Origin of the sequence: Aporhodopirellula sallentina SM41, from assembly GCF_000346505.1 — a bacterium.
GTDB classification, from domain to species: domain Bacteria; phylum Planctomycetota; class Planctomycetia; order Pirellulales; family Pirellulaceae; genus Rhodopirellula; species Rhodopirellula sallentina.
In genome coordinates, this window is record NZ_ANOH01000400.1 from 1 (window position 1) to 57671 (window position 57671).

The window sequence follows — 57671 nt, forward strand, 5'->3', positions numbered from 1 at the left end:
CACAGCCGGTACTCAATTGACGCTGTTTTCGGATTCCAACACGGGGTCGATTTTGATTTCGGATTCCTATCGATTCAGTGGGCCGTACAGCCTCTCGGTTCTGCCACAGTGGATCGAATCGCAGATATTACGACGAGTTCCCTCAACGGCGAAACGGAACTCTATGAATTCGGCATTCTCGACGCTGCGGCTGCCGATATCACAGCCGCCGACATCGCCAACTACGATGCGAGACGGTACACCGGCGATCCCGGATCAGGCCAAGGTGACGATAACTTTTCCGGTGCGGTCAACAGCTTGGGCGATGCCGACGAACTGCTACTTCCCGAGCATCTTGGTACGTTCGCGAGCGTTACCTACGACGCCGAAGCAACGATTGTCGGCAATCTTGCTGATAACCCTGGTACGTCAGAAAACGCTAGCGACAACATTAGTCTTTCTGGAATCGGTATCAATCAATACACGCTCTGGTACGGTGGCTTTGACGTCGGAACCGATACGAATGTCGGCAACCCAACCGCGTCTTTCAACTTCTCCGGCGACACGACCATCACGGCTGTCCCCGAGCCATCTGGCATCGTTGCACTGGCAACGATCGGAATGTTCGGTCATGTAATTCGGCGACGTAGAAAGCGAACCATCCTCGCCTCCTAGCGATCGTGACCGGCGTCCCGCATGCTAAACAACGCCTCGAAACCGACGGGACCTTCGTCTTGAAAGGTTCCGCCGGTTTCCCGCCGCATTTTCTTTGGGTGTCAGGCCCGTCTAACGCAGTGTGAGTCAGAACACAGATTCATCGACGAATTGTCGAGCTCCTTGCTATCCGACCTCATGTTATGCAAACCAAACAAGTCTATACGGAGGTAGCGGGTTCACCGGAAACAGTCGATGATGCGTTGTTTGAAAAGTGCACGAGCACCTGCGGTGTTCGCAACTAAACTTTGCACGACACACCTCCTACGGCAGATCCGTTCGCGAGTGGGGCAGAAACGCATCTTGTGCGAAAACTGGCTCATCGAACGCGACGATGCCGCCGACCCCACGTAGAGAGTTCTATCGATGAATCGCACTCGTGTTTCTGCATTTGCTGCACCTGTTGCCGCATTGCTTTTCTCCGGCATGATCTGCCTACACACCCACGCTGACGAAACCAATGGTTTCCGCCCCAACCAGTATCCTCCGGTTTACACGCCGGATTGGGAATCGCTCTCGAAACACGGCAGCGCCCCCGAATGGCTCAACGACGCCAAACTCGGCATCTACTTTCACTGGGGCCCATACAGCGTTCCGGCCTATCGAACCGAGTGGTACCCGCGTTGGATGCATATCGCCAAACCCGCAAACTGGGGTGCCGGCACGATGGAGTACCACGAAGAGAACTACGGCCCGATCGAAGAATTTGGCTACCATCACTTCATCCCCATGTTCACCGCCGAACACTTCGATGCGGACAAGTGGGCCGACCTGTTTCAATCCGCAGGCGCCCGTTTCGCCGGTCCTGTCGCCCAGCACCACGACGGCTTCTCAATGTGGGACAGCAACGTGAACCCAAACAACGCGGCAGCCGAAGGGCCCAAACGCGACATCACCGGCGAATTGCTCGCTGCCCTTCGTGATCGCGGCATGAAAACGATCACCACGTTCCACCACTCCTTCACCGGCCAACGCCAACGTGACGGACAACCCAAAGGCGAACGAGCACTGAGCTACTATCGTTACGACAAAGACCTGTTTACCTCGAGCGAAGATCCCAAACTCCGCAAACTCTACGGCAACATGCCGGAAGAAGAGTTCAACGAGTACTGGCTCAGTCTCGTCCAAGAAGTCGTCGACAAATACTCACCCGACATGATTTGGTTCGACTCCTGGTTGGACGTCATTCCCGAGGACTATCGCCAACGCATGGCCGCCCATCACTTCAACGCCGGCGAACATCGTGACCAAGAAGTCGCGTTGATCTGCAAACAACAAGACATGCCCGATGACCTCCGCGTCCTCGACATCGAACAGGGTGGTATGAAAGACATGCCCGACCGCCTTTGGATGACGGATGTCACATTGAGCTCGAGCGGTTGGTGTTACGTACAAAACCAAAAGTACAAACCAGTCGACTTGTTGGTCCGAAACATGATCGACGTGTGGAGCAAACGCGGTGTCGTCTTGCTGAACATCTCGCCTCGCGCCGATGGCGTTATTCCTGACGAACAACTCGACCGGCTCGAAGGACTCGGTGCCTGGATGAAGAAGTACGGCGAGGCGATCTACGGAACACGCGCCCACACGATCTTCGGCTACGGCGAGGCGGCGATCCGCGATGGCAGCCACGGGGGACAAGCCGCGACGATCAAGTATTCAGAAAAAGACGTCCGATTCACTCGCTCAGCCGATGGAATGACCATCAACGTTTTTCTGTTGGGGCAACCCAAAGACGGCAGTCAAATTGCGATCAAACATCTCGCCAACAGCGAAGGCGTTCAACCCGTCATCGACGAGGTTTCCTACCTCGGTGACGGTTCGCAGTGTGACTGGACGTTCGAGAACGATGTCCTGAGTGTCGCCGCTCCGCCGGCTACCGACGCGAATGAAATCGCGACCGTCTTTCAAGTGAAACTGCAATAGTCGCGTCGAACCGGTCACGGTGGCGCGTTCGATCGCCCAACGCATCGATCGGGTCGCGATATCGTTCGGGTCGCGAAATCGTTCGCGTCACAGCATCGACCGCGTCACCCGCGCAGTTCACGCAAGACTTTATCGACACGCCCTTCGAGTTCTGATTTCACTTTGGTGAGATCCGAGGTGCGTGAATCCGAATATGGCAAACGGCCGACGCCGAGATCCCAACCTCGCACCCCGGCCCCCAAACGGAAACCGTCTGGAAACTCACCCACCGCGAGCATTCGATCAAACAGGTCCAACAGCTCATACTGCCAACGCATCGCCGCCTGCTGATCACCGGTCGTGACACAGCGATAAACGGCCTTGGTCAATTCGGGCAGGACACCACTCGTTGCGTTCGTGCCTCCATCCACGCCAGCGATCAACATCGGCGCGAGCGACGGGTCCCATCCGGTCAGAAATGCGAAGTCATCGCGGATCGGTCGCACCGCAGCCATCATCCGGAGCATGTTGGCCATGTCACCGGTGCTGTCTTTCATACCAACGATCCGCGGTTGCTCCTCCGCGAGCCGCCTCACGACGTCGACCTCGATCGGCGAAGCGAACATTGGAATGTTGTACAACGTCACGTCCACATCACCATGCGTCGCGATCTCGGTAAAGTAAGCGTGCACCGAATCGCTGCCGAGCCGATAGTAGAACGGCGCGACAATCGCGACGGCCGTGACCCCCATCGCTCCGTACGCGTTGCACGCCTCAATCGTTTCGCTCACGTTGGCTTCCGCGGCACCGGCGAGAACCGGCACGCGCCCCGCCGTCTGCCCAACCACGACCTCGACAATCCGCCGCCGTTCCGTGGGGGAAAACCGGACGAACTCCCCAGTGCTGCCGTTGGGGTACAGCCCGTCGACACCGTGATCGATCAACCAATCGACGTACTCTCGCAAGCGTTCCTCGTCGACGCGACCTTTCGCATCGACGGGCGTCAGATTGGGGCAGAAGATGCCAGAGAGACGACGGGGATTGAGGGAGTTCTCGGACATCAGTGTCGCCATATACGAATCTGCCTAACGGATCAAAACAGAATCCTCCGACGGCGCCACTTCACTGAGCATCTCGTGGAAATTCTTCACCGGCTGATAGCCCACACGATGAGCGATCACTTTGCCCTTCGGGTGTGCGATCAACGTGGTCGGGTAGGCGGGCACATCGATCCGCGACAACACCCGATTATTGGGTCCCGGTCGCAATCGAATCGGCACAAATCGCGAGAGCAAGCGTTTCCGGATGGATTCATCGCATAGAGTATCGCGTTTCATCGCGTCGCAGTAAACGCACTGCTCACTCGTAATAAAGATGACCATCGGACGACCGGTCGCCTTCGCTTCCTTCCAACCACTCTCGAGGTTGTCATGCCAACGAAGACCGTCGTCAGCGACGGTTCGACTCGAGGTCAACTCCGACGCCGTGGTCGGCATTTCCGCGTGCACCGTGGTCTGCGTCATTAACGCAAATACCCCGATCGCCCCCGCACGCATCCAAATTGAATCGAAAAAGTGTAAGCCCCTACCTGCCTGGCTGCTTCCCGCAACCAATCGACGCTTCGACAAATTACTATTCCTCGGAAAAGACTTCTCTCACTCGGCTCGCCGGTAAGAGAACGTTGCAAAGGAGCCAAGGGAAGATCATCGACCCTCGTACACCTTTAGCGAAAAGGTTGGAGTTAAAATAAGATGATTAAACGACCTAGGCAAGTGTCCAGTCGTCTCTCACTCCACCAGCATCCACCCCGCCCCCCGGCAGCAAGATAGGTAATCCAGGGAAGCAGCGGGCAAGCACCGCGATCCACGCAATCACTGCAGGATCATCGATTCCACCGAGTCAGCGAACAGCAAACCCCGGGACGTTAGTTTGACGTGACTCCCGTTGCGGCACAGCCATTTCGATTGTTCACACGATTCCAACACCGACTCGATCGTACGCGAGAACTCGTACCCGACCCGGCGGTCAACCTCGGCCAGATCGATCCCGTCAATTTGCCGGATTCCAAACGCAGCGATCTCGCGAGCGTGCTGTTCGAGCGAAATCGACTCGTGCTCCGCGGTCGCATCACCCGTCTCCAGCATCCTTTTGATATAGGTCGTCGGACTGCGGTGATTGACATGTCGTCGCCCCTCCACAAACCTCGCGGCACCCGGCCCCAACGCGTACCAACCGTAACCATTCCAGTACACCGAATTGTGTTGGCTGCGATACCCGGGCATCGCAAAACTGCTGATCTCGTAGTGATCAAAGCAGGCATCGCCGAGGACCTGCCGAGACGCCCGGTACATGCGAATGTCGACCGCCTCGTCTACCGGCGTCAAACCTCCGCGTTTTCGCCGCGACCAAAACTGCGTCCCTTTCTCGTAGGTCAACGAGTATGTCGAAACATGTCGAATCGGCAACGAAACGGCGCACTCTAAGTCTTGTCGCCAATCCGCGAGCGTCTCCCCGGGTACAGCAAAAATAAGATCGATCGTCACGTTGCCGATCCACTTTGCCGCCAACTCGATAGCCCCGATCGCATGATCGCGTGAATGCGAACGCTGCAACGTCTGTAATTTGGAATCATGAAAGGACTGAACCCCAAGGCTGATTCGATTAACACCCGCTTCCTTCAACCGCGACAACACCGTGACGTCGACGTCTTCTGGATTGGCTTCGCACGTGAATTCCGCCCCCGGCGACAGCGTCACGTTCTCTCGCAGAATTCGCATCAACCGTTGCAGTCGTGCGTCTGTCAACTGAGTCGGCGTACCGCCACCGAGATACAACGTGTCGAGTAACAACGGACTCTCGCTGCCCGTCCGCGCCCGCACGCCGCGAACCTCGCTCTCAATCGCATCGAGAAATCGGTCCTGCAAATCGTCGCGTCCGGCCAACACGCTGAAGTTGCAGTAACCGCAACGGTGTCGACAAAAGGGGACATGCAAATAGAGCGAACGTGGCGTCGGCCAACCTCCCGGAGGCGATCGCTTCCGTTCCGGTGAATCGCCCGAACGACCGCTTCGCAGCACGCCATCCTGCGATTCATGACCTCCGTGTTCTTCGCCCGTGTTTACTCGCGGCCCCATGGGATCAAATCCACAATTTCAAACGACCGCCGAGCATATCAGGCAGGACTTTCTTAACGAATCGCTTGATCTGCGCGTCGGTGTACCGTGTGGACGCGTGCGAACCAATGATCAGTTCGTTTTTAAACTCGTCTTTCCGCTCGCGATAGTCATCGACGTGCATGTGACCATGCTTGTGGATTTTCTCTCGCCGATGTTCCGGTGCTGCAAACGTCAGCTCGCTGACCAGGATCTTTGCGTCGTAGAACTCGGGGTTGTTGTCGAGCCCCTTCGGTGACGTATCGCCCGTGTAGGCGAACACGGGAACGCGCCGTTCGGTGGTGATTTCCGTTCCCGCCAATCGAAGGTTGCGGATTTCTTCACCGGGCAGGTCCAAGAATTCCGGTTTGAGTTTGTGACGACGCTGGTAAACGATGAACCCGAGCGCGTCGATCGTGTGTTTGACTTCGACAGACTTGACGACGTATTCGCGACCGATTTCCGTTTCGTCGCCACCGAGCAAACCGATCAACTCGCACGGCATCGCACCGCGATCGAGCGACCGAAAAAGCTGCAACATTTTCCACGCGGCATCCACCGCCGAATCAGGCAGGTAGATCACCGGCGGATCCATCTTCATCATCCGCCGCCGCGAGACATATGCCGGCAACGCGGCAATATGATCCAGGTGCGCATGCGAGATGAACATGGTGGGTGTCCCCATGAAGTCCCACGGTTGGATTCCCGCATCAAAGAGCAGCTTCAGCTCGTTGACCCGCCAACACGTTTGCACGGCGGCTCGGGAATAACCTTCAATGGTGAGTCCGTCATGGACATGGGTTAGGAGGGGAACGTTCTCGGTCATGTACGAATAAATAGATGGTTGCTAATAAGAAAATACAAAAGGCCGACCTGCGGCGGGAGAATCCAAAGGCCGCAGCACAGAAAGAACGTTCTCTGCAAAAGAACTTAGTTGCCTTTCAACGGATCCGCCTCGACGCGTCGCCTATCTCATCCGGATCGGCATGTTGCTGTTGTCGATCGCCTTGGCCCCGTAGTTGTCAACTTCGTTGACGTTCAGTTCGGCGTGATAGTCGCCCGTCCGAACGACCTCGATATCACCGTTGTCGTTTTCGGTGACGGCGGCGCCGTGGTGCCTAGTCAGTTCGAGCATCGCGAGGAACCAACCGATGTAGGCGGACTTGTGCATGCCCGGTTCGACCAGATCGATCAATTCGACCCGCTCACGATCAGCGAGCTTCTCGTGGATCTGCTGCATGTAAACGTGGATCGGCGTGTCATCGTAAATGACCTCCGTCGGAGGAGGCCCTGCCGACTCACGCATGATCCTCCCGAAAGCAGAGACCAAATCCCAGATTTCCAGCTCCACGATCGGCTGATCGGCAGGATCGTTTCGCCGGGTAGGCAGGTCATCCGAAAGCCGTTCGAAACGTGTCTGCCAACGCGATGACATCTCGTCGAGCACCGAGGCCGCGTCTCGAATCTCTTTGTATTCGAGCAGCTTGTGGACGAGTTCGTCGTGCGTTTCATCGATCACCTCTTCCTCGTGATCGTCTTCGATTTTCGGCAGCACCGCGAGACTTTTCATCTCGACAAGCGTCGCCGCCAAATCCAAGAAATCGCCAACCTCGCCGAGATCCAATTCCTCCAAAACCTCGATGTACTCGACGTATTGGGACACCACCTTCGATAACGACATCTCCGACAACGACAGTTCCTGCCGCCGAACAAGATACAACAGCAGGTCGATCGGGCCACGATAGACCGGCAAATCAATGCGAAAAGTCATGTGTCAAAACGTGGCAGGATCAAAGGAAGTCAGAAAACAAACGACAAGGAATGCCGACCGAACGTTCGCTTTGGAAGGTCGCTGAGTGCGAACAAACCGCCAACGGCGGAATGAGAGACCGTACCGCGGTGCAGTCCACGCGTCACCAATCCCTCAGTCAGGCAGACAACACAGTTGACCAGTTTATACGCCTTTTTCAAGTCGTCCGGGATGGTTTCCCCGTGAATGCAGCCCGCATTGGCTAGTAAAACGCGTGTTCGATCGTTGATTCGAAGGCGGCCTCGTAATGCTCGATTTTAGTCGGCGTGGCTTCATCCGACGGCCACCAAACGGCAACGACGTCGAATCGGCACGGATTGCCCAGGACTCCATTTCGTTTGAGGTAACGCAACGCCGCTTTGCTGATCCGCGATTGCTTTTTCTCGTCGACTCGATCGGCGGGGTGCCCTGGCCGACGCGTCCCGAGCGTCTTGACCTCCACAAAAACGATTATTCGCCGACGCCGGTCCAATGCGATCAGATCAATCTCGCCCGCCCGATCCGACTCACTCTCGGCGATCACCCGCAGTCCCTTGCGTCGCAACTCGATCGCGGCGACCTGTTCCCCCCGTTTTCCCAAAACCGCGTCGGGGTCGAACGTGCCATACCGCCAACGTTCGTAACTCGCTCGCAATCCGCGAGGCAAAATTCTCTCGACAATATTGCCTATCCCCAACTGCCTATTCCCATCATCCAATTTTCCTATGGCGTATCCCCCGCGGCGCACATCCAACGAGCCTACCGCCCAAACCGCGTTGCATTACTGCTGCAGCGCGTACAAAATCAAACCGGCAACGATCTTTGCCGCATCCCCCGTCGGATAACCTGGACACTGGATCGAGTTCTGACTCTCCAACGCGCAACTCAGGTCCAGCGGCGAATAGAAAATCGTATCCACACCGTTGACCTGTATCGCCTCCATGACCGGCGCACCTGAACGTTGGGTGACAACCATGGCATCCTCGCCGGCTCGTTTCTGGTTCGGCAACCGGATGTTCACGTTGGTGATATCAAATCCGCCGTATCGAGTCGTCCATGCGGGGTGATCTTCCGGCATCGGGACAAACTCCGCTTGCGGAACGAGGGCCGCAATTTCTCGACGAACCGAACTCGCGAACGCTTCGCTCCCACAAATCGGACTGGCGATCAGAATCCCCTCGCGGTCGATGTAATTCTTCAGCGCCGCTCGCGATTTCTCGTCGAGTTCAAACTCGGTTTGCCCGGTCAGGTAAAGCACGCCGACGCGTTGGAGCGATTGTTCGGTCAACGCAATCGGTTGGTCGACAGCGATGACCTCCACCGTCAGTTTCTCTCGAATGATCAACGCCGCGTTGGGCAACGCACGCTGCACCTGTTCCTCACCTGCACCGAGCGCACCGGCGGCGACCGGGATCGCACCTCGCGTGGGCTCCGGTGCATCCTCTGCCACCAACACGCTGACGCCATCGAGCTTGTCCTTCAATTCACGCCCCGTCGCATACGCGAGGATGTTCTCGCCGATCGTGATCCCCGCGACGACTTCACGGCCGACCTTCGCCGGCAAATCCACACCTCGCAACAACGGCCCACCCCGAGACCATCGACACGACAAACTGCGAGGCGAGTAGAAAACCGGTGTCCGGCAACACGCCCCGACACCGTATACCCAATAGTCAGACGCGATGTCGGCGGGGTCCACCGCCGCTTCGGCAAACCAAACGGGATGCGTGGTCGGCAAACGATCCAGCTTCGATTTCGGAAACCATTCGTTGCACAGAGAAACCACACTTCGTTCGAAGTTCTTTCCCGCACCGCATCCATCACCAGACAACGAATCAAACAGGATCGTCCCACCTTGATCCAGGTACGCCTTCAAATTCTCGCGAAGAGCCGCGTTGAACCGGAGCGTATCCGAACCGGTAATCACCAGCACCGGTGCCTTCAACAGGTCCTCCACCGTTGCCTGATCGGCAACGATCGTTTGCCATGTCAGATCTTTGGACCAATCCCGCTCGACATGACGCACCAGTTCGCGTAGCGCGCTGGAATGAGGCAGCGAACGAGTCTTTTTCTCATTCGCCACTCGCACGATCACCTCACCACGCTGGGCCCGACTCTCCGACCTCAACGAAGGATGATCGAGACGCCCGACGACCACCTGCCGCTTCCCTTTTGACAAAAACAGAAGCGCGAACGAGGTTGCAATATCTCGGTTGGACTCGACCACACCGCCGCCTTTCCAAAACCCTTGGAAAGCGTCCTGCAAACTGACCAACCGTTCGGCACCCTCGCGGTACCAATCTCGGTTACCGATCAAACGACGTCCCGACAAACGTCCGACTCTCTCGACCGCGTAGAGGTAATAGTAGTAGCTCAGTAGCTCCCCGCCCGGGTTCGCTTGCACGGTGAAGATCTCACTCAGGTAGTCCAAACCTCGCTCAAGAGCGTCGTCGGTATCGCCGCCACCACAACAGTTCAACCGATCTTCACCGTTGTCGAGATCCTCCAGGCTGCTGCCACAAATCAACAACGATGCGATTCCGGCACAGGTCATCGATCCGCTCGGACGCGGTCCTCCGTAGGACCAACCACCGCGTCGCAATTGAATCCGTCTCCAGTAATCCGCGGCCGCTTGAAACACCTTCGGATCGACCTCGATCCCCCGCTCCGCCGCCGCGCCGAGGGCGAGCACTGCAAATTGAGCATTCGAAGGGTCGCCGTTGCCTCGACCGTTGCCATACGTCCACGAACCATAATTCCGTTCGTTTGGCCCCTTTTGTTGCTCGGTCAACCAAGCCACGTTTCGACGGATCCGGGGCAGATCCTCCAACGCACCGACCGCACAAAACACCAACGTCTGCAGCGAAATCGAGTAGGTCTGCTGCGGCTCAAACGTTCGCAGGTAATCCAACGCCCGAACGAAATCAGGATCTCGACGAGAAACGCCCGCGTTCACCCACGCCAACGTGCAAAGCGCCGACAACCCACACGACTGCCCGCCGTATTCTTCCCATCCCCCACGTGCGGTTTGCGATTTCCGCAAATACTCGACTCCGCGATCAATCGACCGCTGGACCGTGACCGCATCGATCTCCGCAAAAGCCTCCGTCACCGGCGCCGCTGACATCAAAAGCAGCAAAAACCAACGAAGCCCCCGTGTGGCGCATCCCATCGACGGAAACCTGGTCGTATTGAAACTCAATCGGAAACTCATTCGATCCATTTTGTTTCGTCCCGGTTGGGCAGTTGTCGTTGCTGTCGCTGAGTTGTTCGGGTTACTTTCACACATTGTTATATCCTCACGCCGGAACCCGACTTTGCTTTTCACTGGCAACGCCTAGACTGATAACGTTACGCTGAACCAGACGCCCGCCGTCGCATCGTTCTCGACACCAGCGTAAGTTCTCTGAATTACCAATCGTCCCACGAGCCCACCGATCACGATGACCGACCCGTCTTCGCCAACCCCACCGCCCGTGGTCAACCAACCAACGTCGAACCAGCCGCCGTCGAATTCAGTTTCGCCTAAAACCGGCGGCGCGGCAAATCCATCGTCGGCAGCCGGTGCCCCACCCGCCCAGACAACGACAGCACAAGCAGCGTCCGCTCCGGCAAAGCCCCGCAACCTTGCCGACGTGTTGCGAGAGTTCGCCGATCACCAACAAAAGATGCGTGATGAACTCGGTAAAGTCATTGTGGGGCAAACCGATACGATCGAACAATTACTCGCTGCGATTTTTACCCGCGGACATTGCCTGCTCGAAGGCGTTCCAGGTTTGGCCAAGACGCTCATGGTCAGCACATTGGCACAAATCCTCGACGTTAATTTCAAACGGGTTCAGTTCACCCCCGACCTAATGCCGTCCGACATTACCGGAACGCAAGTTCTCGAGGAAGACGAATCGGGCAAACGCCTATTTCGGTTTGTCGAAGGCCCCATCTTCACCAACATCCTTCTCGCTGACGAGATCAACCGAACGCCCCCGAAAACTCAGGCCGCGTTGCTCGAAGCGATGCAGGAACGGCAAGTTTCGATCGGCCGCGATACCCACACGCTGCCGGACCCATTCTTCACAATCGCGACACAAAACCCGGTCGAACAGGAGGGCACCTATCCGTTGCCGGAAGCCCAACTCGACCGGTTCATGTTCAACATCAAAATCGACTACCCGACCGCCGAAGAGGAAGAGCGGATCCTCACGGCAACAACACGCGGTGATACCGCAACGGTCAACAAGGTGTTGTCGGCGCGAGCAATCCTGAATTGCCAAAAACTGGTATCGAGCATCGCCGCCGGTCCCCTCGTCATTCGCTATGCCGCGAAACTCGTTCGTGCCACACGTCCGGCTGACGAGTCCGCTCCCGAATACGTTCGTGAACTCGTCGATTGGGGTGCCGGGCCCCGAGCCGGACAAAACTTGATCGCTGGCGCGAAAGCAATCGCGGCAATGAATGGGCGTTTCAATGTCGAACCTGGCGACATCCACCGGATCGCGCTGCCCGTGCTGCGGCACCGAATCGCAACCAACTTTCAAGCCCAAGCCGAAGGCATGAACACCGACGCGGTGATCACCCGACTGCTACAGGACATCGAGATCCCCGAGCCACCCAAGATGGCAAAGTAGTCCGGCCATCCTCCAGAGACGATCATTCATTCGCCAAAGGACAGCCCACGATGAAGCTTTGCAGTAGCGAAACTCGCCAAGAGTTTCGGCAAGCCCCACGTTCCGGTAGCGAAATTCGCCAAGAGTTTGTCGATTTAATCAAGAGTCAACCTGTTTTCGTTTAACCGGTAGCCGTAGGCGACGCTTGACAGAACACAACCTACCCTTCGGGCACGGGTTAAACGAAAATTGAACGGTATTGCCGTTACAGGAATAAATCAACAGCCCGCCAAGAGTTTCGGCAGCCCCCCACGAATCACCGAAAGTCTTGGCGACTTTCGCTACGCCCCTGAACCCCCATTTCCAGCCGCAACAGTAGCTGTTTTTCCGGCAGAAAATCGACACTGGCGTCATCCCGTTACGGGGATTCGCGTAGTCGAATGGCAAAACACTCTACGCGAGACCGGCGAGTTCGGAAGCACGGCGGACGCGTGAGATTCCGATCATGTACGCAGCCGTGCGCAGCGACACTTCATGCTGTCCCGCCATTTGCCACACGTCTTCGAACGCTTCGTTCATCGTGTGGTCGAGTTCCTGCCGAACTCGATCGAGTGACCATCGATAGTGTTGACGGTTTTGAACCCATTCGAAGTAACTCACCGTCACCCCGCCCGCATTGGCGAGAATATCAGGAAGCACCGTCACCCCACGTTCATTGAGCACGTCATCGGCCCCCGGGTGAACCGGACCGTTGGCTGCCTCCACGATCACTTTCGCTTTGATCGTATCAACATTGTCTTCCGTGATCACACCGCCGAGCGCCGCCGGTATCAAAACATCGACCGGGTCGAGCTTCAGCAGAGCATCCAAAGGCAAATGCTCGGCCCCCTCGAACCCTTCGAGCAACCCTTTCGGGTGAGCGAGCTTGTGGCGCAGCAACTTTTGTATGTTGAGCCCATCTTCGTTGTAGTACGTCCCGGTAATGTCTGACACCGCAACGATTGGGAACTGACCTTCGTACAGGAATTTGCCTGCGTGCGATCCCACGTTTCCAAAACCTTGAATCGCAACGCGAGTCTTATCGGGAGTCATCCCCAAGCGTTTGATCAGCTTCTGCGTGAGCGTTCCGACACCTCGGCCGGTGGCTTCTTCACGCCCCTTCGCACCGTATTCTTCCACGGGCTTTCCAGTGATTACCGCTGGGTTGAAACCGTGGTACTTCTCCCATTGATTCCGAAACCAACTCATCACCTGGTGATCGGTCCCCATGTCGGGTGCCGGAATGTCGGTATCAGGCCCCACGATGTCGTGAATCTGATCGACAAACGCACGCGTCATCCGTTCAATTTCGTTGCAGGAAAACTGCGACGGATCAACGCCGATCCCGCCTTTTGCACCACCGTAAGGCAGATTCACCACGGCGGTCTTCCACGTCATCAAACTCGCTAACGCACGTGACTCGTCCAGATCGACCTCTTGGTGATAACGCAGCCCGCCCTTCATCGGTCCTCGGGCGTGATCATGCTGAACACGGAAGCCAACGAAGTTCGCCAGTCGCCCGTCGTCGCGTCGAATGGTGACCTGCACTTGAATTTCGCGATCCGGCATCAACAACGCTTCTTTCAACTCATCACTCATGTCGAGCTGTTCGGCAGCTTTACTGAAAAAGTACCGAGTGGCTTCGAATGCTTTCATGACAAACTTTCATGCAGATAGAGTGAGGAAAAAACGCGAGCGTCCGAACTCAACGCCGCGCCCGCATTGTACCGATCGAACATTCCCCAACATGGCTGAAAATGGCAACCATTTTTCATCGAGGTCACGTTGAACACGCCTACTTTGTAACACGTGGGAAAGACGCGTGGGCGATTGGCAACACTCTAGGCGTCTTCGGCTTCGCACTCACCATCAACCACGCGTACCAACCGATACGCCCATCCGCCAACAAGCGCCCCCACGATCGGCGCAGTAAGGTACACCCATAAATTTGCGAAATACCCTGACGCCAATGCCGGTCCAAGACTGCGAGCCGGGTTCATTGACGCCTTCGTCAGCGGCCCTGCCACAAACGCCTCCATCGCAATCACCGCACCGACGGCGAGCCCCGCCGTAATCGACTTTTCCTTCGCTCCGGTCGAAACGCCCATCACGACCCACATCAAAATCGCCGTCATCATCGCTTCGACATACCACGCGGACATCGATGGCAAGATCGTCATCGTCGCCCCCAGGTAGTCTTCCCCCACTCCCAAAACAGCCCGAATGCTGACGGCGCCGAAAAATGCCCCGGCCACCTGCGCCCCCGCGTAGGCAAATGCGTCCCTCCAAGGGAAACGCCCGACCGACGCGAATGCAAACGACACCGCAGGGTTCATGTGCGCGCCGCTGAGATCGCCGATCGAATAGATCATCGTCAACACGACCAATCCCCACACCATCGCAACACCGATGTGCGTCAACGCCTCGGTCTGCACGTCGACCGAAATCGCGCCACAACCAATCACCACTAAAAAGTAAGTGCCAATGAACTCGCACAGACATCGACGCGGGAGCCCCAGCAGCATTAAAGATGCCCCAAAAGAAACGCTTGCAGACCGACCAACGTTTTCGAGTCGCGAATTTGATGCTCACGGACCAACGTTTCAACTTCATCGCGTGAGACGATGCGTGTCGTAATTCGCTCGGTCGGCTCGAGCTGCTGTTCGCCCTCCGTTAAATCACGAGCCGCGATCATGTGCATCAATTCGTTTCCCAATCCCGGGGCGGAGTAAAACTCACAGATGACATCCAATTGTTTGGCATGATACCCTGTCTCCTCAACCAATTCACGGGCGGCCGTTTCGAGCGGCGGTTCGCCTGGATCCCGAGTCCCCGCGGGCAGTTCCAACAAAGTCTCCCCCACACCCGTGCGTTCATTCTCGATCATCACGATCGTATCGTCGTCGAGCAACGGCAACAGCACGACGGCACCGGGATGTCTTATGTAGGCACGCCGATGAACTTGCCCGTCACGCGACGGCAACTCCATTTCGACAACATCAAAACGGCTCGTCTGCAACAGCAGATTCGACTTAGACACGATGGACCATTCTTTCCAAAGACAGGGGCGCCGCCGCTCAACCCACTCCCCGAATTACAAACTCAGCATCTCGATCACGAGCGACCGAGAAAGCCTAAGAAAATCCCCCGTCACGCAACACTCCCCTCCTTACAAACCATTCCGAGCACTTTCGCGGCAGCCGACGTTCGCCGGGCAACTCAGCGCCGGACATGTCGCAAAAACATCTTCAAAAGTCCGCCGTCCGCACCTGTTATCTAGCGTCAGCGCTAGCCCACTACACCACGCCGGTCAATTTTGATCAGATGATCGCCATGCGGTGAATGCTCTCGCGAGACCAATATGCTCTATAGAAAAAGTGGCGTTTTTTGTCTCGCGGGCAGTTATGCCGTCCTACCTCACGACCGCTCTCGGCCGAATCGGACCTGCGCTGATGCTGCCTTGTGCGCCCCCCTTCCATTCGGAGTCCCACCTCAATGCACCCCGCCTCAATGCACCCCGCCTCTCTGCACGCTCCCTCTCCGCACGCTTCCTCTTTGTTGCAAACGTTGCGTTATCAATCGAAGACACAGTTCGGATTTCGCTCCACTGATCAACATCGCGTTTTTTGGCTTGTTCGATTCACGACGTTGTTCGTTTTGCTCGTGATGTTGACCAACTCCGCCCGCTCGGAGGAACCGGTTGAACCGATCGGCAAATACGACATTTGGAACTTGCCGGAAATGCCCGTGTCTCCAGGACCCTACGAAGCAAACTGGCAGTCGCTTCGGATGTACGAAGTACCCGACTGGTTCCGGGATGGGAAGTTGGGCATTTGGTCACACTGGGACCCTCAATCCATTCCCGAACGTGGCGACTGGTATTCGCGTTGGATGTACGTTCCAGGTCATCACCAGTACGAGCACTGCCTGCAGACGTACGGGCACCCTTCCGAGTTCGGCTACAAAGATTTGTGTGCGTTGTGGACGTGTGACAAGTGGGATCCCGAGGGCTTTGTCGAGATGGCCAAAGGTGCCGGAGGCAAGTACTTCGTGGCACTCGCCAACCATCACGACAACTACGATTGCTGGGACTCGGTATATCAACCGTGGAACTCGGTCAATCTCGGCCCCAAAAAAGATGTCATTGGCACCTGGGCAAAGTACGCTCGAAAACACGGCATGCCTTTCGGCGTGACCGTGCACGCATCGCCAGCGCGTACTTGGGGACAATTCATGCCACCACGCTATTCGTCCGACAGGAGTGGCCCCAAGAAGGGCGTTCCCTACGACGTGATGACCGCCACCCTGCAAAGCGGCAAAGGAACCGCGTGGGAAGGGCTCGACCCCAAGGATCTGTACGGTCCGCCTCACGTCAAAGAGGACGACGCCAACAAGTCACCGTTCGCGAACCAATTTATGTGGAGAGTGAACGACCTACTCAAATACAATCCCGAACTGCTCTACTTTGACGAGTCCGCGGGAACGACCAACCTGGACCTCGGCGTCAAAATGGGGCTTGGGTACTTGGCACCACGGATCGCGGCGAACTTTTACAACAAGAGTCTTGCCAACAACGAGGGACGCCATGTAGCGGTCCTGAACATCAAGGAAGTCGGTGGCCCTCGCGACAGTTTAGAAACCAAAGAACTCAGCCACTTGGTGGATCAATCACTCGTCAAAGACAGCGAAAAGAAGAACGAAAAAGAGATCAAGGCGTATCCTTTTCAAATCGACGATTCGCTCGGCCCTTGGCACATGAATGTAACGAAACCCTACAACCATGATGCTCGTTGGGTCATTCATCAACTCACCGACATCGTTAGCAAAAACGGAAACCTGTTGCTCGCCGTTCCGCAACGTGCTCAAGGGAATGTCGATGATCGCGCCCGTGAGATATGCGATAACATTGGCGATTGGCTCAGCGTCTACGGAGAAGCCATCTACGGCACGCGTCCGTTCGAAGTTTATCGCAATGAAGAACACAAGGTGTACTTCACTCGCAAACGCGATCACGTTTACGCGATAATCACGCAGTGGCCCAAAGACTCGTCGCTGACCCTTCCTGAACTAAGGATGGGATGCCCAACGATCGGAAAAATCAGCACGATTGAACTGCTCGGATCATCAAGCGAGCTTGAGTTCACTCAGTCGAACGAATCGCTGGCCGTTGACCTACCGTCAGAGAGCCCACATGAAATTGCCTCGGTCTTAAAAATCTCTCACGACAAGACGTGGATCAACGACGACGACCCTGGTGTTCGCTACCGCGGATGGACTCACTTGGTCAATCGCGGCCTTGGTGAATTCAACAACGATATCTATTTCTCCAATGCACGTGGCGACCGATGCTCCTATTCATTCCACGGTTCGGGCATCGACCTGGTGACCAACACCAACCCTGAATTCGGAGAACTGATGATCCTGATCGACGGCAATCTCGATCGTGTCGTTTCATTGGCACAGGGAGACGAAATCAAACGCCAGCACGTGGTCTATTCAAACCGATCCTTGCCCGCAGGCGACCACGTTGTGGAGATCGTCAACGTCAGTAACCGCCGATGCGAAATGGATGCATTGGTGATCACCCCGTAGCAGTGATCTCGGGCGAGGGCGTTTACTAGAAAGACGTAGCCGATGTCGCCAGACTTCGGGGGTCTGAATTCTGGCGAATCCAGCTACGTCGATTTTCATAATGCTCTTTATTCGGGCGTCCGGTAGTAGATCTTGTTAAAGTTCCCGCGGGATGAGGATCTTTCGCAGGATCCACTACCAGTCGCATCCTCCTCATGCCGACGAGTCAATCGTCGGCATCAAATCCCGCCGCCTGTTCAGTCACCCACCGTCATCGCGTGGCTTTCGCTGTGACTGTTGTACTGCGGAGCGTACATCGACTCGATCGTTGCGAGCCCCGATTGATAGCGGCCTCGCAACTGAACACGGCTCCGCGATTCGAGCACGTAGGTTCCTTTCGGAAGATAGTCGATGAAGAAATGCTCGGCCGCGTCTCGGGTGCTCTGGTAGTAACCGAGCCCGTCTTGCCATCGGTATCCCGACAACACATTGCTCGGTTCGGTTCCGCTGCCTCGCGAGTCTTTCAAATGTACGAACTCCATCGCACGTGAACTTCGCACGATCAATCGTGACACCAACTCATCTCCGACTCGGATCGGTGTTCCATCGACATCCACTTTGTCGGCTTTACTTCCCGATACCACGCGGCCGTCCACGACCGGACGCAAAACCTCCCCGGTCGGGGTGCTTCGGACGACAAACAGTTGCTTTTGGATTTCCAAAGGCGTCCCTTCATGAGGCGTGACGTCTTCGACGTTTTGGAAGTATTTCCAATGAACGCCGCCCCAAGCGATTCCAGGTGTCGTCTTGGTCACCGTGATCGATCCCATCTCCGGCGTGATCTCGCTAGCTTCGAAACGCTGCTGATAAAATCCAGTACCGGCTTCGACGTTTTCCTGCTGCACTTCACGCTGACCGACTTTGACATCGACGAGCGTTTGGTCTGCGAGCAGATCGGCACCACGCAACAACAACGAGTAGACGGCATCGGCGGTCGCCTTCGTCGTTTCCCATGAACGTGTCTCTTTCTGCCGCAGCAACCACGCCTTGCACGAATCAACCGACGATTGATCGGACGCGACCTCGTCGAACATTTCGATCATCATCGCTTGGGTTTCGATATCCGCTTGGTACCAGAACCAACCACGCACGCCGTCGTTCCAGTGCATCCCCAACTCATCCGTGACGCTACGTTCCTTCAGCGAAGCGACAATCGCCATCGCGTCATCCTTTCGTCCGAATCGTGTTAGCGCGATCGCCAAGTGAGCTTGGCTCATTCGGGGCAGATCGATCCAGAATTCAGCCGCCTGATCGAGCCAGTAATTGAGGGCTGGTTTCGCATCCGCCGAAACATCAACGTCTCGCAAGAAGAAACTGCGACCGTACAGGTACATCGCGATCGTCGACGACAAATGTCGCGTTTTCCGATCTTTCTTCTTGATCTCGCTGTAGACCTTTTTCGAATAGGCGTCGAGGTGCGAAAGTGATTCGATCGCGGGCGAAACATCAACGTCCACCCCCAAGTGCCGCAGCCGCCCGTAGCCGGTCGCCAGGTACAAAGTGATGAACGAATTGCTGCGTCCCCCCGGGAACCAAGGCCAACTGCCGTCCTCGAGTTGCATGTCGTTGAGTCGACGTGCCAAACGTGTCACTTGGTCAGTGACCCTATTTTGATCGAACAAGATTCCGACGTTACGACGCGCCTCCGCTTCCGATTCGGCTTCAACCAACCACGGCGTTTCGGCGAGCGCGATCGACGCGAGTTCTTCGTTCTGCTGCAGAGGCGACGCGAGGGGATCACGGCCTCCGGGCTGTCCTTTGATCGCGTGAGGCTGATTTCGCCACTGTTGGAACACCCGTTCGATTTTCGGATCGGAGGTAGCGATATGCCGTGCGAGCAAGTTGGCGTACAAACGGTTAAACGTCTGCTCGCTGCATTCGTGCGGGTAGTCCATCAGGTACGGAAGCGCCATCACGGCGTACCACGCGGGATTGGACGTCATCTGCACGGTCAGAGATTCGCTGCGGATCGAATCCGAATCCAATGAAGCGAGCTTATCGAGAGTAAACGTCTTCGTTTCGGCTCCATCGATCGGTAGTGCGATGGACTCGTGCACGAGAGTCTTTCGCGACAGCACCGGAAGATAACCTTCCTCGCCGTCCGACAAACGGCCCGTCGATGCGACCGCTTTGTAAACCAAGAACCCCATGCCGTCGGGAACGCGTATCGGCCACGCGAACGATTTGGATTGCCCGGCCGGAATCTCGAATTCGTGGCGACTTTGCGAATTACCGATCGCCTCATCGACACTGTCCCCGGTGCGTGCATCGGTAAACTCCAATGCAACTGTTCCTCGCTGCACCGTGGCGGATTGATTGGACACCTTGACGGTCAACTCAATCTCATCGCCCTCTCGCAGAACACGCGGTGGGTTCGGTTGAACCATCAAGTCTTTGCTTGTCACCGCCGTATCCTGAATCACTCCCGCGGAAAGATCCGCGGCGTGTGCAAAGCCGAGCAATTGCCAACGGGTCAGTGCCTCCGGCATGGTGAAGCTCATCGTGACCTTCCCGTTTTCGTCCGCGGTCAAATCAGGAAAGAAGAACGCAGTTTCGTTCAGGTTCTTTCGAGGCGAGACGTCCGACAGGTCCACTCCCTCGCCGTCATCGTTGGACGGTGGTTGGCCGGAATTTTCCAACATGTCGCTGGCAACCATCGCGTCGGATTCCATCGCCGCATCGGCCATCGCCATGGGTGCGGCGGCAGGCATAGGCATCCCTTCGGCAGCCATCCCCTTCCGCATCATTCGCCCACCGAACGGACGTTCGGATCGCATTGCCGCAAACGCGACCATCACGGAACTCTGCAATTCACGTGGATAGGAACGATACTGCAACTCGACCGACGGCATGCCAATCGCCCGATAAACAGAAATTCGCTGCAGCCCTTCCCATCGGTTTTGGTCGGTGACGGCGATACGCGAATGGTCCTGATAGAACAAACCGAACCCATCCTGGAAACGGTGCGGCGCGAACGCATCGAGCGACGCATCATAGAGCGTCGCAACCATCTCGACGGCCTTCTTCATCGACGATTCGGTATCGCCGGATGGGTCTTCGATAACCGCGGTCCAGGTTTCGCGTTGGCCGGGTTTCAGTTTCGACAAAAACCGTTCCCAACGAACGGTCAGCTCTTTATTCGTCCACGGCACGTCGATCCGACGCTCGTTGAGATAAAAACGATTCTCGCGGACCATCCAAACACGCAGCGTGAATCCGCCACGCAACTCCTCGGTCACATCCAAAGAGATCTGCGATTGCGTTTGGCCTTCGGGAGTCCAGAACTGCTGCAGCGTTTCACCTCGGTGAGCAATTTCAACAAACGCACGTGCCGATTCGTAACCACTGCCCCAAACAGCACGAAATGTGTCGCCCGGTTCCACACGAGCGTTCTTCACAGCAAACAAATCCGCGATCATGAGTTCGCAGTTTTTCGCATCCGGATCGATTACCCGAAGGGGCAACACAGCCGACACGTCCTCGCCGGTTGAATCGACCGCAGACAACGTCACGCGATAGTGTCCGGCATCGATATCAACGTCGACCTTCGCCGCGCCCGATTCATCGGTCGTGGCCTCGATCGTTTGAACCGTTTCGTCGACCGGCCATGAATTCGGCTCCTCCGGTATCACTTCATCCTCAGCGCCACTCGGCACCGATCTGAACGCACGATAGGGAACCGGATTTCCGATTCGCCGTTGGCCGACGAATTCCGGTTTTCTCAGCGATTGCACCTTCAACGTCACCTTCGTGGACACGGGCATCCCCTGCAACGTGCGAGTCGAGACATTGACCGCGATGGGTTCTTCGTCGGTGAGCCAATCAGGGTTTTCGGTGCTGAGGTTCGCTTCGATCGACGTGTAGCCGACCAAGACCTTCGTCGTTCCCTCGCGTGTTTCTCCCGTGGTATCAACGACCGCGGCTTCGACTTTGAAGCGGAACTTGGGTTCGCTTTCGCGATCGACCGAGTTGTCAGGGATCGCCGGGAACGAGACCGTGAAATTGCCCAGTTCGTCCGTTTCGGTTTCGCCTTCTGCGATCGTTTGCGGAGGCATCGGCGAAGGCGGCATCCACCAGCATCGGTACCACCACCACGGAGGCAGCTCGGTTTCGCGGACGACTCGGTATCGCACCGTGGCGCCGTCGATCGCGGCGCCGGTATACGCGGTCGCCTTGCCCTTGACCGTCACGTCTTCACCGAGACGTATCGATGACTCGGGCGAGTCGACTTTCACTTCGAATTTTGGACGCTTGTACTCTTCCACGCGGATCGATTGGGCACCGCGAAATGCCCCGGTCGTCCGAATCGTCATCACGCCGGTTAGACCGCCTGTGGGCAAGTTAAAACTGCCATGGCAACTCCCCAATTCGTTGCAGCGATGACTCGCTCGCTCAACGACCTTGCCGTTCGCGTCGAGCAACTCGACCTCGATGGCTTCCTCGGGCGAGACCGCGTATTCGCTTTCGTCCTGATTCGACCGCGTGCAGATGATTTTGTAGCGGACGACTTGGCCGGGTCGGTACAACGCCCGATCGGTGAAGAAATGGCTGCGTGTGACGTCGTTCTGTTTGCGAGTGTTTCGACGATTAATGTGGTACTCCTGCGACCACAACCGGTCGTCCCGCGTTTCGGCGAGGAACGTGATGTTGTAGTTCGCGACACCGGAGTACTCGAATCGGCCCTCTTGATCCGTTTGCAACTTCGCACGCGAGGCAGGCCCGGACGTGCCGCCACCTCGGCGATTCAATGTCGCCCACACATCCACGTCGACATCAGCGAGCGGCTCGCCCGTTAACGAATCCAGTACGTATCCGACCAATAACCCTTTGTCATACCGCGACTCGATGACCATCGACAGACCGCTGACCCAAACGTCGGTCATCGCGGTGTAAACGTCGTCCATTGGGAAGTCGTCAGACGTACTTGCAATCAAATAGTACGCCCCACGCGGCACGTCCAATCTCGCCGCGACCTGTTCGACGCGGTCGCGATAATCATCCGTCGCGTCCAACGATTCTGACCACGCCAAAACAGGCGTTCTCTTGGTCAGCATTTGACGCGCGACCTGCGTTAGATTCTCAGGTCGCCGTCCCGATTTGCGGATTGTTTCATAGTCGAGCTTCACCAGCCGGAAGTAAACCTCCGTGATGTTTCGATACGTCACCTGGATCTTGGGATGTGCGTTGCCATCGAGTTGCGGGTTCCAGATTTCTTCCGTCGCGATGGCGATTGAAGGTGCTTCGATCTGCCGGATCATGGCCGCACAGGCTTTGGCGCCGACGCTATCGGGGTGCGAATCGACGGCTTGTTTTGCAATTTCTCTCGCCCGGGCCGGGTCGTCATTTCCACGTGCGATCAACGCCAAACGAAACTGGGCCCGAGTCGAAATTTCGTGCTGTGAATTCTTCGAAACGAACGCTTTCAACGCCTCCTTGAAAGCTTCGTCTGTTCCCTTTCCGCGGGCGTGTTCGTTAGCAAACTCGATTCGATGCAGGTCGGTATCGATCAACGCCGATGGGTCCGCATCGTCCCGGTGAAACGACAACCAATCTTGGTACAGAGTCGTCGCTCGGCGGAGCGGTGATTTCGCGTCAGCGTCAGAAACGTCCCATTCCAAAAATCGATCGAGCGTTTCAAAAACCGGCGTATCTGCCGTCAGTTCAAATCGCTCGGCGGGTCCTGCATAGGTCTCGGCCGCGTCACTGTAGAAATCGATCGCATCGGCAACGACGAAGTCATACAACGTCGGACGATACGCGTCGGGCGCGCTGCCGCGAACCAGCAAATCGGCATAGTCTTCGATCGCGGTATCACGCAGAACTTTCTCGCTGCCGTCGCCCGAGTCCAACGCCGCTTCGAACAGCGCGGCGGATTGAGCGATGATCCGCTCACGCGTCCATGTCGACAGGTCATCTGCCGATTTGATGACCACCGGCTCGTCCGATTCGAGCACCCCGGGATCCACTTCCGTGCGATTTCGGAACCGCCATTGGTTCTGTGAATAGTAACCCCAGAACCAATTCGCCAAGATCGCTCGAATGACCGGACGGGTTGCCTGAGGCACGGTTTCGAGATCCTCCTGCAACCGCACGATCCGATGGATCTCATCGCGGCCCTGGAGTTGCCCGTCGAGAGTCGCACGGGTGGCCAGCAAACGCACCAAAAAATCATTATCTCCCCGGCTGATCGCCCCGGGCAGTTGTTTGTCGATCTCTTCAATTGCGGTTTTGGGCAGCCCCTTGTTGATCGCCACTTGGATCGGCTGCCACGCTCGTGGCTGCGGATCTTCGAGCGGTGTGGCAGGCGCGGTTGTCATTGTTTGGCTAGCAAGCAAAAGGACTAGAAAGGCAGAAACGCCAAGAAGACCATAGCGAGATTTCATTGAAACTTCGTGGGGGAAAAGGAGGTAACGAAGAGGTTTTCTCAGACCATGCGAGCACACGTCAATCAAGATAACGAAGCAGCCGAAACTTCATTAGGCGGATTCTCACAAGAAAATTTTCGCACCGCTCGTGGGGCATTCATCGGGTAGGGTTCACGTTACGATAATCTTCTCGTAAACGGTTCCACCGCCAATGATTGCGCCAACACATGCCGACACCTGAACACCAACGATTACGCGAAGACGCTGCACGGGAAAAGAACTGGAAACGGTGGGGGCCTTACCTTTCTGAACGGCAGTGGGGAACGGTCCGCGAAGACTACTCACCGGGCGGACAATCCTGGAGCGATTTCCCCCACGATCATGCCCGCTCGCGAGCCTATCGGTGGGGCGAAGACGGTCTGCTCGGGTTCACCGATCGACAATGCCGGTTGTGTTTCTCAGTCGCGTTGTGGAACGGCAATGACACGATTTTGAAAGAACGCCTGTTCGGCTTGACCGGCCCGGAAGGCAACCACGGCGAGGACGTCAAAGAGATCTACTACTATCTCGATTCCACGCCGACGCATTCGTACGCGAAAGCGATGTACCGGTACCCTCACGCCCGATACCCGTACCGTGAACTCGTCAAAACGAATCAACAACGTGGTTACCTCGACCCCGAATATGAAATCGTCGACACCGGACTGTTCAACGAAAATCGCTTCTTCGACGTCACGGCGACTTACGCGAAAGCCGACGCGAATGATTTGTTAGTCGAAATCGAGGTGACCAATCAGGGTCCCGACGAGGCGGAGATCACGTTGTTGCCCACGCTGTGGTTCCGCAACACGTGGGTTTGGGGATGTCGTCACGAAGGATGCACCGCGAAACCTCGCATCATGCGAGACAAAACCGCCACCGGCCACGTCGTGCACACCACCCACGACACGCTCGAACCGTTCACGTGTGTCTTTGACGAGGAAAACGAATCGGAACTCCTGTTTACCGAAAACGAAACCAACACGGCGAAACTCTTCGACGGAGAAAACTTCTCGCCGTATACCAAAGATGCCTTCCACCGCTACGTGATCGACGACGAATCGACTGCCGTCAACCCAAAGCAATTCGGCACCAAAGTCGCCGCGAAATACCATTGGAAACTGGCCCCCGGTGAGTCACGCCGGACGCGAGTTCGATTGTGCATGCGCGACGAGGGATCGATCCCCGATCTCGGCGAACAGTTCACCACGACGTTGCAGACACGCAAGGATGAAGCCGACACGTTCTACGACGAAGTCATCCCTCAGAAAGAAACCGAGGCTCAGCGGCACGTGTCACGCTCGGCGTATGCGGGATTGATGTGGACCAAACAGTTCTATCACTACATCGTCGCCGATTGGCTCGACGGCGATGCCGAGGTGATGACGCCGCCGGAGTCTCGCAAGAGCGGTCGCAACCGCGATTGGAGGCACCTCTATGCCCGCGATATTTTGTCGATGCCCGACAAATGGGAATACCCCTGGTTTGCCGCCTGGGACTTGGCTTTTCACATGATCCCTGCCGCTCGCATCGATCCGGAATTTGCTAAACGGCAACTGATGGTGCTGCTGCGTGAATGGTACATGCACCCCAACGGGCAATTGCCGGCGTACGAGTTTTACTTCGACGACGTCAACCCTCCCGTCCATGCGTGGGCGTGTCTTCGAGTCTTTCAAATGGAAGCCGAAGCGGGCCGGCGCGACACCATGTTTCTCAAACAAACATTTCAACGTTTGTTGCTGAACTTCACGTGGTGGGTCAACCGTGTCGACAGCAACGGCGACAATGTGTTTGCCGGCGGATTCCTTGGGCTCGACAACATCGGCGTGTTCGATCGCAGCAAAGGTCTACCCGAAGGTGCCGCTCTCGAACAAGCCGATGGGACAGCATGGATGGCGTTCTATTGCGGCACGATGATGTCGATGGCATTGGAACTCGCCCGGGACGACAAGTCGTATTCCGACATGGCGTCGAAATTTCTCGATCACTTCATCCGGATCATCGACGCGATGAACGGACGCGACGGTGGCGGCCTGTGGGACGAAGAAGACGGGTTCTACTATGACCAACTCAAGATCGACGGCGAGACGGTTCCGATGCGGGTCCGTTCACTCGTTGGACTCTTGCCGTTGATCGCCGTGGAGGTGCTCGACGAAAAACTCCTCGACGGCCTTCCCGGTTTTCGCAACCGGCTCGAATGGTTTCTCAAGAACCGACACAATCTGGCCACACATATTTTGTTCGGAGAAAGCGACTCGGGACACCGAGAAATGTTGCTCGCGATCCCAACCCGAGAACGCCTCGAGCGGGTCCTCAAAGTGCTGCTCGATGAGAACGAGTTTCTCTCGAAATTCGGAATTCGATCGCTGTCAAAAGCCCACGAGGCGGAACCATACCAAGTCACCGTCCGCGGCCAAGAACACACGGTGGCCTACGTGCCGGGCGAATCGGACAGTTGGATGTTCGGCGGAAACAGCAATTGGCGTGGACCGATTTGGTTTCCAACCAACTATCTGCTGATCGAAGCGTTGCACCGATACCACGAATTCTTTGGTGACACCTTCCAAATCGAATGCCCGACCGGATCAGGCAACATGATGAACCTTCACGACGTTGCCAGTGAGATCAATCGCCGTTTGTCCGATATCTTTTTGTCGCCCGAAGGCGGCGGGGGCCGGCCCTGCTTGATCGGCAGCGGCATGACGGGCGACGAAAAACTGTGGCAGGAACACGTGCTCTTTTACGAGTATTTCCACGGTGACACCGGAGAGGGCCTCGGGGCGTCGCACCAAACCGGATGGACCGCTCTGATTGCCACCTGCATCGAACAACTGCACGGACGCATCAACGAAGGCGCACCGCCGGACCTCAACGAAACCGTCGGTTAGTGTTTTCTGTCAGAGTTATTTTCCGGTAGTGGATCTTGTGAAAGACCCTCTACCGCCGACCTGAACACCATGCGCCAGAATTCAGCCCCCGATCAAAGAGCTACCGAAGTCTGGCGACATCGGCCACGTCATTTTCAGATATCGCTCTAGCCGTTCGCTACGGCAACGGACGCGTACGCCCGTCCGCTCGGGCCTTTGCCAACGCGGCAGAAATGCGTTCGATCACTTCGGGGTTCTGCGACGCGAGATTGTTGTTTTCTCCGCGATCTTCTGTCAGATCGAACAGCTCGTGCTTCTTGCCGTTCTCACCCTTGGACTCGATCAACTTCCACTTGTCAGCACGAATCGCGATCGCGTCGTCCTTGGTGTCCCCTTGGACAAACCCGATCTCACGGACCGGTCCTTTCGGCTCGGCTCCCGTCATCGCGGGCAGAATGCTGAACGAATCCTCCCCCGCGTTGTCAGGCAATTTCGCGTCCCAGATCTCCGCCATTGTTGCCATGATGTCCGTCAGGATCACTAACTGATTCGACATCGAATCCGGAGTGACTTGACCTGGCCAGCGTGCGATGAACGGAATGCGATGCCCGCCTTCGTAGGGTTTCCCTTTCCCATCCTGCCAAGGCCCGTTGGTGTAATGCCCCATCTTTCTCGCGTCTTCTTTCGCGGTCTTGAATTTCTCGCGGATGTCGTGCGAATCGACCTGAAGATTCAAAATCGTGTTTTGCGTGCCTTTGAAATCCTTCGGACTGTTCCCGTTGTCGCTCGTGAAGATCAGCAGGGTGTTGTCGGCGATTTTCAGTTCGTCGAGCACATCGACAATCTCGCCGACGTGATGATCGAGTTCCTGAATATAGTCGCCGAGCATTCCGGCTTGGCTCGTTCCACGAAAAGGAGCGGCGGGCGTCACGTGCGTGTGCGGGGCGCACGGCGTGAAGTACAGAAAGAATGGTTGTTCGGCATTCCGACGGATGAAGCCGATCGCCTCGGAAGTCAAACGTGTGTCGACTTGGTCTTCAACGCGTGGCTCCAACAATCCGGACGGGAATTGTTGACCTTTGACGACCTTTAGTTTTGCGCCCGGTTTCAATCCGACAAAGTCATGGTTTCTGACGAACGCGCGATACTTGTCGTTGTGGTTAGTGGGAACGCCGAAGTGATAGTTGAACCCAGCCTCGAGCGGCCCGGGACTCAGCGGTGCTTCCCAATTTCGTCCATAACCGAGGTGCCATTTCCCCACCGCGGCCGATTGGTAGCCGTGTTCTGACGCGAGCGACGCAAGAGTCATTCGCCCCGGCTCGAGCTTGTACCCGTTACCTTTGCGGTGCAATCGCCAAGGCGATCGACCAGTCATCAGTCCATAACGCGATGGCGAACATACCGACGCCGCAGCGTGCGCGTCGGTGAACATCATTCCTTCCGCGGCGAGAGCATCAATGTTTGGCGTGTGAATTTTAGTAGCGCCGTAACAGCTGACGTCTCCGTAGCCGAGGTCATCCGCCATGATGATGACGATGTTGGGACGCGAGTCCGCTGACGCGACAGAGCAATACGCTGAACAGCAAACAATGAACAGTAATGGGACGAGTCGGTACATCATCGAAACGAACTACCTGGTGCGAGCAGTGGGGAAGGTACGGGGACGTCGGGGCCACCAACCGCTGCCAAGCGTCGGTGGCTGCAATTCAGTGTATTGACTTCCCACGGCAATGCTGCGCCCCATTTTGACGTTTCTTCCGAGCAGTTTTCGGCCGACGAGGAAATCACTCCCACGCGACTCAATGACGCATATCCTCACCGAGATGACGTAAAACGGCAGCCAAGGCAACATCCCGGCTGTCAAAATACTTTTCCCGCCGCCTTGATTTCGCGTTCCGCTCAGGCCTCCCACCGACATTGGCTCGATGAAGAATCTACGACTCCCCCACCGCATTCTCCTGTTCATCGCACTGATTTCCTTTGGTCTGCCATGCGATCATTCGGCCTCCGCGGCCGATCCCGCCGCCAAGCCCAACATCCTGTTTATCTTCGCCGATGACTGGGGATGGGGAGACTTGAGCTGCCACGGCCACCCGTACGTGCAGACGCCGAACATCGACCGACTGGCTCGCCAAGGCACCGACTTCCATCGTTTTACCGTTGCTAGTGGCGTGTGCTCGCCGAGTCGGACGGCGGCGATGACGGGGCTCTTCCCCGCGCGTTTCAACATTGACGGCCATTTCGCATGGGTCCCCAGCAACGCGAAACGGAACATGCCCGATTGGCTCGACACCGACGCCACGACGCTTCCTCAGTTGCTGCGTTCGGCAGGATACGCAACGGCTCACTTTGGCAAATGGCATTTGTCCAACGATATGATCCCTGACTCGCCGACACCGATGGAATACGGATACGATCGCTACGGCGCGTTCAATTGTTCCGGTGAACAGATGCCTGTCCACGAAGACGCCGACAACACGATTGAGTTCATTGAATCGGCCGTCCAAGATTCCAAACCGTTCTTCGTGAACCTGTGGGTCCACGAACCTCACACTCCGTTTCACGTTATTCCGAAATATCGATGGCGTTACCGCGATCATAACCTCGACGAAGCGGACGAGATCTATGCCGCGGTTTTGTCGCACGCCGATGATCGGATTGGTGAAGTCCTCGATGCGCTCGATCGCCTCTCCATCGCAGACAACACGTTGGTGATCTTCAGTTCGGACAACGGACCGGCACGAGCGAAGGGTTCCGCCGAACTGAAACTTTCTTATGACACCGCCACCGGTGCCGGATACGGAATCGGAGCCTCCAAAGGAATCACGCAAGGTCGAAAAGGGTACAAAGCCGCGTTGTTCGAAGGCGGTATCAACGTCCCGTTCATCGCGAGATGGCCGGGCAAGATCGCGGAGAATGCGGTTGATGATCGGCTGATGATATCGGCAGTCGACCTGTTGCCGACCTTCTGCGAAATCGCGGGCGCGGCCTTGCCAACGGAATACTCGCCCGACGGAATTAGCCAAGTCGCCGGTTTGCAGGGGCAATCCTCAACCGGACGCAGCAAACCGTTGTTTTGGAAGATGAGCGGTCGCGGCAACCCCGAGCAGCCGAACTCGTTTCACTGGGTCGATTACTGCATCATCGACCAAGATTGGAAACTGCTCGAAGATGAACAAACCGGCTACGTCGAACTGTACAACATCACGAGCGACCCGAAGGAGCAAAACGACCTTCACACCCAACACCCCGAAATCGTCGCCGGATTGCGAGAGAAACTCGAATCCTGGAAGGCGACGCTGCCTGAAAAGCCGGATTCGAAGAACTTCTCGTCGCTGCGTCGCAAATCCAAAAGCTAACCCGCCAACAGACAACACGACGCACTCAAATCTGGCGACATCGGCTACCTCCTTTTTATAAACGCTCATGCTCACACAGCCTGAAACTCACACCGGTCCATCGCACCGCGTAGCTGCGATCTTCGTGTTAACCATGGCGTGCATGTTCGCCGGTTTGAACGTCGCGACCGCCGACGAGCGACCGTCAAAGCCGAATGTTGTTTTGATCCTCGCCGATGACCTCGGATGGCAGGACGTTGGTTGCTACGACATTGATGAACCATGCCCTTACGAGACTCCTCATCTCGATCGACTCGCCGATCAGGGCGTGAAGTTTTGGCAAGCGTACTCGCCGGCTCCCACCTGTGCCCCATCCCGCGCAGCGATCTTGTCGGGAAAACATCCCGCCCGCGCACAGAAAACCCATGTCGTCGGTGGAGCGCCCCCGGCTCCACACAACAACCGGTCGCCGTTGATCTCGCCGTGGTACAGCGGACGCATGCCGCTCAGCGATGTCACGATCGCCGAATGTCTTCGCGACAACGGATACGCGACCGGGCACACAGGAAAATGGCACGTCGCCATTAACCATAAAGCGTTCCCACAACCGGAAGACCAGGGGTTTCAATACACGCGATCCGACCGCGGTGTCACGTCTCCGGCGAAACCGAATCGATTGACAGGCTTTGCGACCAACGCGAAGGACGATCCTTACCGGCTCGATGAGAATGGGTTTCCGTTTCACCAGAACACGGCCGATGCGTTGGAGTTTCTCGACGCCAACCGTTCCGAACCTTTCTTCCTCTACCACGCGACTTGGCTCGTCCACGCACCGATCCATACCCGGTGCGAACGGTTGCTGAAAAAGTACTGCCGAAAGATGCAGGTTCCCTTCCCGACCGATCCCGATCACTGGCAGGTCACCGGGCAACGCAACCCGTTCTATGGCGCCATGGTCGAGATGCTCGATTATTACGTCGGAAGAATCCTAACGTACCTCGATGAAACCGAAGACCCTCGTTGGCCAGGACATCGGCTGAGCGAAAACACTTACGTTATCTTCTCGTCCGACAACGGGGGAATGGAGCAGCATCCCGGCGAAATCATTACGGACAACTATCCGCTCGATAAAGGCAAAATCAACGCAAAGGAAGGCGGCGTTCGCGTCCCACTTCTCATCCGCGGACCGGGAATTGCGTCGAACGTGGAAACCGATGCGATGGTCAACGGATTGGATTTTTATCCGACCATTCTTTCGTGGACAAAGACGCCACCACCCGAATCACAGTTGGATGGTTCGGACATTTCAACCTATCTGCGTTCGGGCCTCGAAGACACGTCGCTTATTGTTGAACGCGACGGCCAACCACGCGATACGATGTTTTGGCACTTCCCCCATTCGTCAATGCAATCCACGATTCGTGTCGGCGGATTTAAACTGATCCGAAACTGGTCCGACGTACTGCAGGACGGGAACACATCGCTCGAGCTTTACCAACTCTACGATTCGCAGAATCAGCGGGTCGACATCGAAGAATCCAAAAATCTCGTCGATTCGTTCCCCGAAAAAGCTCGAACGCTAAACCAATTGCTGGAAGAAAAGCTCGTCGTTAATCAAGCGAGCCGTCCGTACCTCAACGCGACGCATCCACGCGGTTTACCCAACCAAGAGAAAGTTTGCTCGGCGATGGAGCACGGCCGAGACGGCAACCGCGTCTGGGTAACGTTTCAACAAAACGGTGCCGAGGTGACCCGCGCCAATTTGATCTACACCGACAACGGAGGCCAACGCTACGAAGAGTGGTACCGTTTGCCAGGCAGTGCTCAGAACGGCCGCGCTGAGTTCACGCTGCCTGAAGGCACAACACACTACGTGTTCAACCTGATCGACGAGAACCAATTCCTAGTCAGTTTTCCGGCGATCCCCGCGGCCAACAAACGAACCGGAAAGTACTCTGCTTACGCGATTGCGGTCTCCAACGATCCGTAGGATCTCGGGTGTATCCTGATGCAGTGGCCATCCTCATTCTCGACTCTCATCTCACCACTGATGACGGATACTAAGCTGCTCTTTCTCGAACGCCGCGTGACGCAGTCGACATCTCGTTCGCACCGAGAGAAGAACACTTGCTAGATCGACGCCTGATTGTCGGATCCCTTTGCCTGTTGCTCTCGCCGTTTGCTTTCGGCGATTCGGTCACTGACATGATTCAGTTCGGCAACGAGGCTTCGGAAGAATCGCATGCTTTCGATGCAGGAAAGAGCGAGATCGTCGAAGGAGGTCTCGGTGTTCGAGCACGCCGCCTGCTTCCACCGGGAAAACCGGGTTGGCGAGGAGGACGGATGACGTTTGAAATGAAAATCGATCCTGACGAAGTGAATTATGTCACCGTCAAGTTTTGGGGCAGCGATACGACGGGTGAACACAGTCGTCTGATGCTGTTCATGGACGGTAAACAAATCGGACAGCGCCACCTCGGCGAAGTGGACGCGTTGGACATCGCGGAAGATACCGAACGATTTCCAAATCGATTCTTCTACAAGACGTTACCACTGCCTCAGCAAATGACACGTGGCAAAACGAAAACTGACATCGCGATTGAAGGACAGGGTCCCGTGTGGGGTTACGGTTACACGTTCGAAAAATTTCAGCAACAGATGACCAAACCCTCACGAACGATCTACCGTGCGTACGTGCAGCAGAATCCGTTCTTCACTCCCGCCGAGGAGGAACCCCAGGGCCGCGAAACCGTCTTCCCGATTCGCAGCACTCCTGGTGCAGAGGTGATTGATGCCGTCAAAAAACGCGTCAATCGTGAGATCGGAAAACTGATGCAATCGAAGAAGGTTGCCAGCATGGAAGGCATCCGCTTCCTCGCCTACGCGAGTTTGACGTCATGGACCGATGCCTACCATCAAAAGAAAGTGCTCAACAAAGTCGTCCGGGGTGTCGATCATTACGCGATTCAGTTCCGTGACGACCCTGAGTGGGTGCAGAAGGAGTGGGTCGGTGCAGGCCCCGTTGCAGACGCGGTGCGCGTACTCGGCCGATCAGTAGGAATCTACTTGGACCATCCGGTAGACGGAACCGAGTCCACTCGCCGCGAACTTTGGACACGAATGCTTGCGGCGTCGCGAGACTGGCATATCCAGCATCGGCGTGCGTACACCAATCAAACGATGATCGTCGATCTGAACATCTATCGCTGCAACAAGGCGCTGCAACATGTAAACCTGCCTCGCGCGTGGCCGGAAGACAAGGTGGTGCGGTTGCTTTATGAAGCGGTCGGTTTGGAACCGTGGAGCGGCAGTTTGGATGCACAGGGCAAGTCCACCTGGCGTCTCGGCAAACGGTATCTGCAGTTAACCGAACGCGGGCTCACCAAAGAACTCGGCTACGTGGGCGGTTACGGTGAAATTGTCCTCGGCCTCACCAAGGCGATGTACGACGCCACCCGCCCAACGCTCGACGCGGAAGGCGACCCGAGAATCAAAGCCCAATTGGCGAAAATGGCTCGGGCTCGAGCCGTCTTCCGCGTCCCCGCGTCGGACAACGACGGCTTTCGAGCGATGCGTTTGGAGTCCGTGATCGGTTGGCGAGACTGGCACTATCCCGGCAACGTGCTGTACGTCCAAAGCCCAAACGGTGATGGTGGGCCACTCGATGTGGCTTGTGCGACGAAGGACAGTGCCCTGATCGGCATTTGCCAACAAATGCTCGAGGACAATCAGGTATTTGTAGCGATCGAGCGGGTGATTGAACAACGCGGTTTCGAGGCGCTCACCACGTTGCTTCGGGTTCCCGACAACTACGAGTCACTGCTGCAGTTTCCTAGCAGTTCGGCCCGGTTGCCGATGTCTTCGGATCGCCGTGACTTCGTTTACTTTGATCCCGAGATCGGGGTCGTGGCGGTAAAGCGTGGCAACGACATACTCTTCGCCTCGTTGTATTGGCGGTCTCGTTACGCGATTAATTTCCTCGCGCGTGTCCACTTCCTAACGCCCACAATCGAACGAGACGCGACGGTCAGAATCGGGACGTTGTTCACGCCGAGCGGGTTGACGTACACGATGCCAGATCAAACCAACGAGCCCTTCAACCGTCGGTATGAAAAACCGTACCAAGACGCGGGAATGCGGTTGGGAGCGGCCGGGGAAACCCAGCCGATCGCCAAGGTCCCTTCGTACGTGAAGGACTTCAAACCGGGGAAGGAAAATTACCATGCCGGCAAAGGCGAGTTCTACCTCATGCAGTACGGCAACTACTGCATCGCGATGAATTGCAACCGCACACGCAAGTTCACGTTCCCCATCCCCGATGGATTTGACGGTTCACGCAATTTGGTCGACAACACCACTGCCGATTCTTCTCAGCATTCCGTCAAGCCTCTGGAAACGGTAGTGCTCTATCGCGAGTGAACCGTTATCCGCTCAATCCTTCACTTTACCATCGCAGTGGACCGCATCTTTGTCCGGTTGACCGTCGTAATCGTCACAGCCCGCCTGCTTTTTCACACGCATGCGTTCAATGGTGTGATGAAATGACCCGGGTTTACGTCGCGTGTCAGGAAAAACCTAGCATTAGGTAGACGTTCTAGCGTGCCAGGCGATTTGTCTGCACTCCTGTGAACGAATTTTTCCTTGCTATCGGGGCAATCGATGTACAACGCGGTGAAAACTGCGAAAGGAAAACGCGACATGGTAATGTTGCCGGTCGACGAACTACACGTCGGGGCAATTTGTCGCTTTCCACTCGAAGACGATAACGGCCTGCTTCTCTTGGGAGCAGGTACGACGATCACCGCTGAACTGATTCAGGGGTTGGTTGATCGTGATATCGAGGAACTCGCGGTTAGCATCGAAGAGGTCGAAGCACTCCGCCGTCAGGACTCATTGTCAAGCAAACCGCTCCAAAGACGACGCCCCTCCAAGCCATCTTCCAAGCAGGACGAAGGTTTTCGTGCCGGCCATCCTTCAAAATGGCCTAAGGGAGTTCCACTCAAAGGGAACCTCGTCGATCGACACCACGAACCGATCAACCAATCTCGGCGTGAAGTCTTACGCGGACATGTGAAATTGGCGCGGGACGAGTTCGAACAAATCCGGCTCGAAATTAGCGATCGAAAACTGCAAACGATCGCGGCGCTGAATAACCTTTCGGCGGCGTTTGCGAGCGCGATCGTTGACGACCACGATCAGACCGTTGCGGACGTTGTGTCGGCCGATGAGTCCATGTCGTTGACCGACCGCAGCGTCAAACTCAGCGTGCTCGGGATGGCCGTCGGGACCGAATTGGAACTCGACGGACCGACCATCTTGGAAATCGGGACGACCGGTTTGTTGCACGACATCGGGCTGTACACAATGGACCCGGGATTGATCATCCCTGGACGCGGCCCTCTCAACGACGAAGAGATGTGGGAATACCGCAAGCATCCGATCAATTCGTCAAACTGCCTCCGCGAAGTGTCGGAGATTCCTCACTCGGTTCTGATCGCGATCGAACAGGTTCATGAACAGTTCGACGGATCGGGCTACCCATTCGGAATCGAAGGCAAACGAGCCAATTTGTACGCACGCATCCTGAATGTCTGCGACACCTATCTGCGGTTAACAACGGGCACGAGTTTCCGCAACGCCTTGGTGCCACACGATGCGCTGGGCGTGATTCTGTATCAGGCCCGGTATCAACTGTTTGACCCGGAAGTCGTTCGCGCATTCCTGCGTGTCGAATCATTGTTCCCGTTGGGCAGCCGTGTGCACTTCAACAAAGAACTTACCGCCGAAGTCATCCGTCGCCCGCTCGAAGGATACGCCCACCCGGTACTGCAGTGCGACGACGGAACGCGAATCGACTTGACGACCGAAACCGAAGCGATGATCCAACCGGTCGCCGATCCCGCTCGCAACCAAGCTAGATTGCCTCGCGAAATCATGGAAACGATGCGATGGAGCCCAGCGGACGAACTCATCTTCGACTAAACCGCTCGTCGTTTAGGGTGCGTCAGGAAACGCTCATCCCGAACACGTCGATGGTTGGACCAGGCGATAGAACCTTAAAATCAGGGACAAAGCCGTAGTGAAAGTCGCCAAGACTTTCGGTGTCTCGCGGCGCCCGCCGAAACTCATGGCGAGTTTCGCTACCCACATGGATTTTGCGTTTTGGCGCAATCGCCTACATCACTCTCAAAAACGCTCTCGCGATTTAAGTGAACGCCGATACGGCGTGATACGCGACGAACGCGGCTCCGTAGGCCAGCAGTGTCATGTAGCCGAACTGGAATGCCGCCCATTTCCACGACCCGGTTTCCTTCTTCGTGACCGCTTGCGTCGGCAAGCACTGCATCGCCAAGACGAAGAACACCAACAAACTGACACACGTCGCGGTGGTAAACACCTTCGTACCGTCGGGATAGGTCGCCGACGATAAACGATCTTTCAACGTCGACTCGTCTTCGGGCTCAGGACCGAGCCCGTAGAGAATCGAGAGCGTCGAAACCACGACCTCGCGTGCCGCGAAACTGGTCATCACGCCGACGCTGATTTTCCAATCGAATCCGATCGGTTCGAACACCGGTGCAACGACGCGGCCGAGTCGACCGATGATCGCGTGCTCCTGTTCCGCAGCAGCACGCAGACCGTCGAGTTCTTCCTCGCCGATCTGCTCAACGGCGACGCTGCGTGAGGCCATCTGCTCCTCGAAACGCTCATCGGAAAGTTTGGGGTAGGTCGACAACGCCCAAATCACAATCGAGATCATGAGGATCACCGTTCCGGCATCACGCAGAAACATCCACCCCCGTTCGTACGCGTATCGCAACGCGTTGCGGAGCGATGGGGTTCGGTACGGAGGAAGATCCAAAATCAAATGCGACGCCTCTCCCGGAAGAAGAGTCATCTTCAACAGGAAGGCGACCACGAAGGCAGCGACCATGCCCAGCAGATACGCCGACGCAAACAAAATCGCCGCCGAGAGCGGTGAACCGGGAAACAGCATTGCCGCGATGATCGCGTAAACCGGCAACCGGGCCGAACAGGTCATCAACGGAATAACCATGATGGCCGCCAACCGATCGCGTCGATTCTCGATGACTTTCGTCGCCATGATCGCGGGAATCGCGCAGGCGTGTGCGGCGAGCAGTGGCACGAAGGCTTGACCGGGCAAACCAACCCGACGCATCCAACGGTCCACAACAACGACCGCTCTGGCCAGGTATCCGGAATCTTCGAGCAACGCGAGCATGAAAAACAGAATCAGAATCTGCGGCAGAAACACCATCACTCCGCCGACGCCGCCGATAATCCCATCGACTACGAGACTCTGAAAATCACCCTCGGGCAACAAACCGCTGACAAAAGAAGCCAACATTCCAAAGCCGCTGTCCATCCATTCCATTGGCACCTGGGCGAACCAAAATACCAACGAAAACGCCAACACCATCACCGCCGCAAATACGACGGGACCGATGAAGCGATTGGTCAGGAAATAGTCCACTCGGTCGGCGGTCTCATCCGAAACCACCGAGCCGTCACGGATGCTCTCACGTGCCAACGCGGACGCCCATTGATGCCCATCCGCGTACGGACAGACTCGGCACGAACCGCATGACTCATCATCGGTCAAAACCGTGAGAACGTTCTCGGCCGGGGTTGGCGGACATTCGGGGGAACCGCTCGAGATCAACAGTGGCAGCGCGGGCCCAGCTAGCAAAATCGCGAGTTGCGATTTCAACCGATCAAACCCTTCGCCGGTTCGTGCGGAAACGCCGACCACCGGACAGCCGAGTTTGCGGCCGAGTGTATTGAGATCAATTTCCAAACCACGACGCCGGGCCGATTCGATGAAGTTCACCGCGACAATCGTAGGCCGTCCCTGCTGCAACGCCTCGCGGGCAACAAAGAGCGTTCGCTGCAGATTGGTGGCGTCGACCACGACGAGCAGCGCGTCGGGAACTTCCTCGTTTTCACCGAGTACGAAATCCCTCGCGACCTTCTCTTCCGGCGACGACGCGCCGAGGGTGTAAACGCCCGGCAAATCCACGAGCGAAATCGACTGTCTGTCGTTCAGCTCGACGCGACCGACTCGTCGATCGATGGTCGTGCCGGGAAAATTAGAAGTCTTGGCGAGAAGATTCGTCAGCCGATTGAACATCGACGTTTTGCCGACGTTCGGATTACCCAACATCGCGACGACTTTGTCGCCGGAACTCTTCTTACCGGATGCGTCTGAGGATTCCGAAGCGGCCGAGTCGACCGATGCGCTCATGAATGAGCCACTCGCATGTAGATGCCTTTGGCGATGTCGCCGGCGACTGCGATCTTTCCGCCCGCCGCTTTGACAATCATGGGATTACCGGCACGGGAAAGCTGCACCTTTTGCCCCTCGAACAAACCGAGTGACTTCAATCGAATCGCACACGCCTCGGGGAGATCCATGCGTGCGATCTCACCGGAGGTGCCGATGAAGTGATTCAAGGTGATTTCACTATTCATATGCGTCGGACTGCTCATGGAAAGCGGAGCAAAACCAGCCCCTAGTTGAGAATGATTCTCGTTTAGACGCAGTTTAAACGTCTCGGACGGCCCAGCCTAGTGGGTTTTCGACCGAATTCGCCGGGAATGGCTAGATTTTTCACAATTGTCGCAGGTCCGATCGCGTTGCGGGCGATGTCCGGTCGCGTTTCGTTTCCCTCGCGGCCAACTCTGTTGACCGATCCGCTAAGGATTGACGTCTCGGCTGGCGATCGTCGGTCGCTGGTCATGCCTCTGTTGGAACCTTCAATACCTCACCAAGCCCGTCATAGACTCGCCGAGCCGTCCGCTCGGCAGCCCCAATCACGGGCGAGATTCCGACGCCGCCGACCGCGTTGGTCATGATGTCGACGCCGGGAAGTTTGTCGGTCGCTGACTTGATCGCAGCGCCCCGTTCGAGGTGGCCGACTTCATACTGAGGCATCGACCGATTCCAACGCACGACTTTAACAAACGCGGCCCGTTGCTCGACGTCGCCGGGGTGTTGCAAACCGATCAAATCCGCGAGTTCCTTGGCAACAATTTGCACGATCGCCGAGTCCTCTTTTTTCAGCAGTTCGGGTTGCAGCATTCCGCCAACAAACGAACGGACGATCACATGATCCTTGGGAGCACGCCCCGCGTACTTTTCACTCGCGAAACTCGCCGCCAGGATCGAACGTTTCTCTCGCGGAGGAACAACAATGCCGAACGTCTTGGGCATTCTCGCAATCAACTCACGAGGGATCGCCATCACCACGATCGCGGTCGACGCGTAGGGGATCTCACGAAGACATTTCGCCAACGTCTCCGCCGCATCGCGCTGCGATTCATCGTCGAGCGTGGACTGCAGGTCTTCAACCAACTCGGCCGTGACCGATGACGGGGTCGTCAGAACAACTCGATCGAAAGACTCCTTCGCGAGTTCGGGCCGCGCCGACGATTCGAGCTGAAACACATCGCCTCGCCGCCGCAATCGATCGATCGGAGTTCGGGTTGCGATGTTTTCGCGTCCGACTTGATCTCGGAGCATTTCAATCAGTTCGATCATCCCACCGGGAAACGCGCGGAACTGTTCGTACCGCGCCCCGCTGCTGCCGCGTTCGGTGGAGTCCTCACCACTGCGGACTCGTCGCAACGTTGCCTTTGCCAGCGACCCGTCAGACGCTTCCATGTCCCAGATCGGTTTCATCGTTGCCGCCATGCTGAGGCGATCAACATCCGCCGTGTAGATCCCCGCAACCAACGGTGCAACGATGTTATCGAGACACTCTCGACCGAGTCGCCGTCGCACAAACGACCCGACGCTCTCGTCGTGAACACTCATGTCGCGTGGCTTGACAAAGCGTTCGGCTAGCAAACGCAACTTACCGGCAGGCGAGAGCAGCGGCGTTGTCACCATCGACCACAATTTGGTTGGTCGCATCAGGACGAAGCCTTCGGGGATCGGGATCAATCCGTTGCCGCGGGCAATCATCGCCCCTCGTCCCTCCGGATTCGGACGCAGCAATCGGTCGGCGACGCCGAGTCGTTGACACAACTCGATCGCAGCAGGCGGCTTCATCGCGAACATGTCCGCGCCATGGTCGACGATGAACTCTTCGCCCGATTCGCTGACGATCCGTTCGGTATGGATCACACCGCCATCGCGATCAGACGATTCGAACACCGTGAGGTTTGCGCCGCGGCCGCCTTCGTTGGCTAACAATCGCAGATGGGTTGCGACAGCGAGCCCCGACAGCCCGCCACCGATAATCGCGATTCGAGGTTCCGTCATGCTCAACGACCGCCGACCAACGACAGGAGTCCCTGAACGGAACCGGCGACTTGATCCGCGGCGCGATGGAACGATGCCGCATCGGTCGCCTCTTCGAGCGGAATCAACATCGAAACAACGCCTCCGACCGATTGCAATACACTGCCGATGGCTTCCGCCGAGATCGTTGGTGCGTCGATCATGCGTGGCTTCGCACCGCCCGACTGCCCGTACATGTCACCGCCGTAACTGTCATCCATGTAAAGATCCTCATCAAATTCGCTCATATCGTCGTATTGGCTCATGTCATCGTACTCGTCTGGACGACCGTATTGGCTCGGATCGTCGAACTGCCCCATGCCGTTTCGCGTTGGCTGCGCCGCCGGAGTCGGAACGCTGACATAACTCCCGCCGAGCCACTCCGAAACGCTCATCGACGCGTCATCGACACCCTGCAGTTCTTCGGTCTTCTGTTTCACCCACTCTTCGAACCCGTCGGCAACGGCCGCCGGCAACCAATAACCGTCAACTCTCTTCAGAGCGAGTTTGCGCGACGGCGGGTTGGCTCGCGAATGCCCTCGTTCATTCGATTGCGGTAGCGACTGTTCGAGGACAGCCTCGTCATCCTTTTGTTTGAGCAGCGTCCAACTCGCGGCCGGTCCGGTATAGGAATCCATGACCCGGGTGAGGTACGGCGCGACCGCGGCGTCTCGGCTGTGCAGCCATGCCCCGAATCCCTGTTCACGAATCCGGTCCAACGCGACCTCGTCGGCCGGGATCCCCACACGAACCGTTTCAGCAATCGGCAACAGTAGGTTCGTAAACGTTTCTCCGATCGGTGAAAGATCGCCCGGTTCGCCACTCGGGTCGAGCAACCTCGGATGGGACAAAATCCAATTCTGCCGCGTGACAAGAAGATCAGCGATCCGGTGGATCTGCCCGAGCGGATCAGCGATCCCTTGCGGATCGAGTTTTTGCATCGTCAATGCGGCGAGCTGATCGAGTTGGCTTCGGAACTTCGGCGGCATCGCGTCGTAAAGCACGACGAGGTGTCCGTTACGGATCTGCTGAGCGATCGCATCGACCGCATCGTCAGGTCCCATATCGGTGCTCGGCGGAGAATACTCTGGAGGCGTCGGGGGTGTCGGTAGCGGATTGGGGGCCGGTGCCGCTTCGATCTCGGCGTTGCGTTTGATCTCTTCGGTCAACGCCCTGCGTTCTTGTTCGAGACGTTCGGCAATCTTGCCCGCTTGGATTCGACTCCCCGCTTCGAAACTGTTGATCGGCACATTGATGCGGCGTCCGTTGGACAACACCAAGACAATTTGATTGTCCCACATACCGACCATTTCGGCTTCGATTGATTTGTCGCCGCTCAGGCTGGTCCACGTTTCTGCGGAGGCGTTCGATTGCCCTCCCGGACCCGACATCGCCCATCCGAAAACCGTCGCGACGCAGACCAACACCGCCGTGCGACCGATCGCATGATTCTCACGAACGCGACAATTTGTCGAACGGGATTGCCGCCTCTGATCCGTCACGCCAGAGCCAACCTTGTGAAAAGAGTGAAACATGTCGAAAGCCTAAAAAAAGAAGCTGATATAACGTGATCGAACCGAGCAACATGGCTCGCACTTTGCTCAGTTCTCGCAGAGTCGCCGGGCCACGGATGACGCAACGGAACAAATAAACCGGTTCGGAAACAACAACGATGCGAGCCCACCCCATAACACCGCCGCATTGCATTATAGTAATCTCTTCGAGACCCTGACCGCGGCATGAAACGCGAAAGGAATGAGCTTCGTGAGTGTTCGTGACACCCCACCGACAAACGGTCAATCGGGCCCCAGTGCTCAATCAGGCGCCAGTGCACAATCTACCCCAAATCCAACCTCGCTTGGCGATAAGAGTACACCAACCACGGTCGCAGCGGACGACGGGTCATCGGTAGGCCCGCTCGACATGCCGCCCAACGCGCAAGAACAGCGGCAACTCCGCGAACGATTCTACAACGCCACGATCATCGACCGGATTGATATCACCGATGACCTGGCGAAATTCCGGATCCGTCCCGACAACGGCATCCCGGCTTTCGATCCCGGACAGTACGTCGCACTCGGGTTGGGCAATTGGGAACCGCGACTGCTGGGGACGCAGCCGGAAGATGTACCGATTAACAAAGCTCGAAAGATTGTTCGCCGTGCGTACTCCATCTCCTGTCCGATGTTGGACGAGGAAGGCAACCTCGCGACGCAGGACTCCGTCGACTATCTCGAGTTCTACATCACCCTGGTTCGCCAAGGGGCGACCGCCGTCAGCAAACCTCCCGCGTTGACGCCGAGGTTGTTCGGTAAATCAGTCGGCGACCGAGTCGTTTTGGAAAAGAAGATCGTCGGCAAATACAAACTAGGCAGCTACGAACCCGACGACACCATGCTGTTCCTCGGGACGGGAACAGGCGAAGCCCCACACAACGCGATGGCCGCCAAACTTCTCGCGACAGGTCACCGAGGACGCATCATCATCGCGACCAGCGTGCGATACCGTCACGACTGTGCCTACATGAATGAGCATCGTGTGCTGATGCGTCAGTACCCAAACTATCTGTATCTTCCGATGACGACACGGGAACCCGAAAACCTTCAGCCCGACCATCCCCAGTTCGTTGGCAAGCAATATCTGCAGGCGATGTTCACCAGCGGCAAATTGTCCGAACTCGCCGAAGATCCACTCGATCCCGCAAACACACACGTGTTCCTATGCGGCAATCCGGACATGATCGGATACATCGCCCCGGGTGCCGAAGCACCCGAGAATCCTGGTATGCTACCGTTACTACGTGCCGCAGGATTTCGCGACGATGTTCAAGAGCATCATGCAGGGACGATCCGTTTTGAAAAGTATTGGTAAGCACCTCCTCCTCACAGGGCAAACAACATGGACCTCAGTAACACGATCGCGTTGATTCTTGGTGGCGGACGCGGCACCCGACTCTTTCCGCTGACCAAGATCCGCGCAAAACCTGCGGTGCCCTTGGCGGCGAAGTATCGGTTGATCGACATCCCGATTAGTAACTGCATCAACAGTGGTTTGAATCGCGCCTACGTGTTGACTCAGTTCTTGTCCGAAAGTTTGCACCGGCACCTCCGCCAAACGTACACCTTCGATCACTTCAGCAACGGATTCGTCGAACTTCTCGCCGCTCAACAAACGGTCAACTCCGGCGAAGACTGGTATCAAGGAACCGCCGACGCGGTGCGGAAGAACTTGGTTCACCTGCGAGAGAGCTGGATCAAACACGTCCTGATTCTCTCGGGCGATCAACTCTACCGGATGGATTTCCGCGAGATGATGAAAACCCACATCGAATCGGGTGCGGCCGCGACCATCGCCGGGATCCCCGTGACCCGCAAAGACGCTTCCGCTCTCGGCATCATGCAAGTCGACGATACCGGACAAGTCCGCGGGTTTGTTGAGAAACCGCAAACCCCCGAAGAAATCGCCCAGGTCCGGATGGAACCGAGCTGGATCGACGAGCGCGGCATCCCCAGCAACGGCCGCGACCTGCTCGCCAGCATGGGGCTGTATATCTTCGACAAAGACCTCATGGTCGACCTGCTCGAAAACAGCCTGCACAGCGATTTCGGCAAAGAAGTCTTCCCCGAAGCGATCAACACCCACAAAGTGCAACTGCACCTGTTCGATGGCTACTGGGAAGATATCGGAACGATTCGCTCGTTCTACGAAGCGAACCTGTCCTTGGCCAGCAAGAACCCGCCGTTCGACATCCGCAACCGCCACGCACCGATCTACAGCCGGCCGCGGTTCCTGCCGCCGACGATCATGGGCGACGCCACCATCAAAGGCAGCTTGATCGCGGACGGTTGCCGAATCGGTGACAACGTCACGATCGAAAACAGCGTCATCGGATTGCGAACGGTCATCGGCGACAACGTGACGATCAAAGACAGTGTTGTCATGGGTGCGGACTTCATCGAAATGCGTGGCGGTCCCCGCGACGGAAAACTCCCCGTCGGTGTCGGCGCCGGCAGCTACATCTCCGGTGCGATCCTGGACAAAAACTGCCGCGTCGGAACCAACGTCAAAATCACCAACGCCGCCGGTGTCGATCACCAAGGCGAAGAGGAAGCACTGCAGATCCGCGACGGCATCAGCATCGTGATCAAGGAAGGCCAAATCGAAGACAACTTCCAGTGCTAGCCAACCGGTAACCGAATTGGTCAAGACACCGGCCCGGGTTCCAACACGTAGCCGGAGTCGCAAAGCCTTTGGCCCCCCCACCTCCAACGTCTGAACTCTGGGAAGTCCAGCTACGACGACAAAACGACGGGACACGAGCGATCAAAACGCTCGTGTCCCGTTTTTTTATGCCCCCTCGACTTCCGACACGCTGATCAATACCGGACGGTCACACCGGTTATCAACGAGTGGGCCGAAACATCGTTGCGGACGGTGACCGGACCGCCAGCGGTTGGCACGGTCCCGATCAAGCTGTTGTGGCCGAGGTACACGTACGACAGGTTCAGGTCCACGTTCTTCGCAAAACGATACGAACCACCCGTTGCGATGTTGTATTTCTGAATCAGCGGGCTGATGACGTTTTTCGGAACGTCGCTTTCGTGAATCGGTGGTTGGTTGAAGTTGATTCCGCACCGCAGGTGCAGTCGATCTCCCATCTTCTTTTGCACGCCGAATGCGGCCGCGAACAGATTGCTCCATCCGAGTTCACTGAACCCGTCGGCATCGTCGTAGCCGATGTAGCGGAAGTCCGCCGCAAACGTCCAATCTTCCCAACCGGTGTACGCCGTTCCCAGCGAAAAGATCATCGGCAAGTCGAGGTCAAACTTCACCAAGCCGCTCGGCGTGAAGAACCGGAACGTTTCCATCCACTGCGTGCTGCGGAAACTCGCTCCGAAGTGAAAGTGGTTGTCGGTGATGTAGTAGATCCCGGTTTGGAATCCGATCCCCCAGTGCTTTCGGTTCCCCTGCGACGTTTCCGCTGTGGAAGTGATCACCGAGGGACCGATCGGATCGAAACCAACCTCACCGAGGGTCACCAAAGGGGCGAAACCGATCGACAGTTTTTCGTTGACCAGGAAAGAGACCGTAGGTGCGATCTGCAAAAACTCCGACATCGCGTAGGCAGGGTTGCCACCGAGAATCGGATTTCCTGCGGGCTGGTTATTCACAAACCCGGCCACACCGGCCAATCCAAGGCCGACTGTCCAGCGTGAGTCTTCACTCATCCGGTGCACCCAACCGATCGACGGGACCGCGGCGGCGCCGGCATCGCCCTCGGTGCCTCCGCCCAGACTCGAGGTCAACTCCACATCGGCCAGCAAGAGTTCGACACCGAACCCAACCTCATTATTAGCCAGCCCCGAGATCGAAGCCGGGTTCCACGCCAAAGCTCCGACCGCGTCGAGCGGAGCGGCGGTTCCGGCGCCGGCCATCGACCGGTTCACCGGCCCGACTCCGGTCAAATACACCCCCTGACCGTTGGCGGTCTCGGGCATCACGCCTGCGACCACGGACACCAAGCACGTCAGTATCAATAAATACGAAAGTCGAGATAAGGTCGACACGGAAGTCCCTCCTGGACGGAGTCTGCAATGAAGCCCCTGCGTACAATCCATTGTCCACAGTCCGTCGCAACAGTTGCGACGGTTATGGGCAATCGCACTCAGGTAGGGATTGCACCACTAGAATTGATGAATCGTCCTGCGCGGGGGGCATTCGACGTGATTTACGAGAAATCTGTACCCGTGAACAAATTTTTCGCCGTCCAATCGTCGCAGGCGTTACAACCGGACTGCGCCGAGTGCTCGCAAACTCACCTTTCCGCGTGACTCACTTCACCGCGTAGATATCAAAGAGCATTTTCGACTCACCGGCAAAGTCGACATGGGCCTCACCAACACCGATGCAGGCGAGCCGATTGAGCCACAGGTATTTCTCAGCCGCAACGTGGAACCGCGGGAAGATACGAAGTGCTGTTCCCGGCACCGGCGCCCGCCCCGCCATGAATTCCTCAAACCCGTTCTCGCCTAGATCGGCCATGCCGTGGTAGTGCATGTTCAGCAGAGCCTCGTCATCGGTTCGGATCGTTAGACGAACGTCAACCTCCGCGATGCCATCACTCCGCATCAGCAACCAATCGCCACCGGCCGGCAAGATCGTGCCTTGCACTTTCTCGCCGGTTACCTCGCCACCGGTCAGGTTGAAGTTCACTCGCACTCCTCCCGCCACCGGCCCGACAATTTCCGGACCACCAATCGTGGCGGTGTATGAGAACAAATGCTCCATCTTGTAATCGATCATGTTGGAATCCTTATTCAATGAGTAAACAACTTCAATGAGTAAACAACGACGAGACCAGAGTGTCCGGCTTTGACGAACAACCGCGCAACCTCAATAGCGGGCACCGGATAATCAGAGGCGAGCATTTCCTTCTCTGACACCTCTCGCGTCAATGCCCCATTCCCTACAGGCAAACTGGCTTTATGGCCAAACGGTTAGATAGCCAAACAACCTTTACGGCCAAACTGTGCGACCGAGTCGCAGTTCGCTGTCGACGGTCATCGTAACGGCCGCGAGACAGCTTTGCGTGTTGGACTGCATCCCCATGTCCGCCACGATCGGATGGCTTTCGAAATCGCACGCGGTGAGTCGATAGTCGCCGGGCAAAATTCCCGCGCTGTGGAACGTTTTGATCTTCAAAGGTGCTTCCACGATCGATTGGAAACACGCTTCCTCTCGCCGGTCCACTTTCGCAAACTGCTTCAAGAAGGTGAACGGAATGGTCTGATTCGCCAACATCTGCCAGGCTTCCGCGATCAAACCGAGCCCCGGCAATGTGATCTCTCTGTCTTCGCCGCGTTCCTGCTGCCCTCCTTCCTGCTCCGTGACTAGTGGCGACAGGAGTGCCTCCATCGCTCCCGCGTAGTTGTCCAGTCGCGTCGCGGGTGACGCGAACAGGTCCTGATCCTGACGCTTTACTTCGAGCAGCGTACCGGTTTGTGTTACCGCGGAACTGCCGAAGGTCTCGACGTACTGCGATTCGACTCGGTACACCGCCGAATCGTTTTGCGATTGCGGCACGGTGATCGTTGCATCTTGCTTTGGGAACCCATACGCCTCTCTACCGGAGACAGTCGCCCACGAGTTGTTAACGAAGACGTACGGGAAGAACCACGAGATTCGTTCGACCACTTCGATCGGGCCAACCTTTTTCAACTTCACCACGGGAAACGTCAGGTTGATATCCTTTTCAGGCGAGCTGAACTCGTTGGCTTCGCCGGGGTTAACGCGGATCGTGGGAAAGTCAGCGACCATCACAACGAAACCGGGCAACAAAGGACGGTAGACCGACCGACCACCCAACGGTGCATTAAGCGATTGGTCGCACAAACGCTGCAACGCCGCTCGGGTCGACTTCACCGCAAACCCGGTAAGGCTGACGTTTGGGAAATCATATGCACCGGGGAACGCCGTTTCGCCGCCCCGAATGATATACCGTGGTCCAGAGAGTACTGCAGGGGTTCTGCGTTGGTTGCTGTTTTCGATGACTGCGGTCGCGGCTTCCAATCCGGACATCACCGCCGCCTCCACGCAACCAACATTCAACGGGTTGTAGGTCCATGTGCCGGCGAGAACCAAATTGCCATAACCGCTCTCGCCCGGATGCAGCCGATATTTCGTCGATCCTTTCACCGACAACACATAACGTTCCGTCGGCGCGATGTTGGCCCGAAAGTATTGCGCGTCGGATCGCGCCTCGCCTGACGCTCCCGATGAATCAACCAACACGTCCCAATTCAACGCGTTCGGGTTTCCAGGCTGAGCCGCGTTGGGCCAAAACGGACGGATGTGCTCGGTCAGGATCGCTTTCGAGTTTGCTTTGGCACGCTCGGTTTCTTGCTCAACGAAACCACACTGGTTTGGCGGCGGCAGAGGAGGAATCGTGTCGTCGTCCTTCATCGCACCGCAGAAGTAGGCAATGCTCTGCACGTTCTGTGACGTCGGCCATTCTTCGGCGGGGATGACCTGCGTCATGTCCGACCACGTATCGAGCGGCGACTCGTACGCGCCCACCAAGGCTTGCTCGCGAGGCGGCGTTTCGCCCGCCCCCGGCGCCGGATACCAAGGCTCCCAACCCATGTCGTTGGTCGTTTGGTTGAACCAGAACTGACACGCCTGCGTTTGCACCGTTTTGACATGGTCCACCATATTCTTCCAACGGTCGTCGTGTGCGATCAACTCACCGGCGATGTGCGGTATCGCTCCGATCGAAATGCCGAGCACGATTTGGTCGAAGTCTTCGCCCATGGTCAACGTTTTCTTCTGTACCGGTTCGGGCGGACACCACGCCGACTCGGGATTCAGACCATGGTCGATCCAATCTTGGCCCTGTTCGATTTGGTCATACAACGGCGTGCTCGGCCAACACGGACAATCGTGAACCCAAACCAACGGGTCATAAACACCATTGCAACTGGGTTTGAGCGTGCCCTGAACGTCCATTTCAATCTCGGAGATTCCCGAGTGATCGTCGCTGAGTTTGAGATTGCGAACCTTGTGGAAGAATTCGAACTTGACCCCTTTTTCCTTCAAGACGAGATACAGCGGCGAGAAAACGATATCTCCCATGCCGGCTTCCATCTTCCACAGCAGCGCGTCTTTGTACGTCAGCAGAATCCGGGCGAACGCGCGAGTGCATGCTCCGGCGGCAAAGTTCGGATTGCTGGTGTCTCCACCTTCGTACGCGAACACGAGCGAGTACGCAGCGCGTACCGGCGCGGAATCCGACGAATGACAATCGTTTCGTTTGAGCCATTCGCGAAAGTCGAATTGCTCAATCACATCCCAACCGCCTTGCAACACGCCGTCGCTTATCATTCCTCGCATCACCGCCGTGCCGATATCGAGCGAAATGAACAATCGCCGCAGTTCGGTGTGACCCGACAAGACACCATTGAGAAGACCTTCGATCTGATCACGCAGTTTGGTCAACAGCCAAGTCAGCAAATTGTATTGGTGCACCGAGTGGTTGCGCGAGTCGTCGCTCAACTGATCCATCACTCCGTCAGCCAGATGCAGCAGGCTAACCCCGGAACGCTCGCCCATTCCGAGCAGCATGGAATCGACACTGCGCAGTTCCGCCCTCACCCACCCTTCAAACTCTTCCGGTTTCGCCTCCGTTTGTGATCGGAACGCAGGAAGATCGAAATTCCCAACGAAGTCATCGAACAAACGTCTCAACCATTTGGCGAGCGTTTTCATCAATGTCCAAGGCGTCCAAAGAGTGTTCTCCGTTCCGAGTTCCTCGTCGTTGCGTGGGAAATGATTGGTCCATGGATGCCACGATCCTTCCGCATCCTCCATCACGCTGACCATGCTCAGTGGTTTGAACGCAGGTTGGTCCCCGTTGACCGATTGATAGGGCGAGTTGGGCGCGAGTTGTCGTTGATGAAACTCCGCATAGGTTTCCTTCATCATCCTGAAGGCGTTGTTGTAGAAGCCAAACCAGATATGCAGCCCGTGCTCTTCGATCCGATTGCCCATGCCGGGTTGCTGGTTACGACCACTGGCTCCTTTCCCGCCGAGCCGCCAACCGACTTGATAGACCGTGATATCAAATTTGTCTTGCCAGTCAGGTGCCTGCATGATCCCGTGAATGGTACTCAAGGCTCCCAAGCCTCCACCCAACACGGCGATTTTCTGCTTTCCCATTCGATCTCTCCGAAGCTAAGGTTTGTTGGCAATCGCAAGATCGCATGTCACCCATTAGCCAGCGTGGTTGTGGGACGCAGTCAAAACGAATCCGATTTCCAACCACGTTGGCGTCTGGTGCAGGCGACGAGACAGAGCACCAGCATAGAGCATCCCGCCCTCGCCATGGGGGAAACCAAACCGTTTCATCAGGCGGGTTCAGATTTTAGGGAACGCCGGCGTGTACGCCGTGATCATGGCGAGCGGATCTTGAACGCCGACGGACTTCATCCAATCGACCGCTTCGGTTTGATGAATCTCGCCGCCACCGTCGCCGAGCAGTTGCCCGTAGCGGAATCTCGCCGCGGATGCGAACAGATTCATGCTCATCGATTCGAGAAGCTCGGTCGCTTCGCGAAGCTGCGAAATGGCCCGCGACCGGTCCCCGTCGATGTGACTCAGGGCCGCACGCAGCGGCGCGGCCATCGCCACCGAATAAGGAATCTTCTTTCGTTCCATTTTACGAAGGCACTTCTTCGCGTCCCGCAATAGCCCGGGGTCTTGCTGCTGATGAGCGTAACTGCCCAGCGCACCGCGTATTCGAAGTTCCGGCAAAACGACCGAGCAGATTTGTGCTTGAAGGATCAAACTGCGTTTCAAATCACCCCACTCGTTGACCATTCGAGCGTGTGCCTTGTCGTATTCACCGGCATACAGATGAACGCTCGCTCCGCCCATCAGCGCCGTCATGTTTTGAATGTTGTATTCCTTGCGAGACCATTTCGAGAGCGACTCGGCGACACTTTCACGAGCCGCCACAACATCGCCTGCGGTGAGGTGAGCCAACGGTGTCATGTAAGAGTGCAGGTTGGCTGCCGTGGTCAGGTCCCCACGATCGAGAACGTCTTCGAGGATCTGCGCCGACCGTTCCGCCATCTCGCCAAAACGCCCTTCCCACGACATACACCAAAGTTGGTACGTCGCCGCCTGACCGAGTTCCCACGACGTCCCGGTACAACGGTCTTTCAAAATTGAGATCGCCCGAGCACACCGGGAACTGCCTACCGGCCACCGTCCGGTGAGAAACCCGCAGGCACCTTCGGCGAGTTCCACCATCGCGTTGATGTAAGGCAGTTTCAATTCGGCGGCGATTTCCGTCGCCTGATCAATCAAGCGGCGCGAATAACGCATCGCACCGATCCCATCGTGAGCGTTGTAGACAGCTTCCCAGCACATCGCGCGGGCGATACTGAATTGGTCTCCACTACGCAGAGCGAGCAACAGGTTCAATGTTTGAAACGCCGGGGAAACAACAATGTTCTTTGTCCCCATTCCTGCCGACGCCGACCACGTCACGTTCAGTCGTGCCTTCTCCGCCGCGTCGATCGCCGCCTCCGCACGATAACCAGTCCCCCGCATTCGCAGTTTCAACCGACGCATCAGCAACTGCGCGAGCGCGTGTTTTTGTGAACGGGGCAATTGCATCCCGACACGTTTGAGCACCCGAGCGAGAACCTCACGGCCTTCATCGAGGTGACCTCCCGCACAAAGTTGATACGCCGCCTTGCGTTCCAAGTCGATTCGCGTCACCCCATCGGTGAGTTCAGCGGCGATCAAGTACTGACTCGCCGACGGGTGCGGCCGTCCGGCGTTGGCTAGCGTATCGCCGTACTTGGTATAAAGCGAACACGCTGCGTCACCTTTCGGCGCACGCGTCGTTAACGACAACCGATACAAATTCGCCGCCCGATCGAACGCGAGCGCCCGGGCAGATTCGTCGGCAGCCGACGCGTAATACTTCGCCGCCTCTTCGTATTGATCCGATTTGTGCAGGTGAATCGCGATCGTTTCAGTATCGGCGTGTTCGACCTGTCGCAAAGTCCTCGCCAACGAAGCGTGACAGTTCTTGCGTTCCAAACTCGACAGGTGCAGCGCCACGCTCTCGCGAATCCGATCATGGAAAGCCTCGACCTGGTCGATCAAACGCGGCCCGGTGCTGCGGATCAATCGTCCGCCGCGAAGATCACGCAGCGCCTCTATCAATGGCACATCCGCACCGGTCGCGTGATGGGCGTCCCGGATCGGAATCGGTTGGCCGGCGACGGAAATGATCTCGAGCAGTCGGCGCGACGACTCCGGCAGACTCTGGATCCGTTTCCACAGAACATCGTCGAGGTTGAGTTTGATCGCACCGGGCTTCACCTCACCGCCCGAATTCACATGGTTGATCAGTTCGTAAACGAACAGCGGACTGCCATGCGACTCCTCGACGATCCAATCCACCGCCTCGCGACTCGCCGGCGAAGCATCACGCAACAACTCTTCGACGAGCGAACGCGACTCGGCGGCCGTTAAGTCTTCGACCGGCAACACCGTCTGACGAATCCGCGGATTCATTTGCTCATCGAGCGCGATCAAGCAAGGACTCGAGACGATGTACTCGCTGCGGTAACTCAGCACCACGAGCATCTTTGGCGAGCCACTCGGTTGCAGCAACTCGGCGAGCAAATTCGCGCTATCGACATCTCCCCATTGCAGGTCATCGATCGACAAGATGAGATGACACCGCCCTGCGATCTCACGCAGCAACATCGCCAACGAGCCGAACGCTTTTCTTCGCAACTCTCGCAAATCCGGAATATCCGCCGCCGATGCATCGGCTTGTTTGACCGCCGGCACGCGTTGCAGCACCGGAAAGACTCTTGCCAGGGCCGCAATCGATTCCGGCATCAATGAACTGACTTCGTCGTCAGGCAACTGAATCAGGTAACGGGCGAGAGCGTCGATCAAACTATCGACGGCTTTGTAGGGCACCGACTCTTGTTCATAACATCGCCCCGAGAGCACAACGGTCTCAGGTGCGAACTGCACTCGGTCGAGAAAGTGCTGAATCAACGCGGACTTCCCTGCCCCAGACCGGCCGTGCACCCGAACCACCGTCGTGGCACCGTGCTCGAGTTCTTGATATGCGTTGTTGAGTATTTTGAGATGCTCGACCCGGCCGACAAACGGCAACTCAAACGACGCGACCGCATCCGCTGACAGGGCAACCGTCTCATCGGACCGAGACAAACGCGACGCGATCTCGCTGCCCGATGGACGCTCGTCCGGGCCACGACGTAGCAGATCGATGCATAACCGGTTGAGGTCTTCGGGAACGTTGGCGACCCAATCCGATGGTGCCGGCGCGTCGCGGACCTGTTTGTTTTTCAACACCGAGCTTCGCGTCCCGTCGAACGGCAATCGGCCCGTGATGGCCTGGAACAGCATCACGCCCACCGCGTACCAGTCGCTGCTCGTCGTCAGCCGTTTCGCCGCCGCCTGTTCGGGCGCCATGTACTTTGCCGTCCCGGTAACACGCCCACTCGTGGATTGGTGTGACGGATTGAGTGCCGGATGCGCCGGGTCAGAATCTTTCGCGTCCTTCGCCTCGGTCGGATGATCGTGCGACAGCTCCGCCACCAACCCGAAATCCAACAAGACCACGCGACCAGTTGAGCGGACGAAAACGTTCGCCGGTTTTAAATCGCGATGCAACTTGCCGGCATCATGCAACGCACGCACTCCCTCGACGAGCTGCCTCATCGATGCCCGAATTCGGTCATAGACGCCTTCCGACAGGGCAACGGAACTGTCCGCCGTTTGGCCGCCACCATCCTCCGTCGACGTCATTTCGGCGAGGCCTTCACCATCGGACCGCGTGTTTCCGCTCGACTCCGTCTGTTGGTAGTTGGGCTGAGTGTCGTCATGCCCGGTGGCAGTGTCTTCGCTGTTGGGCGACGTCAGGTTTTGGCGATCGGTGGCGGCAATGCTGGTTTGCGGCCCATTCTCTGTCGAAACCGTCCCGTCACCCAATGAGATCGGACCGTCGTACTGCTCGGTCGCCAACAGATCCGCGCTCTTGATCGCCCGAATGTGGGTGTAGAAATCGACCGCGTCTTCGGCCAGCTCCATCGTGAAGAACCAGTGCTCGCCGTCGGAGACTAATTCGTAGAGCGGCAGGAGATTGGGATGAACGATCTCGGTCAACGACCGAAACTCGTTCTTGAATTGATAGAGCGAAGACGCGTCGAGTTCGCGAATCGTTTTCAACGCGACGAAGATATCGCGTTCCCGGTCGTACGCCTTGTACACGACCCCCATTCCGCCGCGCCCGATCACGCCCTTCAATTCATACCGGTGCGTTCCGAGAAACTCTTTCACTGGGAGCATGAATCAACGAGATAATCGGCAGAAAGGAAAGCGGAAGTAAACCTCCGTTTAGCACTACAATATCCTAGCCCCCTAAGAGATTTATCATAGCCCCCCGTCGGCTACCCGATTGACGCAAACCGGAAATATTCCCCGTTTTTCCCGGATCAATCGACGCTATCTCAGATGATTGCTGCCGATTGCCGCAAAGCCCAGGGATTCTCTTGACCCCGGTCGCTCCTGATTTGTAAAGGAGAAAGATCATCGGGGCAGATCGGCTCGGATGTTTCCCAGCAAGAACGGATTCTCAGTGGTATCAATCAAATGAAGCGTCAGCTAATCAATTTCAGATGCGTGTTCGCACTCGGCGTGTTCACACTCGTCATGGTCACCAACCAAGTCGGCTGCAGCAAACAAGAAACAGCCCAATCCGCTGGCACGAACACCGCTTCGAGCCCTGCCGACCCATCGGCGCCGCAAGCAGCGGAAGCCGAGGCCGTCGTCAGCCATTTCCTCGATCGAATCCGACGTGGCGGCGAAAACCACAACGCGATGGCGTTGCTGACCGAGCAAGCCCAACGCGAACTCAGTCGGATCGGCCAGGTCGTCCAACCGATCGGATCGCCTGACGCCCATTTTCAAATCACCCGCAGCACCCCGATGCCGGTCGACGAAAGCGTTGCCGGAACCGGTTTCCAAGGTCGCCTCGTTCACTGCATCTGGACCGAACCGGCTCCTTTGGACGCTCAAGGCCAACCGATGTCGGCTCCGCAGAGCTATCAAGTCGTCTGGTCCGTCGTTAAAGAACAAGCCGACTGGAAAATCTCCGGCCTCGTTCTTGAAATGAGCCCGAGCGAGCCACCTTTGGTGCTCGATTTCGAAAACGGCGAACACATGGCTAAAATCCTCGGCGGGCAACCAGCCGAGCAAACGGCAACCTCGCCGGCACCGGCCGACACCAACGCCGTGCGGTAAACCGATCCGGTTTGAGGCGATTCGCAGGCCGAAACGCCGATCTGGAAAACAACCATCCGCGGGACGACCTTCATCGGGTCAAACTCTCGCGGGCGAGCCGACTGGCGATCGGGCGGCCACGAGAACGGACGCCATATCAAGGTCCGACATATCGACGCCTCACATCTCGACGCCTCACATCTCGACGCCTCACATCTCGACGGCCTCTATGCCAGGCCGCCGCCCCGGACTCAACGGCGCCGCAGACTCCTCTTCAGTCGCCCAAAGGCACCCTCCCTCCCTTAAAGCCCATTTTCGAGACCGTATCCCGGTACCGAAGCGAGACGTCTGTTTTGCATTGCGGCCCTTCTGCCGACGCACTGCAAACGCGTTCATCTCCCGCGAACGACGTCGCATCCTCCGAAAACCGACCGAAGTTGGTCTTCGACATGCACGCGAGGCTACGCTGAGTTGCCTATTTAGGAGGTTTGGGCAATTGACAACGGTGGCGCTGAAGTTACTGTAGGCGGGCAATAAGAACAGAGTGGATGTGGTTTCCAATGCGGCACCCACGATTCCTGTGTGAATCACCTGTTCCTCCGTGGCCCTGATCGCAGCGTGTGATTGGGGCGATGACAAGATTTTCAGAAGTGCTCGATAGCATTTCAACAGTTTAGTGTGCGAACTCAGATCGCACCGAACACTCCGAACCTTTTGGGAGAATTAGATGACTCGGAATTTGGTGAAAGGAACGGCCGCCCTCGCGTTGGTCATGGCCGCCTCTTTGACATTGAGCGCACCGGTACAAGCTGGTGGTTTGTTCAAGAAACTTTTCGCGAAGAACGACTGCTGCGAACCAACCCGCTGCGGCGGTGGTGGCTTGTTTGCCAAACTGCGTGCAATGAAAGCAGACGATTGCTGCGAGCCTTGCTGCTGCGAACCAGCACCAGAGCCATGCTGCGAACCTGCTCCGGAACCATGCTGTGCCCCAGCTCCTGAGCCATGCTGCGAACCAGCTCCTGCTCCTTGCTGCGAACCTGCACCAGCACCATGCTGCGAGCCTGCTCCCGTCGTCGAAGCTCCTTGTTGTGGCGCCGTCGAAGCAGCTCCTGTCGTTGAAGCTCCTTGCTGCGGTGGCGACGCCCCAGTCGTCGAAGGTGCTCCTGTCGAAATGGGCGAATCGGTCAGCAGCGAAGGTTTCGACCTTGCTCCCGGCGAAACTCTCGTTCCTGGTAGCGTAACGACCGGTGCTGCTACCGAAGCCGCAACGGAAGCTCCAGCCGCGGAAGCTCCTGCTGCTGAAGCACCACCAGCACCGACCGCAGACGCAGCAGCCGATGCCGCTCCTGCCGAAGGCGATGCCGTTCCTAGCAGCAGCGACGAAGAAGCCGCTCCACCGGCTCCTCCAGCACCAACGCCAGACGCCGCTACCGACATCTAGTCGACGCCCGTCGCGAAAGTGACCTGACAGATCTCCGCTGCGGCGTCGCCAAGACAACGTTCGGTTCAGGCGTCCTCACCCGGTCGCCGATCTCGCCAGAATCACTAACCCAAAACCAAACCTCGCCCGATTCATTCGGACGAGGTTTTTTCGTGCGCGACGACCGAGTCTCGCGGGATGGGGCGTGTGCGTTTCCGAATGACCTGTATGTTTCCGAGTTACCTGTGTGGTTCCGGATGACGTGTGTGTTTCCAGATGAACGAGGGCTCGCCGCGGGACGCTGAAAACCGCATCAAAATACCGGTGAAAAACTCAGAACGGGGGATGCCCCAAGTGTCCTGCAATTGTCAACAATCAAGGCCCCCCAAATCGCAAACAATTTTGTGACATCGCGGCCTTGCAAAGTATCAACGCAGAGCCCACGTAACCTTGCCCGGCTACGCCGCCGTTTTGGGTTTGCGTCCGACCACCAGGGCCAACACAAACGCCACCGCCGCGACCGCGAGGTAGGCCATCGTTTTCTGGCCCCAGGCTTGTTTGCGTAACTCGATGGTGCGGTATTCCAGCGGCGTAGGGATATCGACCCCGTACTTCGTGATGTCCTCGAACTCGCGGATCATCTGTGCCGAACTGGCCTCCTGGTAGCCCTCTTCGAGCAATTCCA

The 57671-nt window shown here is 56.9% G+C and carries 34 protein-coding genes (1 of these 34 running past the window's edge); 13 read left to right on the plus strand and 21 right to left on the minus strand.

The features are described from left to right. Positions 1–654 (plus strand): PEP-CTERM sorting domain-containing protein (locus RSSM_RS25700; protein WP_044303657.1); only part of this gene is annotated, 654 nt, incomplete at its 5' end. A gap of 405 nt (positions 655–1059) precedes the next feature. Next, a complete protein-coding gene (locus RSSM_RS25705; RefSeq protein WP_008686699.1) occupies positions 1060–2619 on the plus strand; it encodes an alpha-L-fucosidase in 1560 nt (519 codons plus the stop codon). A gap of 104 nt (positions 2620–2723) precedes the next feature. Here RSSM_RS25705 and RSSM_RS25710 read toward each other — a convergent pair whose 3' ends face one another. From RSSM_RS25710 to RSSM_RS25740, 7 genes are all read right to left on the minus strand, one after another. Beyond that, the gene (locus RSSM_RS25710; protein WP_044303666.1) at positions 2724–3659 is read right to left on the minus strand and encodes a dihydrodipicolinate synthase family protein; all 936 of its coding nucleotides are present in this window, start codon (positions 3657–3659) and stop codon (positions 2724–2726) included. Between the two features lie 24 nt (positions 3660–3683). Next, positions 3684–4121 (minus strand): thioredoxin family protein, encoded by a 438-nt coding sequence (locus tag RSSM_RS25715; RefSeq protein ID WP_008686701.1) that lies wholly within the window; start codon positions 4119–4121, stop codon positions 3684–3686. A 348-nt stretch (positions 4122–4469) separates the two neighbouring features. After that, entirely contained in the window at positions 4470–5732 is a 1263-nt protein-coding gene (gene hemW, locus RSSM_RS25720) for a radical SAM family heme chaperone HemW (RefSeq protein ID WP_008686702.1), read from the minus strand. 4 nt (positions 5733–5736) lie between these two features. Continuing rightward, a complete protein-coding gene (locus RSSM_RS25725; protein WP_008686703.1) occupies positions 5737–6576 on the minus strand; it encodes an MBL fold metallo-hydrolase in 840 nt (279 codons plus the stop codon). Between the two features lie 141 nt (positions 6577–6717). Beyond that, positions 6718–7521, minus strand: a complete 804-nt coding sequence (locus RSSM_RS25730) for a segregation and condensation protein A (protein ID WP_008686704.1) — start codon at positions 7519–7521, stop codon at positions 6718–6720. Between the two features lie 241 nt (positions 7522–7762). Next, on the minus strand, positions 7763–8236 hold the full coding sequence (locus tag RSSM_RS25735) for a YraN family protein (protein ID WP_236621390.1): 474 nt from the start codon (positions 8234–8236) through the stop codon (positions 7763–7765). An 84-nt stretch (positions 8237–8320) separates the two neighbouring features. Next, positions 8321–10828 carry a DUF4159 domain-containing protein gene (locus tag RSSM_RS25740; protein ID WP_008686706.1) on the minus strand — a complete coding sequence of 836 codons (2508 nt, stop codon included), beginning with the start codon at positions 10826–10828 and terminating at the stop codon, positions 8321–8323. Between the two features lie 346 nt (positions 10829–11174). Between RSSM_RS25740 and RSSM_RS25750 the strand changes: the two genes are divergently transcribed. Further along, positions 11175–12164, plus strand: a complete 990-nt coding sequence (locus tag RSSM_RS25750) for an AAA family ATPase (RefSeq protein WP_044303659.1) — start codon at positions 11175–11177, stop codon at positions 12162–12164. Between the two features lie 432 nt (positions 12165–12596). Here the strand turns inward: RSSM_RS25750 and RSSM_RS25755 are convergent, their stop codons facing one another. The 3 genes from RSSM_RS25755 to RSSM_RS25765 form a co-directional block, all read right to left on the minus strand. Beyond that, entirely contained in the window at positions 12597–13838 is a 1242-nt protein-coding gene (locus RSSM_RS25755) for a Glu/Leu/Phe/Val family dehydrogenase (RefSeq protein WP_008686709.1), read from the minus strand. A gap of 185 nt (positions 13839–14023) precedes the next feature. After that, positions 14024–14707 (minus strand): aquaporin, encoded by a 684-nt coding sequence (locus tag RSSM_RS25760; RefSeq protein WP_008686711.1) that lies wholly within the window; start codon positions 14705–14707, stop codon positions 14024–14026. Further along, the gene (locus RSSM_RS25765) at positions 14707–15222 is read right to left on the minus strand and encodes an NUDIX hydrolase (protein ID WP_008686712.1); all 516 of its coding nucleotides are present in this window, start codon (positions 15220–15222) and stop codon (positions 14707–14709) included. Before RSSM_RS25765 ends, RSSM_RS25760 begins: the two co-directional genes overlap by 1 nt. 455 nt (positions 15223–15677) lie before the next feature. Here RSSM_RS25765 and RSSM_RS25770 point away from each other — a divergent pair, with 455 nt between their 5' ends. Next, entirely contained in the window at positions 15678–17774 is a 2097-nt protein-coding gene (locus tag RSSM_RS25770) for an alpha-L-fucosidase (RefSeq protein ID WP_081613895.1), read from the plus strand. Between the two features lie 236 nt (positions 17775–18010). Here the strand turns inward: RSSM_RS25770 and RSSM_RS25775 are convergent, their stop codons facing one another. Beyond that, positions 18011–24196, minus strand: a complete 6186-nt coding sequence (locus RSSM_RS25775) for an alpha-2-macroglobulin family protein (RefSeq protein WP_236621392.1) — start codon at positions 24194–24196, stop codon at positions 18011–18013. Positions 24197–24405: 209 nt separating this feature from the next. Between RSSM_RS25775 and RSSM_RS25780 the strand changes: the two genes are divergently transcribed. Further along, positions 24406–27105, plus strand: a complete 2700-nt coding sequence (locus tag RSSM_RS25780; protein WP_008686715.1) for an MGH1-like glycoside hydrolase domain-containing protein — start codon at positions 24406–24408, stop codon at positions 27103–27105. 157 nt (positions 27106–27262) lie between these two features. On the opposite strand, the gene RSSM_RS25785 is transcribed toward RSSM_RS25780, so the two are convergent. After that, on the minus strand, positions 27263–28705 hold the full coding sequence (locus RSSM_RS25785; RefSeq protein WP_008686716.1) for a sulfatase family protein: 1443 nt from the start codon (positions 28703–28705) through the stop codon (positions 27263–27265). 304 nt (positions 28706–29009) lie between these two features. On the opposite strand from RSSM_RS25785, the gene RSSM_RS25790 reads away from it, so the two are divergent. From RSSM_RS25790 to RSSM_RS25805, 4 genes are all read left to right on the plus strand, one after another. Beyond that, positions 29010–30443 carry a sulfatase family protein gene (locus RSSM_RS25790; RefSeq protein ID WP_008686718.1) on the plus strand — a complete coding sequence of 478 codons (1434 nt, stop codon included), beginning with the start codon at positions 29010–29012 and terminating at the stop codon, positions 30441–30443. Between the two features lie 67 nt (positions 30444–30510). Continuing rightward, a complete protein-coding gene (locus tag RSSM_RS25795; protein WP_236621393.1) occupies positions 30511–32412 on the plus strand; it encodes a sulfatase in 1902 nt (633 codons plus the stop codon). Between the two features lie 137 nt (positions 32413–32549). Continuing rightward, the gene (locus tag RSSM_RS25800) at positions 32550–34841 is read left to right on the plus strand and encodes a hypothetical protein (RefSeq protein WP_008686721.1); all 2292 of its coding nucleotides are present in this window, start codon (positions 32550–32552) and stop codon (positions 34839–34841) included. A gap of 252 nt (positions 34842–35093) precedes the next feature. Further along, positions 35094–36404 carry an HD-GYP domain-containing protein gene (locus RSSM_RS25805; protein WP_236621394.1) on the plus strand — a complete coding sequence of 437 codons (1311 nt, stop codon included), beginning with the start codon at positions 35094–35096 and terminating at the stop codon, positions 36402–36404. 223 nt (positions 36405–36627) lie between these two features. On the opposite strand, the gene feoB is transcribed toward RSSM_RS25805, so the two are convergent. The 4 genes from feoB to RSSM_RS25825 form a co-directional block, all read right to left on the minus strand. Next, complete coding sequence (feoB, locus tag RSSM_RS25810; RefSeq protein WP_008686723.1) at positions 36628–38688, minus strand: ferrous iron transporter B; 2061 nt, start codon at positions 38686–38688, stop codon at positions 36628–36630. Beyond that, entirely contained in the window at positions 38685–38915 is a 231-nt protein-coding gene (locus RSSM_RS25815) for a FeoA family protein (RefSeq protein WP_008686724.1), read from the minus strand. Before RSSM_RS25815 ends, feoB begins: the two co-directional genes overlap by 4 nt. 265 nt (positions 38916–39180) lie before the next feature. Further along, positions 39181–40710 (minus strand): protoporphyrinogen oxidase, encoded by a 1530-nt coding sequence (hemG, locus tag RSSM_RS25820; RefSeq protein WP_008686725.1) that lies wholly within the window; start codon positions 40708–40710, stop codon positions 39181–39183. A gap of 2 nt (positions 40711–40712) precedes the next feature. Continuing rightward, positions 40713–42119, minus strand: a complete 1407-nt coding sequence (locus RSSM_RS25825; RefSeq protein ID WP_144060125.1) for a hypothetical protein — start codon at positions 42117–42119, stop codon at positions 40713–40715. A gap of 364 nt (positions 42120–42483) precedes the next feature. Between RSSM_RS25825 and RSSM_RS25835 the strand changes: the two genes are divergently transcribed. Both RSSM_RS25835 and RSSM_RS25840 read left to right on the plus strand, forming a co-directional pair. Then, positions 42484–43599, plus strand: a complete 1116-nt coding sequence (locus RSSM_RS25835) for a ferredoxin--NADP reductase (protein ID WP_173403180.1) — start codon at positions 42484–42486, stop codon at positions 43597–43599. Between the two features lie 27 nt (positions 43600–43626). After that, positions 43627–44910 carry a glucose-1-phosphate adenylyltransferase gene (locus RSSM_RS25840; protein ID WP_008686729.1) on the plus strand — a complete coding sequence of 428 codons (1284 nt, stop codon included), beginning with the start codon at positions 43627–43629 and terminating at the stop codon, positions 44908–44910. Between the two features lie 194 nt (positions 44911–45104). Here RSSM_RS25840 and RSSM_RS25845 read toward each other — a convergent pair whose 3' ends face one another. From RSSM_RS25845 to RSSM_RS25865, 4 genes are all read right to left on the minus strand, one after another. After that, positions 45105–46295 (minus strand): OmpP1/FadL family transporter, encoded by a 1191-nt coding sequence (locus RSSM_RS25845; RefSeq protein WP_063709128.1) that lies wholly within the window; start codon positions 46293–46295, stop codon positions 45105–45107. 265 nt (positions 46296–46560) lie between these two features. Beyond that, positions 46561–47031 carry a DUF3237 domain-containing protein gene (locus tag RSSM_RS25855; RefSeq protein WP_008686731.1) on the minus strand — a complete coding sequence of 157 codons (471 nt, stop codon included), beginning with the start codon at positions 47029–47031 and terminating at the stop codon, positions 46561–46563. Between the two features lie 213 nt (positions 47032–47244). Beyond that, positions 47245–50442 carry an acetoacetate decarboxylase family protein gene (locus RSSM_RS25860; protein WP_008686733.1) on the minus strand — a complete coding sequence of 1066 codons (3198 nt, stop codon included), beginning with the start codon at positions 50440–50442 and terminating at the stop codon, positions 47245–47247. A 198-nt stretch (positions 50443–50640) separates the two neighbouring features. Further along, positions 50641–54633, minus strand: a complete 3993-nt coding sequence (locus RSSM_RS25865) for a protein kinase domain-containing protein (RefSeq protein ID WP_236621395.1) — start codon at positions 54631–54633, stop codon at positions 50641–50643. Between the two features lie 303 nt (positions 54634–54936). Here RSSM_RS25865 and RSSM_RS25870 point away from each other — a divergent pair, with 303 nt between their 5' ends. Together RSSM_RS25870 and RSSM_RS35000 are read left to right on the plus strand one after the other, a co-directional pair. Beyond that, a complete protein-coding gene (locus RSSM_RS25870) occupies positions 54937–55587 on the plus strand; it encodes a hypothetical protein (RefSeq protein WP_052336131.1) in 651 nt (216 codons plus the stop codon). Positions 55588–56293: 706 nt separating this feature from the next. Further along, entirely contained in the window at positions 56294–57007 is a 714-nt protein-coding gene (locus RSSM_RS35000; RefSeq protein WP_236621396.1) for a hypothetical protein, read from the plus strand. 437 nt (positions 57008–57444) lie between these two features. Here RSSM_RS35000 and RSSM_RS25885 read toward each other — a convergent pair whose 3' ends face one another. Then, positions 57445–57671 carry the 3' portion of a membrane protein gene (locus RSSM_RS25885; RefSeq protein ID WP_008686739.1) on the minus strand. 310 nt of this gene lie beyond the right edge of the window, so only the last 227 of its 537 coding nucleotides appear in the window; its start codon lies off the right edge, out of view; it ends in the stop codon at positions 57445–57447.

What these genes read in the sequence shown, in the direction of transcription:
- RSSM_RS25855 (WP_008686731.1), bottom strand. Translation starts at nt 47,031, where the DNA reads ATGATCGATTACAAGATGGAGCATTTGTTCTCATACACCGCCACGATT.
- feoB (WP_008686723.1), bottom strand. Translation starts at nt 38,688, where the DNA reads ATGAGCGCATCGGTCGACTCGGCCGCTTCGGAATCCTCAGACGCATCC.
- RSSM_RS25785 (WP_008686716.1), bottom strand. Translation starts at nt 28,705, where the DNA reads ATGATGTACCGACTCGTCCCATTACTGTTCATTGTTTGCTGTTCAGCG.
- RSSM_RS25730 (WP_008686704.1), bottom strand. Translation starts at nt 7,521, where the DNA reads ATGACTTTTCGCATTGATTTGCCGGTCTATCGTGGCCCGATCGACCTG.
- RSSM_RS25870 (WP_052336131.1), top strand. Translation starts at nt 54,937, where the DNA reads ATGAAGCGTCAGCTAATCAATTTCAGATGCGTGTTCGCACTCGGCGTG.
- RSSM_RS35000 (WP_236621396.1), top strand. Translation starts at nt 56,294, where the DNA reads ATGACTCGGAATTTGGTGAAAGGAACGGCCGCCCTCGCGTTGGTCATG.
- RSSM_RS25815 (WP_008686724.1), bottom strand. Translation starts at nt 38,915, where the DNA reads ATGAATAGTGAAATCACCTTGAATCACTTCATCGGCACCTCCGGTGAG.
- RSSM_RS25865 (WP_236621395.1), bottom strand. Translation starts at nt 54,633, where the DNA reads ATGCTCCCAGTGAAAGAGTTTCTCGGAACGCACCGGTATGAATTGAAG.
- RSSM_RS25780 (WP_008686715.1), top strand. Translation starts at nt 24,406, where the DNA reads ATGCCGACACCTGAACACCAACGATTACGCGAAGACGCTGCACGGGAA.
- hemG (WP_008686725.1), bottom strand. Translation starts at nt 40,710, where the DNA reads ATGACGGAACCTCGAATCGCGATTATCGGTGGCGGGCTGTCGGGGCTC.
- RSSM_RS25840 (WP_008686729.1), top strand. Translation starts at nt 43,627, where the DNA reads ATGGACCTCAGTAACACGATCGCGTTGATTCTTGGTGGCGGACGCGGC.
- RSSM_RS25825 (WP_144060125.1), bottom strand. Translation starts at nt 42,119, where the DNA reads ATGTCGGGTCCGGGAGGGCAATCGAACGCCTCCGCAGAAACGTGGACC.
- RSSM_RS25740 (WP_008686706.1), bottom strand. Translation starts at nt 10,828, where the DNA reads ATGTGTGAAAGTAACCCGAACAACTCAGCGACAGCAACGACAACTGCC.
- RSSM_RS25710 (WP_044303666.1), bottom strand. Translation starts at nt 3,659, where the DNA reads ATGTCCGAGAACTCCCTCAATCCCCGTCGTCTCTCTGGCATCTTCTGC.
- RSSM_RS25795 (WP_236621393.1), top strand. Translation starts at nt 30,511, where the DNA reads ATGCTCACACAGCCTGAAACTCACACCGGTCCATCGCACCGCGTAGCT.
- RSSM_RS25860 (WP_008686733.1), bottom strand. Translation starts at nt 50,442, where the DNA reads ATGGGAAAGCAGAAAATCGCCGTGTTGGGTGGAGGCTTGGGAGCCTTG.
- RSSM_RS25775 (WP_236621392.1), bottom strand. Translation starts at nt 24,196, where the DNA reads ATGAAATCTCGCTATGGTCTTCTTGGCGTTTCTGCCTTTCTAGTCCTT.
- RSSM_RS25770 (WP_081613895.1), top strand. Translation starts at nt 15,678, where the DNA reads ATGCACCCCGCCTCAATGCACCCCGCCTCTCTGCACGCTCCCTCTCCG.
- RSSM_RS25705 (WP_008686699.1), top strand. Translation starts at nt 1,060, where the DNA reads ATGAATCGCACTCGTGTTTCTGCATTTGCTGCACCTGTTGCCGCATTG.
- RSSM_RS25715 (WP_008686701.1), bottom strand. Translation starts at nt 4,121, where the DNA reads ATGACGCAGACCACGGTGCACGCGGAAATGCCGACCACGGCGTCGGAG.
- hemW (WP_008686702.1), bottom strand. Translation starts at nt 5,732, where the DNA reads ATGGGGCCGCGAGTAAACACGGGCGAAGAACACGGAGGTCATGAATCG.
- RSSM_RS25755 (WP_008686709.1), bottom strand. Translation starts at nt 13,838, where the DNA reads ATGAAAGCATTCGAAGCCACTCGGTACTTTTTCAGTAAAGCTGCCGAA.
- RSSM_RS25760 (WP_008686711.1), bottom strand. Translation starts at nt 14,707, where the DNA reads ATGCTGCTGGGGCTCCCGCGTCGATGTCTGTGCGAGTTCATTGGCACT.
- RSSM_RS25835 (WP_173403180.1), top strand. Translation starts at nt 42,484, where the DNA reads ATGAGCTTCGTGAGTGTTCGTGACACCCCACCGACAAACGGTCAATCG.
- RSSM_RS25790 (WP_008686718.1), top strand. Translation starts at nt 29,010, where the DNA reads ATGAAGAATCTACGACTCCCCCACCGCATTCTCCTGTTCATCGCACTG.
- RSSM_RS25725 (WP_008686703.1), bottom strand. Translation starts at nt 6,576, where the DNA reads ATGACCGAGAACGTTCCCCTCCTAACCCATGTCCATGACGGACTCACC.